Annotated in this window: 49 protein-coding genes and 1 tRNA gene (2 of these 50 only partly in view); 21 read left to right on the plus strand and 29 right to left on the minus strand. The window is 37.6% G+C overall.

Annotation, left to right across the window (positions count from 1 at the left end; all coding sequences use genetic code 11):
- Positions 1–21, plus strand: the end of a protein-coding gene (locus GWJ05_RS03255) for a hypothetical protein (RefSeq protein ID WP_036934243.1). Its footprint begins 1,551 nt before the window's first position; 21 of the gene's 1,572 nt are visible here — the last part of the coding sequence; its start codon lies off the left edge, out of view; the stop codon is at positions 19–21.
- Between the two features lie 26 nt (positions 22–47).
- Here GWJ05_RS03255 and GWJ05_RS03260 read toward each other — a convergent pair whose 3' ends face one another.
- Positions 48–245 (minus strand): hypothetical protein, encoded by a 198-nt coding sequence (locus tag GWJ05_RS03260; RefSeq protein ID WP_036934244.1) that lies wholly within the window; start codon positions 243–245, stop codon positions 48–50.
- A 475-nt stretch (positions 246–720) separates the two neighbouring features.
- On the opposite strand from GWJ05_RS03260, the gene GWJ05_RS03265 reads away from it, so the two are divergent.
- The 7 genes from GWJ05_RS03265 to GWJ05_RS03290 all read left to right on the plus strand — a co-directional run bounded on the left by GWJ05_RS03265 (position 721) and on the right by GWJ05_RS03290 (position 7,130).
- Positions 721–981, plus strand: coding sequence for an ogr/Delta-like zinc finger family protein (locus tag GWJ05_RS03265; protein WP_036934245.1), 261 nt, complete (start codon positions 721–723; stop codon positions 979–981).
- Between the two features lie 272 nt (positions 982–1,253).
- Positions 1,254–2,318 (plus strand): dihydroxyacetone kinase subunit DhaK, encoded by a 1,065-nt coding sequence (gene dhaK, locus GWJ05_RS03270; RefSeq protein ID WP_036934246.1) that lies wholly within the window; start codon positions 1,254–1,256, stop codon positions 2,316–2,318.
- Positions 2,319–2,348: 30 nt separating this feature from the next.
- Positions 2,349–2,981 (plus strand): dihydroxyacetone kinase subunit DhaL, encoded by a 633-nt coding sequence (dhaL, locus tag GWJ05_RS03275; RefSeq protein ID WP_087803387.1) that lies wholly within the window; start codon positions 2,349–2,351, stop codon positions 2,979–2,981.
- A gap of 25 nt (positions 2,982–3,006) precedes the next feature.
- Positions 3,007–4,458, plus strand: a complete 1,452-nt coding sequence (gene dhaM, locus GWJ05_RS03280) for a dihydroxyacetone kinase phosphoryl donor subunit DhaM (RefSeq protein WP_087803385.1) — start codon at positions 3,007–3,009, stop codon at positions 4,456–4,458.
- A gap of 660 nt (positions 4,459–5,118) precedes the next feature.
- Complete coding sequence (locus GWJ05_RS18660) at positions 5,119–5,250, plus strand: hypothetical protein (protein WP_257474733.1); 132 nt, start codon at positions 5,119–5,121, stop codon at positions 5,248–5,250.
- A gap of 136 nt (positions 5,251–5,386) precedes the next feature.
- A complete protein-coding gene (locus GWJ05_RS03285; RefSeq protein WP_036934251.1) occupies positions 5,387–6,073 on the plus strand; it encodes a hypothetical protein in 687 nt (228 codons plus the stop codon).
- Between the two features lie 475 nt (positions 6,074–6,548).
- Positions 6,549–7,130, plus strand: a complete 582-nt coding sequence (locus GWJ05_RS03290; protein ID WP_036934253.1) for a common pilus major fimbrillin subunit EcpA — start codon at positions 6,549–6,551, stop codon at positions 7,128–7,130.
- Between the two features lie 74 nt (positions 7,131–7,204).
- Here the strand turns inward: GWJ05_RS03290 and GWJ05_RS03295 are convergent, their stop codons facing one another.
- Genes GWJ05_RS03295 through GWJ05_RS03305 form a run of 3 tightly spaced genes read right to left on the minus strand, consistent with a single transcriptional unit; the run spans position 7,205 to position 12,170 of the window.
- Positions 7,205–8,482 carry a sigma-54-dependent transcriptional regulator gene (locus GWJ05_RS03295; protein WP_036934256.1) on the minus strand — a complete coding sequence of 426 codons (1,278 nt, stop codon included), beginning with the start codon at positions 8,480–8,482 and terminating at the stop codon, positions 7,205–7,207.
- A complete protein-coding gene (locus GWJ05_RS03300; RefSeq protein WP_161681055.1) occupies positions 8,460–10,835 on the minus strand; it encodes an ATP-binding protein in 2,376 nt (791 codons plus the stop codon). The genes GWJ05_RS03295 and GWJ05_RS03300 overlap by 23 nt, the downstream gene beginning before the upstream one ends.
- 57 nt (positions 10,836–10,892) lie before the next feature.
- Positions 10,893–12,170, minus strand: coding sequence for an ABC transporter substrate-binding protein (locus GWJ05_RS03305; protein WP_036934260.1), 1,278 nt, complete (start codon positions 12,168–12,170; stop codon positions 10,893–10,895).
- Positions 12,171–12,470: 300 nt separating this feature from the next.
- On the opposite strand from GWJ05_RS03305, the gene GWJ05_RS03310 reads away from it, so the two are divergent.
- Together GWJ05_RS03310 and pyk are read left to right on the plus strand one after the other, a co-directional pair.
- The gene (locus GWJ05_RS03310; protein WP_036934261.1) at positions 12,471–13,808 is read left to right on the plus strand and encodes an MFS transporter; all 1,338 of its coding nucleotides are present in this window, start codon (positions 12,471–12,473) and stop codon (positions 13,806–13,808) included.
- Positions 13,809–13,873: 65 nt separating this feature from the next.
- Entirely contained in the window at positions 13,874–15,325 is a 1,452-nt protein-coding gene (gene pyk / locus GWJ05_RS03315; RefSeq protein ID WP_036934263.1) for a pyruvate kinase, read from the plus strand.
- 103 nt (positions 15,326–15,428) lie between these two features.
- Here the strand turns inward: pyk and GWJ05_RS03320 are convergent, their stop codons facing one another.
- A complete protein-coding gene (locus GWJ05_RS03320; protein ID WP_036934265.1) occupies positions 15,429–15,845 on the minus strand; it encodes a Rap1a/Tai family immunity protein in 417 nt (138 codons plus the stop codon).
- Between the two features lie 285 nt (positions 15,846–16,130).
- Here GWJ05_RS03320 and GWJ05_RS03325 point away from each other — a divergent pair, with 285 nt between their 5' ends.
- From GWJ05_RS03325 to GWJ05_RS03340, 4 genes are all read left to right on the plus strand, one after another.
- The gene (locus GWJ05_RS03325; RefSeq protein WP_224215390.1) at positions 16,131–17,318 is read left to right on the plus strand and encodes an ROK family transcriptional regulator; all 1,188 of its coding nucleotides are present in this window, start codon (positions 16,131–16,133) and stop codon (positions 17,316–17,318) included.
- A 39-nt stretch (positions 17,319–17,357) separates the two neighbouring features.
- Positions 17,358–18,659 carry a hypothetical protein gene (locus tag GWJ05_RS03330; protein WP_052038428.1) on the plus strand — a complete coding sequence of 434 codons (1,302 nt, stop codon included), beginning with the start codon at positions 17,358–17,360 and terminating at the stop codon, positions 18,657–18,659.
- Between the two features lie 27 nt (positions 18,660–18,686).
- Entirely contained in the window at positions 18,687–19,847 is a 1,161-nt protein-coding gene (locus GWJ05_RS03335) for an MFS transporter (protein ID WP_161681057.1), read from the plus strand.
- A gap of 155 nt (positions 19,848–20,002) precedes the next feature.
- Positions 20,003–20,269 carry a DksA/TraR family C4-type zinc finger protein gene (locus GWJ05_RS03340; RefSeq protein WP_103005107.1) on the plus strand — a complete coding sequence of 89 codons (267 nt, stop codon included), beginning with the start codon at positions 20,003–20,005 and terminating at the stop codon, positions 20,267–20,269.
- 96 nt (positions 20,270–20,365) lie between these two features.
- Here the strand turns inward: GWJ05_RS03340 and GWJ05_RS03345 are convergent, their stop codons facing one another.
- Complete coding sequence (locus GWJ05_RS03345; RefSeq protein ID WP_036934271.1) at positions 20,366–22,102, minus strand: pyridoxal phosphate-dependent decarboxylase family protein; 1,737 nt, start codon at positions 22,100–22,102, stop codon at positions 20,366–20,368.
- A 692-nt stretch (positions 22,103–22,794) separates the two neighbouring features.
- Here GWJ05_RS03345 and GWJ05_RS03350 point away from each other — a divergent pair.
- Positions 22,795–23,244, plus strand: a complete 450-nt coding sequence (locus GWJ05_RS03350; RefSeq protein ID WP_161681059.1) for a hypothetical protein — start codon at positions 22,795–22,797, stop codon at positions 23,242–23,244.
- Positions 23,245–23,305: 61 nt separating this feature from the next.
- Here the strand turns inward: GWJ05_RS03350 and GWJ05_RS03355 are convergent, their stop codons facing one another.
- The 12 genes from GWJ05_RS03355 to GWJ05_RS03410 form a co-directional block, all read right to left on the minus strand.
- The gene (locus tag GWJ05_RS03355; protein ID WP_036934277.1) at positions 23,306–24,619 is read right to left on the minus strand and encodes a CitMHS family transporter; all 1,314 of its coding nucleotides are present in this window, start codon (positions 24,617–24,619) and stop codon (positions 23,306–23,308) included.
- A 342-nt stretch (positions 24,620–24,961) separates the two neighbouring features.
- Positions 24,962–25,678, minus strand: coding sequence for a purine-nucleoside phosphorylase (deoD, locus tag GWJ05_RS03360; protein ID WP_036934279.1), 717 nt, complete (start codon positions 25,676–25,678; stop codon positions 24,962–24,964).
- A gap of 77 nt (positions 25,679–25,755) precedes the next feature.
- Positions 25,756–26,982, minus strand: coding sequence for a phosphopentomutase (deoB, locus tag GWJ05_RS03365; protein WP_036934281.1), 1,227 nt, complete (start codon positions 26,980–26,982; stop codon positions 25,756–25,758).
- Between the two features lie 66 nt (positions 26,983–27,048).
- Positions 27,049–28,371: a thymidine phosphorylase gene (gene deoA / locus GWJ05_RS03370; protein ID WP_036934285.1), complete on the minus strand. Its 1,323-nt coding sequence runs from the start codon at positions 28,369–28,371 to the stop codon at positions 27,049–27,051.
- A gap of 67 nt (positions 28,372–28,438) precedes the next feature.
- The gene (gene deoC, locus GWJ05_RS03375; RefSeq protein ID WP_161681061.1) at positions 28,439–29,218 is read right to left on the minus strand and encodes a deoxyribose-phosphate aldolase; all 780 of its coding nucleotides are present in this window, start codon (positions 29,216–29,218) and stop codon (positions 28,439–28,441) included.
- A 522-nt stretch (positions 29,219–29,740) separates the two neighbouring features.
- Entirely contained in the window at positions 29,741–31,042 is a 1,302-nt protein-coding gene (locus GWJ05_RS03380; protein WP_036934290.1) for a NupC/NupG family nucleoside CNT transporter, read from the minus strand.
- Between the two features lie 351 nt (positions 31,043–31,393).
- Complete coding sequence (locus GWJ05_RS03385; protein WP_087803381.1) at positions 31,394–32,176, minus strand: TatD family hydrolase; 783 nt, start codon at positions 32,174–32,176, stop codon at positions 31,394–31,396.
- Entirely contained in the window at positions 32,173–33,234 is a 1,062-nt protein-coding gene (locus GWJ05_RS03390) for a patatin-like phospholipase family protein (protein ID WP_036934293.1), read from the minus strand. The genes GWJ05_RS03385 and GWJ05_RS03390 overlap by 4 nt, the downstream gene beginning before the upstream one ends.
- 128 nt (positions 33,235–33,362) lie before the next feature.
- Positions 33,363–33,707 carry a BON domain-containing protein gene (locus GWJ05_RS03395; RefSeq protein ID WP_036934295.1) on the minus strand — a complete coding sequence of 115 codons (345 nt, stop codon included), beginning with the start codon at positions 33,705–33,707 and terminating at the stop codon, positions 33,363–33,365.
- 490 nt (positions 33,708–34,197) lie between these two features.
- Positions 34,198–35,787 (minus strand): peptide chain release factor 3, encoded by a 1,590-nt coding sequence (gene prfC / locus GWJ05_RS03400; protein ID WP_036934296.1) that lies wholly within the window; start codon positions 35,785–35,787, stop codon positions 34,198–34,200.
- 699 nt (positions 35,788–36,486) lie between these two features.
- A complete protein-coding gene (gene rimI / locus GWJ05_RS03405) occupies positions 36,487–36,933 on the minus strand; it encodes a ribosomal protein S18-alanine N-acetyltransferase (RefSeq protein WP_036934298.1) in 447 nt (148 codons plus the stop codon).
- Entirely contained in the window at positions 36,902–37,312 is a 411-nt protein-coding gene (locus GWJ05_RS03410; protein ID WP_036934300.1) for a DNA polymerase III subunit psi, read from the minus strand. Before GWJ05_RS03410 ends, rimI begins: the two co-directional genes overlap by 32 nt.
- Positions 37,313–37,441: 129 nt before the next feature.
- On the opposite strand from GWJ05_RS03410, the gene rsmC reads away from it, so the two are divergent.
- Both rsmC and GWJ05_RS03420 read left to right on the plus strand, forming a co-directional pair.
- Positions 37,442–38,458 carry a 16S rRNA (guanine(1207)-N(2))-methyltransferase RsmC gene (rsmC, locus tag GWJ05_RS03415; RefSeq protein ID WP_072064368.1) on the plus strand — a complete coding sequence of 339 codons (1,017 nt, stop codon included), beginning with the start codon at positions 37,442–37,444 and terminating at the stop codon, positions 38,456–38,458.
- Between the two features lie 169 nt (positions 38,459–38,627).
- Positions 38,628–38,714, plus strand: a tRNA-Leu gene (locus GWJ05_RS03420).
- Positions 38,715–38,774: 60 nt separating this feature from the next.
- On the opposite strand, the gene GWJ05_RS03425 is transcribed toward GWJ05_RS03420, so the two are convergent.
- From GWJ05_RS03425 to serB, 9 genes are all read right to left on the minus strand, one after another.
- Positions 38,775–39,038 (minus strand): DUF1435 family protein, encoded by a 264-nt coding sequence (locus GWJ05_RS03425; RefSeq protein WP_087803379.1) that lies wholly within the window; start codon positions 39,036–39,038, stop codon positions 38,775–38,777.
- 198 nt (positions 39,039–39,236) lie between these two features.
- A complete protein-coding gene (locus tag GWJ05_RS03430) occupies positions 39,237–39,785 on the minus strand; it encodes a GNAT family N-acetyltransferase (RefSeq protein ID WP_087803377.1) in 549 nt (182 codons plus the stop codon).
- A 2-nt stretch (positions 39,786–39,787) separates the two neighbouring features.
- Positions 39,788–41,419: a Na/Pi cotransporter family protein gene (locus GWJ05_RS03435; protein WP_036934303.1), complete on the minus strand. Its 1,632-nt coding sequence runs from the start codon at positions 41,417–41,419 to the stop codon at positions 39,788–39,790.
- Positions 41,420–41,840: 421 nt separating this feature from the next.
- Positions 41,841–43,280 carry an alkaline phosphatase gene (gene phoA / locus GWJ05_RS03440; RefSeq protein WP_036934304.1) on the minus strand — a complete coding sequence of 480 codons (1,440 nt, stop codon included), beginning with the start codon at positions 43,278–43,280 and terminating at the stop codon, positions 41,841–41,843.
- Positions 43,281–43,480: 200 nt separating this feature from the next.
- Positions 43,481–45,037: an alpha/beta hydrolase-fold protein gene (locus tag GWJ05_RS03445; protein WP_226905384.1), complete on the minus strand. Its 1,557-nt coding sequence runs from the start codon at positions 45,035–45,037 to the stop codon at positions 43,481–43,483.
- A 156-nt stretch (positions 45,038–45,193) separates the two neighbouring features.
- The gene (locus GWJ05_RS03450; protein WP_052038429.1) at positions 45,194–46,333 is read right to left on the minus strand and encodes an ElyC/SanA/YdcF family protein; all 1,140 of its coding nucleotides are present in this window, start codon (positions 46,331–46,333) and stop codon (positions 45,194–45,196) included.
- A 383-nt stretch (positions 46,334–46,716) separates the two neighbouring features.
- Positions 46,717–47,961, minus strand: a complete 1,245-nt coding sequence (gene nadR / locus GWJ05_RS03455) for a multifunctional transcriptional regulator/nicotinamide-nucleotide adenylyltransferase/ribosylnicotinamide kinase NadR (RefSeq protein WP_036934305.1) — start codon at positions 47,959–47,961, stop codon at positions 46,717–46,719.
- 11 nt (positions 47,962–47,972) lie between these two features.
- Positions 47,973–49,364 (minus strand): DNA repair protein RadA, encoded by a 1,392-nt coding sequence (gene radA / locus GWJ05_RS03460; RefSeq protein WP_036934306.1) that lies wholly within the window; start codon positions 49,362–49,364, stop codon positions 47,973–47,975.
- Between the two features lie 38 nt (positions 49,365–49,402).
- Positions 49,403–50,380 carry a phosphoserine phosphatase gene (gene serB / locus GWJ05_RS03465; protein WP_036934307.1) on the minus strand — a complete coding sequence of 326 codons (978 nt, stop codon included), beginning with the start codon at positions 50,378–50,380 and terminating at the stop codon, positions 49,403–49,405.
- 109 nt (positions 50,381–50,489) lie between these two features.
- Between serB and GWJ05_RS03470 the strand changes: the two genes are divergently transcribed.
- From GWJ05_RS03470 to GWJ05_RS18505, 4 genes are all read left to right on the plus strand, one after another.
- Positions 50,490–51,218: a YtjB family periplasmic protein gene (locus GWJ05_RS03470; RefSeq protein ID WP_052038430.1), complete on the plus strand. Its 729-nt coding sequence runs from the start codon at positions 50,490–50,492 to the stop codon at positions 51,216–51,218.
- Positions 51,219–51,444: 226 nt separating this feature from the next.
- Complete coding sequence (locus GWJ05_RS03475) at positions 51,445–52,986, plus strand: YjjI family glycine radical enzyme (RefSeq protein ID WP_036934309.1); 1,542 nt, start codon at positions 51,445–51,447, stop codon at positions 52,984–52,986.
- Positions 52,958–53,821: a YjjW family glycine radical enzyme activase gene (locus GWJ05_RS03480; protein ID WP_036934312.1), complete on the plus strand. Its 864-nt coding sequence runs from the start codon at positions 52,958–52,960 to the stop codon at positions 53,819–53,821. Before GWJ05_RS03475 ends, GWJ05_RS03480 begins: the two co-directional genes overlap by 29 nt.
- Positions 53,822–53,932: 111 nt before the next feature.
- Positions 53,933–56,662: an autotransporter domain-containing protein gene (locus GWJ05_RS18505; RefSeq protein WP_237585074.1), complete on the plus strand. Its 2,730-nt coding sequence runs from the start codon at positions 53,933–53,935 to the stop codon at positions 56,660–56,662.
- 77 nt (positions 56,663–56,739) lie between these two features.
- Here the strand turns inward: GWJ05_RS18505 and GWJ05_RS03490 are convergent, their stop codons facing one another.
- Positions 56,740–57,384 (minus strand): ATP-binding cassette domain-containing protein, encoded by a 645-nt coding sequence (locus GWJ05_RS03490; protein WP_036934314.1) that lies wholly within the window; start codon positions 57,382–57,384, stop codon positions 56,740–56,742.
- 34 nt (positions 57,385–57,418) lie between these two features.
- Positions 57,419–57,671 carry the final stretch of an ATP-binding cassette domain-containing protein gene (locus tag GWJ05_RS03495; RefSeq protein WP_036934316.1) on the minus strand. Its footprint extends 551 nt past the window's final position, so only the last 253 of its 804 coding nucleotides appear in the window; its start codon lies beyond the right edge, outside the window; the stop codon is at positions 57,419–57,421.

The raw sequence follows: 57,671 nt of genomic DNA on the forward strand, positions 1-57,671 counted from the left end.
TCAGGAACGGATATTCACTAAATGAAATAAAAATTTCCTCTTTTATATTAGAAAGATGTTTCCTCTAATACATAAGAAAAAAGTTGAAGATCAAGACAAGCATCCATGCTTGCTTGATCTTCGATTTCCGTTATTAACATCCGTTGTTCTAACGTTATATTATCTCGATGCCATCCTTGAGCAATCCAACCCAAACTAAACGCCATTAGTGCAATCCATGCATATACCGCTAGAGTGTTGGACATAACTTAACTCCTTCGTCATTCGAGACAAAATTGAGATAACCTGAATTTCTTTTATTTGGTATATATGCAATACCCATTTGCGATAAACAATAAGCGATTCGGTTATATTACTGCTAACTTCCTTGTTAATTTGTAATAGACATCCTTGTCTATTGTTTTCTACTTACATTAAAATCAACAAACAATAAACAATAAATTCAATAAGTTGATTATCTCCATATGATTTAATGTGAAGCTATTATCTATAAAGTTTGTATTTTAGGCTAGTAAGTTTGTTCGGTTATCATCGGTTAAACCTTAATAACCGATGATAACCGAACTTTACACACCCAGAAAAACAAGAAAAGTTGTTTAACAGCTCTTTTAATCACGTTTAAACAAAGATTTATATAAAAAACAATAAATAGGCTGGTTATAATACAAATTTCAGCTAATATAGAAGGCATCAGATAGTCTATAGCAAAGAGAAAATGATATGCGTGTCTTAACTATTTTTTGTCCTGAATGTGGTGAAAAAGCGCTTATAAAGAAAAGTAATCGCAAACACAAAGAGTTATCCGATCTCTATTGTGCCTGCCGTGATCCTGAGTGTGGGCATACCTTTGTTTTAAACTTAACCTTTAGTCATACATTGATGCCAAGTGCAAAAAACAAAGATACGTTGTTATTCGATGTTATCAAAAACCTCTCTCCAGAACAGAGAGAGAAAGCACTCACTCTTTTGCAAGGCATGTAGCCATCACGATCAGATACTTTCTTTTTCATCTATTTTTATGATCTTGCTCCCATTCTGACAGGTTATTTGACGCACCTATTTTTATAGAAAGATAAATGATGTAGATTCATTTTTGAGCTAAATAAAAATAATTCTTATGTTTAAATAAAACAAACACCGCCTATTTATACTGTGTTTGCCAATCCTTTAATAAATAATTTGTCAGCCCCAAAAACAGAAACCTCATTTCTGATTTGAAGACTAAACACAAATTTCAAAATGGAGCATTTTAGATGAAAAAGCTGATTAATCGAGTTGATGATGTGTTATCTGAACAATTACAAGGTTTCGCAAAAGCCCATCCTGAAATCAAACTTCATCCCTCTTCTTTTTATGTCACAAGAAAAGATGCTCCAATAAAAGGTAAAGTTGCTCTGTTATCTGGCGGTGGAAGCGGGCATGAACCCATGCATGCAGGTTTTGTAGGTAAAGGGATGCTTGATGGTGCATGCCCCGGTGAAATATTTACATCACCCACACCTGATAAAATGTATGACTGCGCCAAAGCCATTGATAGCGGTGAAGGTGTTTTAATGATCGTAAAAAACTACACGGGTGATGTGCTGAACTTTGAAACAGCAACAGAATTACTTCATGACGATGGTGTAAAAATCGCAACCGTATTAGTGGATGATGATGTAGCAGTTAAAGACAGTTTATATACCGCAGGACGCCGTGGTGTTGCCAATACTGTTTTAATGGAAAAATTGTTGGGTGCAGCTGCTGAAAGAGGTGACTCTCTTGATGAACTGGTTAAATTAGGTCACCACATTAACAACAATGGTTTTTCTATTGGTATTGCCTTAGGCGCCTGTACTGTGCCAGCCGCAGGAAAACCGTCTTTTACTTTGCCTGAAAATGAAATGGAGTTTGGTGTCGGTATTCACGGTGAACCGGGTATTGATCGCCGTAAATTTACTTCCCTCAATGATACCGTTGATGCCATGTTTAACACCTTAATTGAAAATGGTCACTATCAACGCGTGATCCGCAATTGGGATCGTGAAAATGGCACTTGGTTAGATGAAAATCAAGAAAAGCAGCCGTTAAAATCCGGTGATCACGTTATTGCTTTAGTTAATAACCTTGGTGCAACACCACTATCTGAATTGTATGGTGTTTATCACCATTTGACCCAATGCTGTGAAAATTTTGGCTTAACCATCGAGCGTTCTTTAATTGGTTCTTATTGCACTTCACTCGATATGTCAGGCGTCTCAATTACGTTATTAAAAGCCGATAACGAATTACTTACCTTATGGGATGCGCCTGTTAACACACCGGCGATGGTGAAATAAGTTTTTAATTTTAAGAAAAAGGAACTCGAAATGGCTTTAACTCATGCTCAAATTATTCTTTGGCTAGAACAATGTGCATCACTTTTTGAACAAAATAGTGATTATCTGACAGACTTAGATCGCGAAATAGGTGATGCCGACCACGGTTTAAATATGAACCGTGGCTTTAGAAAAGTGCTGGAAAAACTACCTGAATTTGAAAGCCAAGATATTAGCTCTATTCTTAAAACCACAGGCATGACATTGCTTTCTAACATTGGTGGCGCAAGTGGTCCTCTATTTGGCACTTTCTTTATTCGCGCAGCAAAACCGACGGCTTCATTACAAAACTTAGAACTCAATCAACTTGTTGAAATGGTAACTGAAGGTGTAGAAGGTATTGTGAGTCGAGGAAAAGCAGAGCCCAATGACAAAACCATGTGTGATGTTTGGTGGCCTGTGGTTGAGTCATTAAAACAATCTAATACACAAAATCTTTCTATCGAAGAAGCCCTCGCCCAAGCACAAATTGTGGCCGAAAAAGCCGCTGACAATACCATTCCTATGCAAGCCAGAAAAGGACGAGCAAGCTACTTAGGCGAACGTAGCATCGGACATAAAGATCCTGGCAGTGCTTCAGTGGTACTAATGATAAAAGCGCTTGCTAATAGCATTAATGCATAGCTGACAAATAAATAAAAGGTCTACCATGATAAATATTGTTATTGTTTCTCATAGTAAACATCTCGCTGATGGTGTGGCAGAACTTGCCAGTCAGATGATTAATCCTACTCACTGTCAACTTGCTGTTGCCGCCGGTATTAATGATGAAGAACATGCGATTGGTACGGATGCCGTTAAAATTATGACGGCGATTGAATCTCTTTCGCAGGCACAGTCTATTGTTGTGATGATGGATTTAGGCAGTGCCATATTGAGTGCAGAAACCGCAATTGAACTACTTGAACCAGAACTCGCTGAAAAAGTCACGCTCTGCTCTGCACCATTAGTTGAAGGCACTCTTGCTGCCGTCGTTGCCGCCTCTTCTGGCGCATCTTTAGAAAAAGTCATTGAAGAGGCCACAAACTCGTTATACCCCAAAAAAATTCAGCTTGGTGAAAACTTTGTTCAGCCTAAAAATGACATTAATGCGCCTGTCAAACTTCAGGGTAAAGAGGCAAGTTGGGTAGTACGTAATCCTCATGGTTTACATGTAAGACCAGCGGCCACCTTAGTGGAAATCCTTTCTACCTTTCAAGCTGATTATCAATTAGTTAAAGGGAATAGACGTATTAATCCTCTCAGTTTAAATCAGCTTTCATTAATACAAATTCGCCAAGGCGATGAAATCACTTTAATTGCCTCGGGTGAGCAAGAAGATGAAGCAATCACCGCCTTTCTTGAACTCGCTCAAAATGGCTTCGGTGAAGCGTTTTCTTCTGATCCTGATACCACGACACTAAAAGGTATTTTAGCCCCTATCGCCCAAATTAAAGCCCCTGCTTTTATTTGGCATGAAACTGAATTGTCACCCGTAGAAAATCTATCTGAACCAATTGATATTGACGATCAAATCATAAAATTTAATCATGCCATTAAAAACACGTTAAACGATCTAAAGCAACATGCTAATAAAGCGAACCAAATTTTAGGTGAGCATATAGGGGCTATTTTTAATGGCCATATCATGATGCTAGATGATGATGAGTTAATCGCGAGTGTGATTGATCGCATTAAAGAAGAGAAGATCAGCGCTCAGCAAAGTTGGTCTGATGAAATACAAGAAAGGATACAGTTGTATTGCGCACTCACAGATCCTTATTTACGAGCACGTGAACTCGATCTTCGTGATCTACGTAATCAAGTACTTTATCAGTTACAGGATAAAACTCGCCCAAGCTTTACCCCTTCACAACCCGCTATTTTAGTAGCAAAAGAGCTTTTTCCTTCTACTTTAATTCAATTAATTGATAGTCAATTAGTCGGTATTGCTTTAGCGAAAGGTGATGCTCTCTCTCACAGTGCTATTATTGCAGCTGAAATGCACTTACCAATGTTAGTCAATTTAGGGCCTTCTCTATTAAAAATCACTGAATCACAAAAGTTAAAATTCGATATCAATAAGGGTGAATTAGTTATTGAACCTATAACGTCGTTATAAATCTCTTTTTAAATTAACCGCATAAAAAAACCCGCACAATCATGTGCGGGCAAGTCAACAAAATACACGATGACTATTAATAAAATAAAGAAAATATATTGATTAAATATTTAAAAGAAAATGAATTTTAATATTTAATAAAATAATAACACTTGATTAATTTATTAAAAGAGCCATAAAAATCCATTTATAAAATATATAATTAAATTATTTTCATACTCAAAAAAGACTCATCCTTAAAAGAATGTGTATTTTTGATAATCAAAAAACAATGTTAAATAATGACTTTCCATGCTTCATACAATACAAGCCATAATTAGATTGTAATTAATTTTATTTAATAAAAAATACGCCTCTGCTGTAGATAAAAAACACCATCATTCTCTCTCCTGATGCCAAGATTAATTTTGATTTAAGTACTTTTATTATGTCGTTAAATGTCAATGAAGCGGGTCTGGCTACACAAATTAAAGCACGCTCATAGATATTAGGAAAATCAACGGTCAATAATATTTCCTCTGTCACAACCTATAATTTAGGGGGCTATAACAATAAGATGAAACAGCAAAAAGATAACACTAACAGTTATTTTTCTATTGATAGCATTTGGAGTTTTGCAGAAAACCACTTAAACCTGAGTGCAACGGCGTATGGGCAACCATGTCTGCACTCAATAGCAGTAAAGTTTACGGGATCCCCTATGATAATAATTCCTCATCCAAAGTCAGTAATACACAGCTTTCGTTAATGCCGATCACTGTTTCCTTACCCAGTGCCGGGGAAGTACAATAAATACCGTACTACTCGCGGAGATAAATTGAGTGTTTATACCCGTTTTGCATTTAATCCTACATTATGCAATCGAGATTAACGGTATTATAGTGTTGTTTATTACTGATTATTAAAAACAACGAATTAAAGAGATAGAATGAAAAAAATATTAACATTTATTAGCACATTAACACTCTCAACACTGGTATTTTCAGCCCATGCGCTTTATGTTGGCTCTGAAGTTTTTACTCTTGAATCTGATAAATCTTTTTTCTCTCGTACTTATCTTAATAATACTGATAGAACAAACCTTTATAAAATTCATGTCTATAAAATAGAAAAGCCGGGAGGTAAAGAAAAAGATGAAAAACAACTTCCTATAGAAGATGGTGAAATACTTTACACTCCTCTGCAAAAAGTATTATTACCTAATGAACATGAGTTTTTTAAATTATTTTATAAAGGTGCTAAAGATGATAAAGAGCGTTATTACCGTATTATTATTGAAGAAACACCGGTTAACTTAGTACCTTATCAGGAAAACAGTAAGCAGCCTTTAGTCGTTCCTACTGTTGGGTTAAATACCGTGATGGTTATTCGTCCTCGTGAAATGAAATTCACTTATGATCATAATAATGTTGCTGGCACTATCAAAAACACAGGCAATACTTATTTTCGCTTACTGTTAAATGATAAGTGCGATTCTGATGAAGAAAATGCCAAGATATTACAGCTATTACCCGGCGAAAGTTACCAACACCCTTGGTTAAAGAAAGAGCATAAGCAGTTTATTATTGCTTTTGACCGTTATATTGGATTAGAAAATAACTGTGCTTCAAACTAACAAAACTATAATGGCAAAACTCAAGGTAGCCTATCAGGCTACCTTTTTACGATTAATGTAAGTATTTTTACCCATTCAATAATCTTCTCTACCCTATTCAGCCTATTCTCCCATTTGAAAGAAAATGTAACTTGGTTAAATATATAATTTTTATAAATACATAATTAATTAAATTATTTTATATTCTGTCATATTTGTCATTTTTAATTTTCAATTAATTATCACAAAAAGACAGCAATACAAACATAACCACATGATAATAAATAACTTTACATTATTAACGATAAAGCTATTTTTATTACATTTTATTCCTATTTTTTTATGATGTTTTAAATAAACTATTTTTTCAATTCATTCTATAATTTATCTAATGAATCATCTTTTTTAGATAATCTAAATTTTATGTATAAACTCATGAAAAAGACTTTTTAGCCGATATTGCTATTAACGTCGATTTACTCTGTAGGAATAAACCATGAAAAAATACCACGTATTACTTAGCTTATTACTGACGGCTTTCACGACAACAACAACCTTTGCCAATACTTCATCAGTACAGACAATTGCAAATTGGCATGCCACAGCAATAAAGAAACCCCAGAGTGAATTAGGTGTAACCCCTTTAAATGCCCTGCATTTTGAAGTCACAGAAAATAACCGTTTTAATGCACAAGATGGCGCTTTTGATATCACCGTTAAAGATGCTGAAGGGGCAACAGATTTTAAATTAACATCGAAAATTATTAGTAATGAACTTAAAAATGCGACAGATAATTCAGTATTAATAGTAAAAACAGACTGGAACGGTAAAACATTATCAAATAATCAAGAAACCGTTATTCTTGATAACCAAAAAGGTATTCATCATGGGCTGATGCCAGCAAATAAAGCGTCAGAGAAAAGTGAGCTAAAAAGTCTTCAAAGTGCTTTTTTATTTAATGTCATCAATGGTTCTCAATCTGTAGCATCATTACCTGAAGGTTTATGGGAAGGCGCTTTGCGCATTGAATTTACCAGCAAGTGGGCAGGCGATTTTGTGACACTAGCGACAAGATAATTCAAGTAATGTATCTTAAAAAAATGTGAAAGAGCGCCAGTATGGCGCCTCTTTGTTATGCAATAAAACGTAAATTAAACCTTTGGTTTATAGCTATCCTTATCAAGGTCGTGCTTTTTCATCCGTAAATACAATTTTTTACGTGGAATACCTAAATAATCAGCAACATCACTGACGCGACCCGCAAATAAATATAACGCATCTTCAATTAATCGACGCTCATATTCATCTACAAGATTATCTAAAGGGCCTTCAGGTGGAATAATCGCTCGGTGTTGTTCACTATCTACCATTTTCACAATACCTACCGCATAAAGCTCAGCGACATTTCGTAATTCGCGAATGTTACCTGGCCAATCATAACGTTTTAAAATATCAAGATAGTTACGATCAATTTTTGGGATGGCAATACCGAGTCGCTGTGCACTTTGTCGTAAGAAGGCTCTAAATAATGGAATAATATCAGGACGTCTTGCGCTTAAGGGAGGCAATGAAAAGGTAATTTGTGAAAAATAGTAATAGAATTCAGGTATTAATCGCCCTTCCGTCACCAGTTGTTGTGTATTATTTTCTAAAATCGCAATGGTTCTAAAGTGACGCTTTCCTTGACGTTCCATATCCAGCAGATAAGAACTTAACCAACGCTGTGCTTCTGATGATAAATCATATGGAGAACGTAAAATTAACGTACCCACTCCATCAGTTTCAATTTGAACAATAACCTGTTTGATATCGGATAAATTTTGACAGTCTACCGTTTGGATAGCTTTATCACTATGTGGACTTAACTCATGTAGCAATTGAGCAAGAAGGTGACGCCCTGTTCCCATCGCACCTTCTATCATTAAATCTTTATCAATATCCGCAATTTGTTGTACTTGTTCTCGAATCGCCGTAATTTGCGCACTGTCTCCCACTAAGCGCTCTTGTGTGGTGCTTATTACGGTGTTTCTAAGGGCGAGAATAGATTGACGCTCTTTATGTGCTTTTGCGACTAATTCTAAAAAAACAGGGGGATTAATGGGTTTTTCAATAAAATCATAAGCCCCTTTTTTTACCGCTTCCACAGCCAATGGTATATCGCCATGTCCGGTGATCATGATGACGGGAATACGAGAATCGATTTGCTTAATGCGCTCAAGTACCTCCATACCATTCATTGCGGGCATATAAATATCGAGCACAACAGCCCCTTGCCACTCTGGTGTTAAAAGGCTTAATGCTTTTTCAGGCGAATTAGTCACTCTGGCAACCATACCTGCAAGGTTAAGTAAATGACGATAAGATTCAAGAATATCTTCATCGTCATCAATTAATAAAACATCAATATCAGGCATGAGTGATTGTGTCATCAGTAAACTCCAAAACGACCATAGCGCCGCCGTTTAACGCTGAGGCCAAGTAAATTTCATAACCAAACCGTTGCATAATAGAACGACAAATGGATAACCCTAACCCTAACCCCACATCTTTTGTTGTGGTAAACGGGGTAAATAATTTTGGTAAAACAGCGGAATTGAACCCTTCTCCACTGTCAGAGATCCCCACTAATTTTCTTTTAGGATCAACAGATAAAAGGTCAATGGTGATCTGACTTTCACCAACACCGGCAATTGCATCCATTGCATTAACAAACAAATTAACCAAGACTTGCTCTATTTGCGTCGGATCGGCACAAATAGTTAATTCATTAGGGATATTATTCGTAATGATACACTGCTCTCGTTTAGAACGAGACTCAACCAGCACCATGGCGCTGTCCACAAGCTCTTTTAATGGTGCTGAAACAAAGCTAATTTCAGATGACGATTTACGTGAAAAATTACGTAATGCAGTGATAATTCGATTCATTCGTGCACAAAGCTTCTCGATACGCTCTATAGAATCAGGCAATTGATCATATTTTTCCATCTGTATGGTGAGTTTTGCACTGTACAGATAGGTATTGATTGCTGAAAGGGGCTGATTAAGCTCATGAGCAAGGCTTGTCATCGCTTGCCCAACAACCGCCATTTTGGCAGCTTGAACCAACTCTTCTTGGGTCTGAATTAAATGTTTTTGTGCTTGCTCACGACGCACAATCTCTTCATTTAATTGCTGGTTTTTATCCTGCAAATCTTGTGTTTTTAGGGCCACCAGCCGTTGAAGCTCTAATCGACTTAACTCTTGGCGCGTAATATCGGTGATAGTCACAATATATTTATGTTCGTCTTTATGAGGGTATTCACGAATATTAAATTGTAAGAAATGAGGCTCACTCGCTTTTACCATTCGAATGATGCATTCACTTTGTCCTAAACGATAAAGCGGACTTGTTGAACTAAATTGCGCTTTCAACATAGTACTGGCTTCACCACTAAATAATAACCAAAGTGGTTTATTACTTTGCTCTTTACCTGTACCTAATAACGTTGCAGCACTCGGATTAACGGTTTCCATTCTGCCATCGTGGTGACAGGTAATTAAACTCGCATCGGTGTTATTGATAAGATTTAACGCATTAGTCGCTTCAACTTCTTTCATTTGACGCCAAAAACGACGAAGTCGCCGGCTTAATAAACCAATTTCATCTTGCCCCTCAATGAGCATTGGTTCTGTTAAATTGCCTTTAGCCACATGCGCTAGGTCATCACTGAGTTTATTCAACCTCGCAATTAATCGTCTATCAATCAAGATTTTCATCACAATAATACTGAGTAATAAAGAGACGACAATAATCACCACAATAACGATTTTTCCCGTCGCCATCAGTTTACGCGTATTACCATTGAGCTCATTTAACACTTCACTGGTCGCAAAAACATTACCACTTACCGCATTATCAAATTGTGATAATTTTTCATTTAATTCAGGTGCTAATGCTTTGAGTTTTTTCTCATTTTCGACATCATCAATCAATGTGTTATAGATATCGCCGTCATAACGAGTAATAGCGATGATCTCTTGTAATACCTGACGATGAGCAATCGTCGACGGATAGCTTTTTAACTTCTGATTTAACGAAATAATTTCATCGATTTTGACACTAATATAGTGAAAGGCGACATCAATATCACGGCTATAACGTTGATGAGCAATTTCCTCAACTAAGCTAATTAACTCATTTTCCGTGGTAAATAACTCTTGTAATAACGTTGATTCTAATAACAGTTGTAAACTATTTTCCTGTACATTTTTCTCATTGATCATTTGGCTGACATGCCACTCGATTTCATTAAGTAGTGGCTTAATATCTTCGCCGACAGCATCATGCATCCACGCTAGTTGCCCTAATAATTGTGCAAGACGATTTTCTAATTCACGTCGTTTATCTAGTAATACATCCTGTTGATAAATTAACGATGATAATTCATCAACAAGTTGAGTATAAAAATCACGTTGAGGCTTTTGCTCAATAGGAAATTCGCGCAAATTGTCTAATAACTGATGAATTTCCTGTTGTTGTTGCTCTGAAATCGATTTTCGTTGTGTTTGTTCACGCTCTTTTAATAACATTTGTAAATTGGTGCTATAACGCTCCATGTTATAGCTGATGGTTAACATGGGTAGAGATTCTCCCACTGACGCATTAATTTGTGTCGCCAGTTTTCCCCACATAAAAAAGATAATCACCCCAATCAGTAAGGTGAGTAAAAAACTAAAAGTAAACGCCATATAAAGGCGTCTACCTAGCTTGCCAAATTGTTTAGGCACTAATAATTTCATCCGTAATACCCTTCATAAAAACAGCGCTTCCTGCTATATATCTGAACCACAAGGCGGTTAGGGTGATTTTGTCTCTTTCAATAAAGCCAGTGCTTGTTCAAGTCTTTCGGCCTCTAAAGTACGCCATTGATAAAGCACGGCTAAAGCTTGATCGGTATATTCTCGTTGGTCTGCTGCTTTTGTAAAAAGTGCCTGTAAAGTTGGCGAATTAGCCTCATTTTCACTAATAAGCACTGAACTTGCTATATTGCGTGCTTGACTAATCGCATCAAGCCGTTCTGGCGTTTGATCTTTTTGTCTTTCTGCTTCATGAATATCACTCCAAACTTGACGCATTAAAGGGAAATTATGGGTGATCATTTGATCAAATAAAGCGTTGACTACTTCACGGCGATGATAAGCTTTATTACTATCTAAAATAAAATCTGTTGAATCAGCTAATTGAGAATTAGTACTTAATACATTTTCACTTAGCGGGATCTTTGCCATATCACTGTTATAAACAATTTCCTGCCCCTCTTCGGAAAGAAGGAAAGAAATAAAAACACCTGCTTCAGCGTGCTTATCACTTTCAGCTAAAATAGCAACATAAGCGGGTAAAATTATTGATTTATCAAAATAGTCGAAATCAATAAAATCAAACCGTTTTTGATGGTTGAAAGCATAATTATCAATTACAGGCCCTGCACCAACAATCCCCCTAGCAACAGCATCACTGACTCTGGCACTTCTCGCTGATATTGATGCTAAATTACCATTCAATTCTAATAGGATTTTCCAACCTTCTTCCCAACCATTTTCCTGTAAAATATTTTCGACCATTAGTTGTGTCGTGCCAGAATTAGCGGGTGTTGTCATCGTTAAATGACCTTGATAAATAGGAGCAGTGAGATCTTTCCAACTTTTAGGTGATGGTAACTGATGTTTTTGTAAATACTGTGTATTACTAATAATCCCAATCCCTGAATAACCAAACGCCGTTACCTTATCGTTTATAATACTACTGTGCTTTAATAACCAATCAGGGGTTTCATATTTAATAGGCAAACGAGAAAGCAAACCTTCTCTATCAAGATGATGATAAAAATTTGCAGAAGAAGACATTACAATATCAATAGACTGATAAGGATAATTTTTTATTAATCTTTCTGCAATCTCAACACGTCGATAAACAACTTGTGTTTTAATATTTGGATATTTATCAGCAAAAGCTAGCATTAATGGGCGCATTACTGTATCTGAATGTGTAGTCAAGATAACAAGCCGATCATCTTTTGCATTTGCGCCGAAAATAAAAAACAAACAAAAGAATGACAAAATAAGTTTCCCTTTCATTTTCCCCACCATAGAAGTTTTCTTAGAATTGTGCTCAGGATCATAAATTTAAAATTTCATGATAATTATTTTATTTCGATTGTGAGTCAACTATGACCCAATCTTTTTTGAGATACGCTTATATTCTCTTCTTTTGATACTAATATAAATTACCTAGATTACAGTTTTAACCCATCGAATTAAGGTAATGTGTCAATCATGACTCATTGTTAACGTTTTGCTGTTATTCCTTCCTACTCGCTAGTATTCACTCCGACTAAAAACTTTCAGCTTTATCTATTTTTTTTCGGAGCTATCTATATGTTTAATTTCTTTAAAACAAGAAAAGATCTCCCTCTATTAGAAGAATCTAATGAAAAGATCAGATCAATTTATAAAAAATACCAATGGCAGGTTTTTATAGGGCTTGTTTTTGGCTACGCCATGTTCTATGTAGTTCGAATGGCACTCGGTGTGGTAAAAAAACCGATGCTAGATGCAGGTATTGTAACAACAACTGAACTCGGTTTAATGGGTTCTGCGTTCTTCTTTACTTATGCATTTGGTAAGTTCTCTAACGGCTTCTTATCCGATTATGCGAATATTGGACGCTTTATGTCCATCTCGTTAATTGCTTCCTCAATTACCTGTATTTTTATGGGGATGTCAACGGCCGGCCTATTTTTCGTCCTATTATGGGGTATTAACGGTTGGTTCCAATCTGTCGGTTCAGCACCTTCTTGTGTCTCTATCTTCCAATGGTTCTCACCAAAACAACGCGGTAGTGTTTATTCTATCTGGGGTGGCTCACGTAATATCGGTGAAGCTATTACATGGATCTTGACTGCAACCATAGTGAGCTTCTTTGGTTGGCGCGCAGGCTTTATCGGTGCAGGTATTGCTAGTTTAGCTGCTGGTATTATCTTACTAATGTTATTAAAAGATCGTCCTCGCACTTATGGTCTGCCAGATCCAGCAACTGCATTCGGTGAAGAAGCTGAGTTTGCTAAAAGTAGCGATCCAAAAGAAACACGCCGTGCACAATTATTCATATTAAAACAACCTACTGTATGGATCATTGCCACAGCCTGTGCAGCAATGTACGTCTCTCGCTACGCAATCAGTTCATGGGCTGTTCTTTATTTACAAGGTTCAAAAGGCTATTCACTGATTGACGCTGGTTTTGCCATGTCAACTTACCCAATCGCTGGTTTCTTCGGTGCAATCTTAGCAGGTATCACATCAGACAAACTGTTTAACGCTAACCGCCATATTCCAACACTGATTTACGGTATTGCCAACATTGCAGGTTTTGCACTGATGTTCTGGGGTCCACAAAGCCGTGTTATGGATGCAGTTGCATTAAGTATGATTGGTTTTGCAATTGGTGGTTTAGTTGTGTTTTTAGCAGGTTTAACCGCTTGTGACCTGATGCCGAAAAACGCAGTAGGCGCAGTAAAAGGCTTTATCGGACTATTCGCCTACATTGCAGCCTCAGCACAAGAATTAATTTCTGCATCATTAATTAAAGTCACTGAAATTGATGGTGTAACTCACTATGACTTCAGCACAGTACAGTATTTCTGGATAGGTTCTGCCATCGTATCCATGATCCTCGCAATGATGGTCTGGAATGCGAAAAAAGTTACCATGGATTAATGAATTAATTAAGTTGTCATCAAGGGATACCGTTGGGTATCCCTCTTTAAAAAGAGAATGTCATTATGCGTAAGACAAAAATTGTTGCGACTCTTGGCCCAGCTAGCTGTTCAGAACAGATGATTGAAAAGCTGATTATGGCAGGTGCTAACGTATTTCGTTTAAACTTTTCACATGGTACTCGCGAACAGCATCAGGCCACTGCCGCAACTATCCGTCAGGTCGCAGAAAAACATCGTGTATTTATCGGGATCTTAGCAGACCTGCAAGGTCCTAAAATTCGTATCGCTAACTTTAAAAATGATTCAATTCAATTAAAACAAGGCGATAGTTTTATTTTAAATGCAGATTTAGACAGCACATTAGGCGACGAGCAACAAGTGGGTTTGGATTACCCACAACTTGTTCAAGAAGTCACACCAGGGAATATTTTGTTACTTGATGATGGCAATATTCAATTACAAGTCAGCGCCGTCAATAATAATAAAATAGAGACTGTCGTTACTGTTGGTGGAAAATTATCTAACCGTAAAGGGATTAACTTACTCGGTGGTGGTTTATCTGCACCTGCATTAACAGAGAAAGACAAACAAGACATACACACAGCAGCCACTATTCAAGCAGATTACATTGCCGTTTCATTCCCACGTAATGGTGCGGATATTGAATATGCCCGTGATTTAGTGATCGCAGCAGGAAGTCACGCCAAAATCGTTGCTAAAGTTGAACGTGCAGAAGTGGTTTCTTGTGAAGAAAATATGGATGACATTATTAAAGCATCTGATGTCATTATGGTGGCTCGAGGTGATTTAGCGGTTGAAATCGGTGATGCCAGTTTACCGGGTGCACAGAAGCAACTTATTGCACGCTGTCGCGCATTAGGTTGCCCTGTTATTACCGCGACTCAAATGATGGAATCAATGATTGAAAGCCCGATGCCAACCCGTGCAGAAGTTATGGATATTGCAAATGCGGTTGGTGATGGAACAGATGCCGTCATGTTGTCAGCTGAAACGGCAGCAGGGAAATATCCAGTGGAAGCCGTTAGTGCAATGGCACGCGTAGCTGAAGGCGCAGAGCGCTCTTTTGCAGCTAATGCTGAAAACCCTTGGCAATCACCGTCTTACTATTCGCAAACCGGTCGATGGATTGCACTGGCTGCAGCCACAACCGCTTTTCATGACGACAAACATTTAAGTGTCGCCGTATTAACAGAAAATGGCAAATCAGTGACCTTGTTGTCACGTTTTATGCCGAATAACAATGTATATGCATTAACAGATAATCCTGCACTTGCAGGTCAATTGACCGTGTTGCGTGGTGTCACACCTGTTGCTTATCAACGTCATAACAATAGTGATTGTGATGAAAACATCATGCAAAAGCTGCAAGCAGAAGGATTATTAACAGACATGAATTCACTCTTGATCACCCGTTTATCAACCTTTGAGAAAACCGGTGAAAGTGATTGTTGTCACCTTGTTCCCGTAAAACAAGTTGAAGTTGCAATCGCTTGAGTGTTTTCCATCAAGGGGCTTATGAGAGAGGCAACCTGAAGTAAATAACAAAAAAAGAGCACACCAAATCATTTTAGCCACAAGGATTGTGGCTATTTTTCGTTTAGAGACTTCCATCAGCATGGCAAGGATAGGCATCTTGTAATGCCAAAATATAAATTAACTCCAACGGCGTTTCTTTTTGTTTTTTCTTCACTTCAGGATTTTTATCTAAATAAGCATCGATGTGCTTAACCATAAAATCGCCATTTTGTTCTACTTTCGGAGGCGGGCAATAAAGAGGTCGAAAATTATCGTTATTTTGATTCTCAATTTTTACGGCAACAGCATAAAAATTAAATCCATTCGCGATACCATTTAAATACGCTTGTGTCACTGATTCTAGTTGTTTATTAGAAGGATGATCTAAAGCTAATAATCGTTTTACCTCAAGATAACCGCTTAATGTTACTGCCTGCGAATACAGTGGGAATAGCAATAGCATTCCTATTAACCCGTTTAATAACATTACTTTTTTCATGCTAATTTTCTCTTTAGTTCAATAGATATTGATTTCATTCTAGTCATTTTATTGCCCTAAGAATATGTGCAACGAATATATACATTGAAGATCTTTTGGACGATCTCATTATACAAATCAGACTCATCAAATTGTGATCACAAACTCATTTAGGATGGTTTCTAAACTAATTAATCTTTTTATACTTTACAAAGTAAATAAAACGGTGCATAACTATCAAACACAGACGATTTTATATAAAAAAAACATCTTTTAGTTTTGTTTCTAAACAAATGGAGTAGTAACGTGACACCGAACGTACCCAATACATTACGGCAAATGAATGCCTCGCTTGTATTAAATGTCATTCGTCATCAAGGTCCTTTGTCACGGGCTCAGATAGCCAAGATCAGTGGAATTACAAAAGCGACGGTGTCTGAAATTATTAACGATCTCCTTGAAGAAAAAATCGTTTATGAAAGCGGTGTCAGTTCGCCTGCAGGACAAGGCAGAAAAGGTATTTTAGTTAACTTCGATCCTCAACACAGTTTAGGTGTCAGCATTGACTTAGGTGGAACCAAAATCGCTTATGCGGTTTTTAACTTAGATGCCGAATTATTGTATGAATATCAAGAACCTACCTTTGATACTGACGATCGTGAACACTTCATTACGCAATTTGCGCAAAGTATTGAAAATGTGATCGAAAAAAGCGGCGTAGATCGCCAAAAGATCAATGTTATCGGTGTCGCCACACCAGGGATCATCGATATCAAAAATGGGGTTGTACTAGAAGGCTCCCCTAACTTACCTCATTGGGATAATTTGCCTCTAGCACAACAACTTACAGAAAAACTCAATGTACCCATTGTACTCGAAAATGATATTCGTGCAGCACTTGTCGGTGAAATGTGGAAAGGCCGTTGCCGTCATACACACAGTTGTGCGCTGATTGGGATCGGCACAGGATTAGGCTCCGCCTTACTAATGGATGGAAAAGTTATCCGTGGCGCAAACAATGCAGCTGGTGAAATCGGCTATATGATGTTTGCTCGTGACCATCTCTTTCGCAATTGGCGCAATAAAGGATGCTTTGAGAGTTTCTGCTCTGGCTCAGGTTTAAGTGAGCGAATGGCAAACTTACGAGAGGAAAATCTTAGTGCAATTGAGATTATTCAAGCCTCACAACAAGGCGATCCGCTTGCTCAATCCTTAGTTGAAGAAATGGCTGATTATCTTGCCATCGGCATTATGAATTTAGTCGCCATTGCAAATTTGGAAAAAGTGGTATTAACAGGCGGGATCACCCGCTCTGCTGATACCTTTTTACCGCGTGTTCAGGCAAATCTAGATAGACATTTATTTGCTAACACCAAAGTGAATATCGAGCTTTCTGAATTATGGGAAAAAGGCCCGCTTTATGGCATTGCTATTCTCGCCTTAGCCACGGTTTATCCATCAATTCAATTTATGCCCGAGATCCAATTGAGATAACCCTAATAAAAAAGTCTTTAAACGAGATGGGAGCAACTCATGGCAGGAATACATCTTCACCCACATGATATTTTAGATGAAGGCATGCCCGCTATTCTTCAACGCCTTGACGGTATGAAGCATGTTGAGCATTTATTTGTCGAAATTAATACGATTTTTGAACGTAACCCTTACCCTGTTGGTGATCTACCTCATAACCCTATTCATAATATGGTTATGGGAACAGGTACACTACATATCAATACTCATACTGATTTTCCTCATCTGAGCCAACGGGTCGATCCCACTATTTTAGCGGGTGCAGATCCACTAATGACGATAAAAAAAGCCACCGATGGTGGAAAATATAAAGTCATTCCATGGGCAAATATTCTGAATGGCGATTTTATTGGTAATGTAGAAAACAATCAGGTTGTCGATTTTAAAGGTCGTCCACAAGCACATTGGCTCTGCCCTAATGCTCCTGATGTTGCTCAATTATGGCAAAAGACATTCACAGCATTAAAACAAAACTACGGTTACGACACCTTTTTAATTGACCGAATTCGTTTCCCTGATTGGGCAGGTAAAGAAGTCAATCCAGCGGGATTATTTACCTGTTTTTGCCCTCACTGCGAAAAGAAAATGGTACAGCAAGGTTTGCCTATTAACGAAATCAAACATCGTCTTGTGGCTTTAGCTGATTCATTGAAACAAGGGGATTTCGAAACACCTGTTTCCGCATTAAAAGAAGAGCCTTTGTTAAAAGCGTGGCAAGCATTTCGCCAACAAAGTGTGACTCAATTAGTTGAAAAATTACTGTCTGATGCCAAACAAACTGCGGGTGGTATTACGTTATGGCTTGATCTATGGCCACCTGCTTACAGTTGGATCTTAGGTCAAAATTATCATGAATTAACCCGTTATTCTTCAACGCTCAAACATTTCCCTTATCATAAATTAGGGGGAGGTGCAGATGTTCAAGGGTTAATTAATCATTTTGCCCATAATAGCGAAAGCCAAGAACATGCATTTACGGCATTCAAACGCTTATTTGAATTGCCCTATGATATTTCATATGAAACCTTTAAACAGCAAGGTTTTCCTATTCATTTTGTTGCAGAACAAAATAATAAAGTTCGCCAACTTTCACAGCCAAATACCTTTATTTATAGCGGTATTCAAATGTGGAATTTACCTGCCACTCAATTAATTGAAGCAGTCATTGCCGCTGAAGAAAGTGCTTGTGATGACTTACTCTATTATTGCTATGGATGGGCGACTCAAGAATTATTTGATGCCATTGGCGAACACAATACACCTAATAATAACACTTATAACAACAACACAATTAAAGAATAATACACCGCGGAAAATCAGGATCAAATTATGGCTAAACAACAAAAATGGAAAGTCTTTTTCCTTCTGTTTGTCACGATGTTTTTACTCGGTGGCATTCAAAATACAAAAGGGCTGATCCTCGAACAAGTTCAACATGATATTTCATTAAATATGAGCCAAGTAGGTTCATTAATTACCTTTTTCCAAATCGGCTTTTTAGTCGCCAGTTTATTAACGGGCTATTTTACCGATAAAAAAGGGTTAAAAGTCATGATGTTTATTGGCTCATTAATGATGGCTGTTGGTTTAACAGGAACCAGCCTTGCTTTCAACGTGATGCTATTTTTTGGCTTTTATCTGGTCATTGGTTTAGGGATTGGCTCAATGCTTGTCTCTATCGTTACTGTTATTCCAACTTTCTATAAAGAGAAAGCAGGAATGATGTTTAACGTCTCTAACGCCATGTTTGGTGTAGGGATGATTGTTACGCCTCTTATTTTACAATATTTATTCTCACACTCTATTTCATGGCGTACCTTTTATGTTGGTGTTGCCGTTATTGTTGCTGTGATTATTTTAGTATTAAGTACGTTAAAAATAGAAAGTAGCGCACAAGTCGATATGAAATTCAGTGACTTTTTAGAGTTGCTGACACAAAAGTCACTGTTGCTGGTTATTTTATTTATCACTTTATATGTGGCAGCCGAAGCCGCGTTCTTAAACTTCTTCCCTATTTTCTATACCTCTATGGATATTGGGAATATGAGTAATGCACAAAAAGCAGAAACCGCCGCTTATGTTATTTCTAGTTTTGCATTCTTATTTACTATCGGTCGTTTTATTGGTGGCTTTATTAACCTTGCACTGGGTGATCGTAAAACATTGATTTTATTCTCACTGTTCTCGCTTATTGCCATTATTGTTAGCCGTATCTTTGTGCAAGATGTTGTTTATCTATTTATGGTATTTGGTTTTGCATTATCTGTGCTATTTCCAACAGCCGCAGCGGTTGCCACAAAATTAACTAGCAAAAGTGGCTCGGTGATGGGACTTATTTATGTAGCTTCAGGATTGGGCGGAGCGTTAGCAGGTTCATTAATCGGTCAGGTTTCAGAAAGCTATAATGTTTCTGTTGGCTTTAACCTAATAATCGTATTCGTCGCCCTCTTCTTTATCATTTCTCTGTTTATCCGAGAACAACAACAATAACAACAAGCGTTGCCTCTGAAATTTGCCCCTCGGTATGAGGGGTTTTTTATTTCTATCACGATATCTTAAAGTGTATTTTCTCTTTTACTTTGTTGATTTTTTCGCCATCGCCCTAATAATAGTATTTATATTCACTGTTAAAATAGGAGAATATGATGGCAAGTGGATGGGCTAATGATAGTGCAGTTCAAGAGCAAATAGATGCCACCATTGATGATGCAATTGCAAGAGCTCGCAATCAAATGGCACAAGGTGAAAGTGCCGAGTTTTGTGATGAATGTGGTGAGCCAATCTCTCCGGCTAGGCAAAAAGCCGTTCCTGGTGTACGTTATTGTTTAAATTGTCAGGAGATGGTTGATAAAAAAAATAATGCCTTTAGTGGGTATAATCGTCGAGGTAGTAAAGACAGCCAACTGAGATAATCTGCAATCATAAGCATATAAAATAAAAACTGTACCTTAATATGCGTTTCCTCGATTAAAGTACAGTTTGTTTTATTGAATTAGACGGTTATTGAATTAGATTTTTGCGACCTTCTTTGAGCTCATATCTTGACTCATTTCGGTTAAAATCTTCATAAAATTATCGATATGTGCACGTTCAGTATTTGGGTTCATAAATACTGCTTTCTCACCCGGAAGATAAACATAACGGTTATTTTTCGCATATTTAGAGCAGGCAATAGAATCCACCCAGTTAGTAAACAACCCTTCTCTACCACGCTGTAAGAAAAGTTTTCTATGCCACTGTGTGTTATGAACCATAAAGTCATATGCCTCTTTATCTGTAGAACACGTTAACTCTAAATCAAAAGCAACATTAGGATCTTTCACTAAGTTTGGATCATACAGTTTAAAACCAACACTTGGACCTTGGTTTTGCGGTACGATCACTTTTGCATTACCCATCTCTAACAACCGATGGCGCATGTAGTTCGCGTTTTGCAAACAGTGAGCAATAATGGTTTGGTAACCCTCAATCCCCATATAGTGCATTGCAGAATAAGCACCAAAGATACCCACACCACTGCGTGTACATTCAATAGTAGATTGTAAGTGAGTCTGCCCTTCTAATTCATGTTCAAAATAAGTGAAGTTTTCTGGATCGTTCTCCAGTGCCACAAAATCATGACCATTTTTCACTAACACTAAACTTGAAGTGTAAGGAACATAGCCCCATTTATGGAAGTCGATAGTCACAGAGTCAGCATATTTCAGATGTTTAAATTTCTCAACGTTCTGACGTAAGCCTTCTAAGGTGACATCATTAATCGCCAGTGGGTTACCACTAAAATCATATTCTAAGAAGAAGATGATCGGCCAGCCCACAGCGGCATCAACGTGCACGTGAGGCTTAACAGGGATCTCAAACTCTTCACATAAGCGGTCACGTAATTCACAAACCCCTTTCACATCATCCACACCAAAGGTATCTGTTGTCCCTGTGGTTAACATGATAGTTGGAACTTTGCACTTAACAGTAAAGCAGGCTCTTAATTCACGCTCTAAGTGCTCTAGATTAATGGTATTATCTTCAGATACTTTAATACGAATAGTTTTGTTATCTACATCAACACCTAATAGTGCAAGGTTAGTCATGTTTGAATAATGACCGCCTTGAGAGTTAATGATGCGATAGTCTTGATCTGCTGCCATACCTGAATGTTTAGAATTAGGCATGGATTTACGTAACCCAAAGAGATAACCATATAAGTTACACATGGTGCCACCTTGTGTGAATACACCGGAAGCAACGTCAGGATCGTATCCCACTAATTTAGCGACTTTTTTAATTGTTATTTTTTCTAGTGCATCTGCAACACCAGAATATTCACAATACACCATATTCGGGTTACCCATTAACCCTAAAATTGAACCATAAACACCTGGATCACTTGGCATTGCAATTACGTTTTCAACTGCGAGTGGATTTTCCCAGTTTTTACATAACGTTGAAACCAACATCAGCAATTCATTAGGATCGTTTTCTGGGTAATTAATGTTTTGCTGAATTTGTGTATCAGCCATTAAACGTTCAAATAATTGTGCTCCATTAGCATAGCGCTGTAATTGGTCGTTATCATTATTCGTTGTTTTTCTAAACTGTGTAATCGATTGGATTGTTTTATCCTGAAATATCGGCCAATACTTCGGATCTCGGCTGAAAAAGTGAGCAATAACGTCGTGGTATTTCTTCTCAAATTCCGAGTTCAGAATATTGGCAGAAGATAAACCCAATAAATCTTGATTTTTCACTATATTCTCCAAATAGAAACCGACAATAATTTAATTTAGTTGCACAGCAATACTATACATTTTCTAATTAAATTAGTTAGTGAGCAATGTGATAACGTCTACCACATAGCCTATAACGGCTTAATAGTATTTATTATTAATATCAATAATTTATATTGACACGGAAAGTTAAATTTACAGCCATTAACTTTTCATCAATGTACTTATGTGACTGAGATCACAATGAAAATAGGACTATAAATAGAAACAATCACCAACAATACTATTAACTATTTGAAATATAATCAAAATACAATAATAACCATCTAACCATATGATATTATTGAATTCTTGATTCAATTAATTGTATTAATCTGTTATTTCCGCAATTAATACTGCTAAAATTATATTAATTTTAATTAATGATGAGAAAATCAAACTAAAAAACTACTATATTTTCAACAATCAGCAAATTAATTCTAATTTAAACAATTTTTAGGCATAAAATATTGGTTACGGGTAAAACAAAGGTAGTTACATACGAAAATATAAAGAAAAAAACTATTATAGTGAATAATTCTGGATATAATAAAAAAATCAGTTAAAGTAAAAAATAGTAACTCTAATAAATAATCAGAATATTTACTCTACATTTTTTATTTTTTTTGCCGATACTAAAAGTAATAATGTAGGTAATTAACGGGGAACACAATATGAAAACACGTATCGCTATCGCGACTGTATTCGTATTATTATCCGCAAGTGTCTATGCTGAAGAATTTACCTGCCAACTTGAAAATGGTAAGTATGTCAGCGTGTTCGCTGAACAGGGAAACCCCCCTGTTTATCGTTATGGCACACTGGCTAAAACAGAAATCACACTACCCGTGCCTCAACAACCTAATAATAATGTCTTTTATGGGCATCAAATGTTCGTTGCTGGAGCATCGACTTACATTCGATTTAAGAATGGAAATTACAGCTATGTCGTTTATGACGGTGAAGGAAGAGGATGGAATTTTAACGGCGTAATTGTTTATAAAGACAACAATATTATCAGCAAAAAAGAGTGCAAAGAGCCGTTAACACCAAGCCTAGATAATATTAAAGATTATGCCATTAAAATGGACCCTTATTTAGAAACTTATATCTATGCACCATAAATTCCATCAAAAAGCCTCAGTTGAAAATACTGAGGCTTAAGGTTACAACTAAGATTTTCTGTTAGAAAAGCCCCAAGAAGAAGCCAACACCTAAAGTAAAGAAGCTAAATAACCATATCCAACCAAATGAATAACGTAGGTGCCTTCCCATATCTGTTCCTGCAATCCCCATTGCCAACCAAGCTGCAGGAGAGAATGGACTAACAAACGTTCCAGCATTATTACCTATTGCCATCGCATACACGACATCAGCAGCAGGAACACCGCCCCCTGCAGTCACTTCTTGTACAATAGGAAGTAATGCGAAGTAATAAGCGTCTGTACTGGTAAAGATATCCATAGGTACACCTAGTATACCCACAATAATATGCAAATTATCCACCCAGGAATGAGGTAAGATTGCAGCTAAATCAAGCGCAATTGATTCCAGCATTTTACCATTAGACATAATTCCTAAGAATGCACCAGCCGATAAAATAATTGCTACCATTGATAACGCCTGTGGTGCATGATGGCTAATAATCGCAATTTGATCTCTGGGTTTGGGGTAATTGATCACTAACGCAACTGAAAACGCCACCATAAAAATATAAGGTGCAGAGAACAACCCTAACGCTAAACAAGTAATAGAAACAACAATCAATAAAATATTTATGCCGAATTTTTTCGGTTTTTCAGTGCCCGTTTCGGGTTGTTCTTCATCAAAGATGGCTAATAAAGAGTCTTTCTGATAAGGCGTCGTTCCTTTACGTTTTGCTTTTGCAATACGCTTATTTTCCCTAACCCCCATAATAGCAGCAAATACCATTGAGCCTAAAATGCCGAATAACTGTACAGGAATAAGTTTTTGCCATAACTCTGCAGCTTGAATACCCGTTACCGCAGAAGCTCGTCCTAAAGGCCCACCCCAAGGCACCATATTCATAACGCCCATGCTGGTACACATAATTAATAGCATAAGGTAGGGACTCATCCCTAAGCGTCGATACAGCGGTAAGAAAGCAGGAATGATAATTAAGAATGTTGCCGCGCCAGAACCATCTAAATGAACAACTGCCGCCACGAGTGCTGTCACAACACAGACAATAATCACATTGCCTCGCGTGAGGCTTATCATAATGCGAATAAGTGGATTAAAAATATGCAGATCTTTCATGATACTAAAAAAAAGTATCGCGAATAAAAACATCGTTGCGACACTACTCACCTGCTTAATGCCTAATTCAAAAAAGGTTGAGATCTCACTAAATGAATATCCTGCTAACAGCGCACCAATAAGCGGAGTGACCGACATTGCAATAATAGGGCTGGTTTTTCCCATCATCAGTAATGTCACAATAGTAATAATAATGAATAGTCCGATGATTGTTAACACATGAGCATCCTTTTAAATAGTTATTATGTTTGCAACCCAATGTTACAAAAACGCTACGTAATTATGTAAAAACAGTTTAAAGGATGTGAAGTTAATCACTGATTATTTTTTATCTAAATAAACGTGATAGATTCAAAACAAGACCATTTTATAACAAAAGAATCAATAAGATATAAAAAAACAATAAGAATAATCATTATTTGCTTTACACTTGACATTCATAAGGAATTGTTAAATAAATTAATTTTTTTGGATAGTTTGAATGAGATATTAAGAGGGGAAGAAATAAAAAAACCCAATTCAAAAATTGGGTTTTTTTATTTAAGCAACGAGATGTATTGTTTAGTCTTCTAGTAAGAGAACAGATTCTAATGCAATTTCAATCATTTCGTTAAAGGTCGTTTGACGTTCTTCAGCTGTAGTCTGTGTACCTTTTTTAATGTGGTCAGATACAGTACAAATAGTCAGTGCTTTTGCACCATATTCAGCTGCAACACCGTAAATACCAGCAGCTTCCATTTCAACACCGAGGATGCCGTATTTTTCCATTACATCAAACATTTCAGGATCTGGAGAGTAGAACAGATCAGCAGAGAATATGTTACCAACGCGAACTTTAATATCTTTCGCTTTTGCTGCATCAACCGCATTTTGAACTAATTGATAATCTGCAATAGCTGCGAAGTCTTGGTCTTTGAAACGTAGACGGTTAACTTTAGAGTCCGTACATGCCCCCATACCGATAACAACATCACGTAATTCAACATCTGGTAATACTGCACCACATGACCCCACACGGATAATCACTTTTACGCCAAAATCAGTAATGAGTTCTTTCGCGTAAATTGAACAGGAAGGAATCCCCATACCGTGGCCCATTACAGAAACTTTACGGCCTTTATACGTACCTGTAAAACCTAACATACCACGAACATTGTTTACTTGACGGACATCTTGTAAAAAAGTTTCAGCGATGTATTTAGCACGAAGCGGGTCGCCCGGCATTAAAACGACATCAGCAAAATCGCCCATTTCTGCGTTAATATGAGGGGTAGCCATAATTCTTCCTTTTAATTAATCTTTTTACTATTCAAATATCATTCGGTAGGCATATCACTATACCTACCGAAATTAAATTAAAACATCGCTTTACCATAATCGACTGGAGACAAACCGAAGTATTTCACAACAGTTTGGCCGATATCAGCAAAGGTTTCACGATGACCTAATGAACCAGGTTTAACTTTAGGGCCATAAACCAGAACAGGAATGTGTTCACGAGTATGATCAGAACCAGGCCAAGTTGGGTCACAACCGTGGTCTGCAGTTAAGATAAGAATGTCATCTTCTTTCACCAGTTCCATAAGTTCTGGTAAACGACGGTCGAATAATTCAAGTGCTTCACCATAACCAACAACATCACGACGATGGCCGTAAGAAGAGTCAAAATCAACAAAGTTGGTAAAGACGATGGTGTTATCACCCGCGAGTTTCATTTCTTCAAGTGTCGCATCAAACAGGGCATCAATACCAGTTGCTTTCACTTTCTTAGTGATACCTACATTTGCATAGATGTCAGCAATTTTACCGATAGAGACAACATGACCTTGTTTTTCATCAACCAGTTTTTTCAACATCGTTGGTGCTGGTGGCTCCACCGCCAAATCATGACGGTTTCCCGTGCGGGCGAAGTTACCTGGTTTGTCACCAATAAATGGACGCGCAATCACACGACCAATGTTGTAATCGCCTTTATTTAGTTCATCACGAGCAATTTCACACAGCTCATATAATTTGTCTAAACCGTAAGTTTCTTCATGGCATGCAATTTGGAATACAGAGTCAGCAGAAGTATAGAAAATTGGTTTACCGGTTTTCATATGTTCTTCGCCAAGCTCATCCAGAATAACCGTACCAGAAGCGTGACAGTTACCTAAATAACCGGGTAATTTGGCACGTTTAACGATATTTTCTAACAATGCTTGTGGAAATGAGTTTTTCAGCTCTTTAAAGTATCCCCAATCAAAAAGCACAGGAACACCTGCGATTTCCCAGTGGCCTGACGGAGTATCTTTACCAGAAGAGATTTCACTCGCGTAGCCATAAGCACCGATGATATCTGCGTCTTTATCTAAACCAATAGGAAATTTACCTGTTGATTCTTCAGCTGCTTTACCTAGACCTAAACGGCAAAGATTAGGTAAATGAAGAGGACCTTTACGTCCGTCTCTATCTGCTTTACCGTCAGCAAACGCTTGTGCGATATGCCCTAAAGTATCCGAACCTTGGTCACCGAATTTCTCTGCATCACCAGCAGCACCGATACCGAAGGAATCTAATACCATGATATGTACACGTTTCATAATTCTCTCTCCTGTGTCATTCTCCGTAGACCACGGATATGTCACTTATAAATCGTAATTGAGTTCTTATTCGCTGATTTGGCGATACACCATAGGTGAAGCTTCACGTTTGCTGTCACCAATTACCATCGCTTGACGGACTTCAGCGGCAGCTTCTTGCCATGATTTTTCACTATTAGCATGGATCATCGCTAAAGGCGTATCGGTATTGATTTCAGTACCAAGCGCAGCGATGTCGCTTAAACCCACACTGTAATCAATAGCATCGGTCGCTTTACGACGACCACCACCTAATGTCACAACAGACATACCTAATGCACGCGTATCCATTTCCGTGATAAATCCAGCTTTCTCAGCAAATACAGGCTTACTTAATACCGCAGTTGGCAGGTATTTATTGTAGTTTTCAACAAAATCAGATGGGCCTTTCTGTGCAGCAACCATACGACCAAAGACTTCAGCCGCTTTACCGTTATCCAACACATCTTGCAGTTTTTGACGAGCTTGTTGACGATCATCCGCTAAACGACCTGATACTAACATTTCAACACACAGCGCCATAGTGACTTCAAATAGACGTGGATTACGGTATTCACCCGTTAAGAATTGAACCGCTTCACGAACTTCAACCGCATTACCTGCGCTAGAAGCTAATACTTCGTTCATATCCGTTAACAACGCCGTAGTTTGACAGCCTGCGCCATTTGCTACTTGAACAATAGACTCTGCCAGCTCTTCAGATTTCTGATAAGTTGGCATAAAAGCACCCGACCCCACTTTAACGTCCATCACTAATGCATCTAAGCCTTCAGCTAATTTTTTACCTAAAATAGAGGCGGTGATAAGAGGGATTGAATCAACTGTAGCAGTAATATCACGGGTCGCATAAAAGCGTTTATCAGCAGGTGCTAATGAATTAGTCTGTCCGATAATAGCAACACCTACGTTGCGAATAATATCGCGGAATTTTTCATCATCAGGGAAAATATCAAAGCCAGGAATGGCTTCGAGTTTATCTAATGTTCCACCTGTATGACCTAATCCACGACCAGAAATCATTGGAACATAACCGCCACATGCGGCAACCATTGGCCCTAACATCAGTGAAGTAACATCACCTACACCACCGGTTGAATGTTTATCAACAATTGGGCCATTTAAATTTAGGCTTTTCCAGTTCAATACAGTACCGGAATCACGCATGGCTAATGTCAAAGCAACACGCTCAGGCATAGTCATGTCGTGGAAATAAATAGTCATTGCTAATGCAGCAATTTGACCTTCAGAAACAGTATTATCTCTGACGCCATTAATGAAAAAACGAATTTCTTCCTCAGTTAAAGGATGACCATCACGTTTTTTACGAATAATTTCTTGGGCAAGAAACACTGCAACCTCCTGGCTTTATAGCATTGATAACGCCCACAATATGACGTAGGCGTATTACACGAATGGATTAGTAACCACTAGATGATTTTTGTTCGCCATGACCTAAAGTAGCTAATAAATTCCCTAACAAGCTTGAGGCGCCAAAACGGAAGTGACGGGCATCAACCCAGTTGTCACCCATAATGCGGTTAGCTAATGCTAGATATTGAGCAGCTTCTTCAGCGGTACGAACACCACCTGCAGGTTTAAAACCTACATCTTTGCCAACCCCCATATCGTGGATCACTTGGATCATTAACTCAGCGCTTTCCAGTGTTGCATTTACAGGCACTTTACCTGTCGAAGTTTTAATAAAGTCAGCACCTGCTTTGATTGAAATTTCAGAGGCTTTACGGATAAGTTCTGGTTCTTTCAGCTCACCCGTTTCAATAATAACTTTCAGTAAAGCACCGGCTTCTACGCAAGCCTCTTTACATGCTTTAACGATATCAAAACCGATTTGCTCATTACCTGCCATAAATGTACGGTAAGGGAAAACAACGTCAACCTCATCTGCGCCATAAGCTAATGCCGCATTGGTTTCTGCTAATGCGATATCTAAATCATCATTACCATGAGGGAAGTTAGTTACGGTTGCAATACGGATTTCTGGTGTACCTTGTTCGCGTAACACTTTACGTGCTAACGGAATAAAACGTGGGTAGATACAAATAGCGGCTGTATTGCCTTCTGGGCTTTTAGCCTGATGACATAACGCAGTCACTTTTGCATCAGTGTCGTCATCATTTAACGTAGTTAAATCCATCAAAGACAGCGCAAGGCGCGCTGCAGCGGTTAAATCTGTCATAAAACTCTCCAACGATGTTTCTCAAGCCCTTGTGGGCGTACGCTTAAGGTTAGCGATTAAATTTGTTGGCGAGCGGACTTGGTTCCTTGAAGATGTTGTTGTAACTTGTGCTACAACGACAGCTGAGCTCCCTCTCACCGCGCTATGCTCACTTCGGCGACCCGACATTGAGCCTTCGCCATTCCATGAAGTTTCAGCACATCTTATTTGAACACGCTAAGGAACAATTAGATGTGCTTTACATCACACTAATCAAATACAACTTGCAACCAGTGACATATAAATGTGATAGAAATCACATAATGGTTATTTTCTGGTTTAATATTACTCGAATACCGTTTCTAAGTCGTCTTTATAACGTAAAAAAAAGTGCAATTGATATGAAATGACAGACTTTTGACCATATTCAATACAAACTGCGAAATATCTCACACAGTAAAAGTAGTTAACATTACAGCAGAAAACAAACATAAAAAGAGCAGATAGGCGAACCCTATCTGCTCTTCACAATAAAAAAATCAATTAAGCAGCAACAACAGCCATTGCCGTTAATGCAAAGAAGAATCCTGCAATAGTTGCACTCATTAAGTTAGAAAGTGTACCTGCAAGCACAGCTTTCATCCCCAAACGCGCCACATCTTTACGGCGATTTGGCGCCATTCCACCTAAACCGCCTAATAATACAGCAACGGAGGAAAGGTTAGCAAAGCCACACAGTGCAAAAGAGATGATTATCTTCGTTTGCTCTGATAGCACCACCAGTCCTGAACCAGCAACAAGTGCATCTTCTTGAAGGTATTTACTAAATTCAGAATAAGCATAGAACTCATTGATAACAATTTTTTGTCCAATAAATGAGCCTGCAATGGTTGCTTCACTCCAAGGAACACCAATCAAGAAGGCTATAGGTGCAAACACCCAACCAAACACCAATTCTAATGAGAAATTCTCATAACCAAACCAGCCACCAATGCCTCCAAGGATACCATTAACTAATGCAATCAAAGCAACAAAAGCCAGTAACATGGCTCCCACGTTAAGAGCTAGCTGTAAACCAGAAGAGGCACCAGCAGCAGCTGCATCGATAATATTGGCTGGTTTTTCGTCATCTGCCATTTTATCAAACGCATCTTTTTGATCATCAGGGGTTTCGGTTTCAGGGATCAACAATTTAGCAAAGAGTAAACCACCTGGAGCCGCCATAAAGGATGCGGTGATCAGATACTCCAACGGTACGCCCATGCTGGCATATCCAGCAAGTACAGAACCTGCAACAGAGGCTAAACCACCACACATAACAGCAAAGAGTTCTGAGGTTGTCATTCTTGCAATATAAGGGCGAACAACAAGTGGAGCTTCTGTTTGTCCAACGAAAATATTTGCCGTTGCAGACATAGATTCTGTTCGAGATGTACCCAGTACTTTTTGTAAGCCACCACCAAGAATTTTAATGACAACTTGCATAATACCAAGGTAATACAGTACTGCTATTAGTGAAGAGAAAAATACGATAACAGGCAGTACGCGTAGGGCGAATACAAAACCGCCACCACCAAACAACTCGAACATTTTATCTGATACTAGGCCTGCAAACAGGAAACTCATCCCATTATTGCCGTAATCAATAACATTCTTAACGCCATCAGAAATCGCAAGAAGTACCTCACGACCACTGTCGGAATAAAGAACAAATGCACCTAAGCCAATCTGAATAAGGAATGCGCCACCAACTGTACGTAGTCTAATTGCACGTCGATTGCTGGAAAATAGAACGGCTATCAATATTAATGTTGCCATTCCGACCAAGCTCATAATGAGTTGCATTGAAGGATCCCTGTTCATATAAAAATTTAATGGATTATCAATAACGCTCTAGTCGAGCTTATTGACTCTTTTTGCCAGATAATTATACCTAGTCTAAGAAAAGAACCCTCAACATCCATCACAAATAGAGTCTGGAAAAAGTAACACAAAAGTCACAAATGAGAAGTAGATCACACAAAAAGAGAGAAAAACACATTTATTGAATAGGCAGGATAAAGAGAAAAAATCATGTGATTAACAAATCATGTATTCAATCTTAAACAGTAAAGTAAAATAAGCACCTTATCCATATCAATAAGATTAAATTGAGGAGACTTTTTAATCTTTAGGTTAGTTAAATGCAATCGATAACTAGATATTATCTTTTAACTGAAATAATTGTAGGCTATTAAGATGGAGTTGTTGTGCTATTACCTCCGGTGATTCTTGACGTAGTTCACAGAGTTGAGAAAAAATATGTTGAATACGTTCCGGTCGATTGGGCTCACCTTGGAAGCCACTCACAGGCATATCGGGAGCATCTGTTTCTAATAATAAATATTCGAGTGGTAATGAAGCAATTGCTCGACGTGTCTTTTGTGCTCGCTCATAAGTAATCGTGCCCCCAACACCAATAAAGTAACCTTGCTGAATAAATTGTTTGGCTTGTTGTTGGCTTCCAGCAAAACCATGTACAACCCCTTTACGAGGAACATCATAACGACGTAAAAGCGCACTTAGCGTATCGTGAGTTTTACGCGAGTGTAAAATAACCGGTAAATCAAACTTAGCCGCTAATTTCAGTTGTGCAATTAAAAAACGCTCCTGCTTTTCTGGTTGAGGATTTTCCATATAACCATCCAGACCAATTTCCCCTACAGCAACACAACGAGAGTTTATTTTTAATTTTTGTTCTAATTCAAGGAGATGTTGCTCTCTATGTTCTTCAATATATAAAGGATGTAATCCTAATGCGCTATATAATTGAGGATATTCATTTGATAATTCAGTCACTACATCAAAATTCCAACGAGCAACAGCCGGAATAATCATTTTTTCAACTTGTGCTTGTTGTGCTAAAGATAAGCTATTCGTAATATCATTATAAAAAACAGGAAAATCAAAATGACAGTGAGTATCAATAAATTTATTCATTCTTGAACCTGCCTCACGTCAGGATGTATACGCCTTGTTCCTTGTTGAATGATAGAAGCTTCTTCTGCTTTATCTGTTTTTGCTTCTTGTTCAAATAAGCTGAAGATTTTTTTATCGTGTTGTTTGAATTTGTTCTTAGAAAAATGCTGACCTATCGTCGCCAGAAAATAACGACCACAACGCCTTCCTACATGATAATCATGGTTTAATGCATTTAAACGGCTACCTAACGCACTTGATTGCAACGTTGTGGGTGGATAAATTTCGATAACAACGACATCTTCTGGTGGCGATTGAATAAATTTAAGGGTTTCGGTATAGGTTTCGATATGTACTTGTGCCATTGCCATAAAACGTTGTAAACGGCTATTTTCAAACCATTTCCCCATTCGATCGACCCACTCTGTCGTGTATTGATATTCAGAGGGAACAGTACGAATAACAACAATAGTACGACACCCCCGTCGATAAGCTTCTCTTACTGGAATAGCGTCACTTATTCCGCCATCATGGTAGACAACATCATGAAATAAAACGCCATTACGGTAAAAAGCAGGGATCGCACTGGATGCTTTAATGATATCAAGCCAAGTTGGTTCATCAGGCTGAAAATAATTTGCTTTAAAATTATCAGAACGACTGGCTACCATATAAAATTCGCGACCAGTATCAAAACGCCTTAATGCTGTTGGCATATCAAGGGGCATTTCTTTGGCCGTCGTTTCTATATACCAATCAAGATCTAATAAATTACCACCACGGACAAATCGGATAGGATTAAAAAATTGATTATTGGTTGTATAGCGATTAATAATTTTACGCGCATAACCACGCTGACCGCAGGCAAAAGCAGATAAATTTTGCGCCCCCGCAGACACCCCAAGTAAAATATCGAAGGGATCAAATTGTGAGCGCATAAATTCATCAAGAACACCCGCGGTAAAGATCCCGCGTTGACCTCCACCTTCACAGACTAAAGCAACTTTGCCTTGTGGCAGTGAGGATTGAAATTCAAGTGCTGTAATATTATTTAATGTGACAGGTATATACTTCCCCATAATGTCTCCTTTATACAACTTAACAAAGGATACCCGCACATTTTTTCTGCGTCATTCTTTTTACGAATTCATACAAATAAAATAGGTGGTCTTCGCGGTTTTTCATCACCTAAAAAAATGAGCTTAATTTAAGGCTGAATATTTGCTGAAAAATCGACACTTTTCACACCTTCTACTTTTTCAATAATTTGCGTAATTTGTGCTTCTTGTTCTTTACTCTTAACAAATCCTGTCACAAAGACATGTCCAAATTCTGTACGAATAGAAAGAGATTCACTATCAATACTTTCGATAGGTAATAATGTATTTTTAATTTTTGTAGAGATCGCCGTGTCGCTAATTGTGTCGCTAGTATTATTCGTTCCACGATTAATTTCGCTATACCACGATGTTTCAGCTAATGCTCCCGTACTGACAAAAGCAAGTCCTATGGACATAACTAATGCTAATTTCAACATGTTATATTGTTTCATTGCTCTCCCCCGAATCACAATAATGGTGATAAAAAATATGTGTCATCAATATCTGTATTTTTATGAAGTACTACAAAATGTTAACAAACAAAGTCATTACATTAATAAGGTATTTTAGTTTAATAAAGTTAAAAAAAACAAATAAAGACTAATCCTAATAATTTTATTCCAATAATAACGAATAAAACTATAAAAAATTTTACATATATTTATTAATAGATATAAAAACGAGTATCATGTTAACAGAAAAAAAAAAGAGTAATTCCAAATGAAGGCAGATCTTTTGACAGGATATTTGGGATATGAAAAGCAGATTTGATAGAAAAATAGCGTATCTCATCGAGTATTACTGTTAATTAATACATAATGACGCGAAGAAACAAAAAAGCCACATTAAAAATGCAGCTTTTTCATTAAGTTAAAAACTCAAAATGATTCAAAGTGCGAATGAACGTAGTCAACAACGTTGCAACTTGAAGTATGACAAGTATCAGTGTTCACGAGTCTGATGAAACTCAACATCAGGATAACGCTCACGCGTTAAGTTCAAGTTCACCATCGTTGGGGCGATATACGTTAAGTTATCCCCACCATCAAGTGCCAAGTTTTGTTCATTTTTACGTTTAAACTCTTCGAGTTTTTTCTCGTTATTACATTCAACCCAGCGAGCTGTTGAAACGTTAACGGACTCATAAATCGCTTCAACGTTATATTCACTCTTGAGTCTTGCCACAACCACATCAAACTGAAGTACACCCACTGCACCTACGATTAAATCGTTATTTGCTAGTGGTCTAAAGACCTGTACAGCACCTTCTTCTGATAACTGCACCAATCCTTTCAGTAACTGTTTCTGTTTTAGCGGATCACGTAAACGAATACGGCGGAATAATTCAGGCGCAAAGTTTGGGATCCCCGTAAACTTCAGGATCTCGCCTTGAGTAAAGGTATCACCAATTTGAATTGTACCGTGGTTATGAAGACCGATAATATCCCCAGGATATGCATGTTCAACATGGGAACGATCGCCCGCCATAAAGGTTAGTGCATCGGAAATCACCACATCTTTTTTAATTCGGACTTGGTGTAACTTCATCCCTTTATCATACATACCTGACACAACACGTAAAAAAGCAACACGATCACGATGTTTAGGATCCATATTGGCCTGGATCTTAAAAACAAAGCCAGTAAATGTTTCTTCACTCGCTGTCACTTGGCGCATATCAGTTTGACGAGGCATTGGTGCTGGCGCCCATTTTACAAGGCCATCAAGCATATGGTTAACACCAAAGTTACCCAATGCAGTACCAAAGAATACAGGCGTTAATTCGCCCGCTAAAAAAGCTTCATGATCAAATTCATGAGAGGCACCTAAAACAAGCTCTAATTCGTCACGCAATTGGCTTGCTAAATCATCACCTACCGCTTCATCAAGTTCAGGATTATCTAATCCTTTAATTACACGAGAATTTTGGATAGTGTGACCTTGCCCAGTTTGATAAAGATAAGTTTCATCTTTAAGAATGTGATAAACCCCTTTAAAGAGTTTTCCACAACCAATAGGCCAAGTAACAGGGCTACAAGCAATTTTTAGCTCTGTTTCAACTTCGTCCATTAATTCCATTGGGTCACGGATATCACGGTCGAGTTTATTCATAAAAGTCAGGATTGGCGTATCACGTAGACGTGTTACTTCCATTAACTTACGAGTACGATCTTCAACCCCTTTAGAGGAGTCTATTACCATTAAACAGCAGTCAACAGCAGTTAAAGTACGATAAGTATCTTCAGAGAAGTCTTCGTGCCCTGGGGTATCGAGTAAGTTAACAAGACAATCAGCATAGGGAAACTGCATGACTGAGGTTGTAATAGAAATACCACGTTGTTTTTCCATTTCCATCCAGTCAGATTTTGCATGCTGATTTGAACCACGCCCTTTTACGGTTCCTGCACGTTGAATAGCTTGTCCGAATAACAACACTTTTTCAGTGATGGTGGTTTTCCCCGCATCGGGGTGAGAAATAATGGCAAAAGTTCTACGACGAGCAACTTCTTGCTGAAAAATAGGATTAGACATCAATGGTGATCTTCTGGTTGATAGACGAGTGAATGTAACGCACTGATATATTTATATAACTAATAATTAAAGTGACTATAAAGACATTCAACCCGCAAGTTAATCTTAATTGGCGCTTATTTTCGCCTATCTTGTCTGTATAAACAATCAATGGTTACTATTTTATCTGCTTGAAGGAATGATGCCTAGTATTTGAAAAAATTAATCGTGTCTATTTTACACCATGGAGACAAAAACCGCTCTCACACCTATATAACCAACATTATTTTCCTTGATGCACTCAAATACCTATTTTACTAAAAAATTTACAAATTGCCTTTATGAGGCGACTCATAATACGAAGAATTAACCTATTTATTTTTGGTTAAACGCGGGATTGAATATCAGATTCAAAATAAATGTACATTTGTTTAAATTTAATTTTTCTATATTTAGAGAACAATCACTTTATTTAAAACAAAACCAAATACTCGATTTACTTATTTCAAATATTATTCACTATTTTAACACTGTTATAATCACATTTACCTTACAATGAAAACATGACAAAAGTGAAATTAAACCAATAAATTTCCATTAAGTAAAAATAAAGATAAATTTTAAATACAATTAATAAAAAAACAAATTCATGCACGCTATTTAAAATAAAAAAAACGCCTAAAAGAAGACGTTTTAAATTTAACTTAAATAAATATTTAATTAGAATGAAATAGGATAAGCCATGATAATCGCATCTTCATTTCCGTTTTTTGTCGGGTAATAATTTTTGCGCTTTGAAACAAAATTAAATCCTATAGATTCATAGAGATTGAACGCTTTTTCATTTGATTCTCGTACCTCTAACCATAAGGTAGTGATATTTTTTTTCTCAAGAATTTCAATTAGTTCAAGTAAAAGTGCTTTACCATAACCTTTCCCTTGATAGTCGGGATGAATCGCAATATTAAAAAGAGTTGCCTCATCTAATATTAATTGCGTAATTGCAAAACCTACAATAATATTATCAATGCAAATTTTCAGATTAAAATAATGACTTCCTTGGTTACTATAAAATGTTTCTTCACTCCAAGGGAATGAATGACTTAATTTTTCTATTTGCCATGCTAAAGGTAAATCAGCAGGGTTTAAGGGTGAAATGGTCTTCATATTGATAGATTTGTTTCCAAAGATCGCGTTTTGCATCGGCATCAAAATATAACTGATGTAATGAAGGGCTTCTCAAAGAAGTATATTCAGAGGGAAGAATGAGATCAGTGCCTAATAACCAGCAGGGAAGATCAAAAGATTCTGTGAGCATACTCACATCGTTTGTTGTAATACAATAGATTTCGTTTTTATCTATCCCCATGGCGCTAAAAATATCAGAGAAAAGCCCGTTATTTAGATCAACGGTATCATCAGTAATGATAAGTAAACGTGTTGTATCCGGAAATTGAACAGAATGCTCGCCTTTTAACACGGCAGGCTTACGAAGTACCCACTGACGAATTCCTAGTTGGGATAACATTCTGTCTTTACGGCTCATTATGCTTACCTATCAAGTGTAGAACAACGGTACATAGTATCAGAGGGCATAAACTACGCCAATAAATAGCGTCGGTTTCTTTATATCTGATATCATGCGTCTCATGTTTTTTAAGGAGTAATAATCATAATGTCCTCACTGTCCCCTGCTAGCGAAGTTATTCTTCGTCACCTAGATCATTTCGCAGACAGGCATGTACTTATTGCAGGTGATCTTCAAGATACTTTCGCGGCGCAAATTCAGGCGAAAAGTGTCAGAGCATATACCAACCAATATCACCAGTGGTTACCATTACTAAAATCAATGGGTGATAACGCACTCTTCGGTTTAGTTGCAGATCAGTCCTTTGTGAAATATTGCAATACCTTGATCTATTTTTGGCCTAAAAATAAAAACGAAGCCACTTTCCAACTGCGTAGCCTTTGCTCTAATTTACAAGTGGGTACTGAAATCTTTATCGTCGGTGAAAACCGTAGCGGTGTTAAAAGTGCCACTGAATTAATGAACGGTATCGCTAAACTTAAAAAAATAGATTCAGCACGCCGTTGCAGCTTATTTTTTGGTACTCAAACATATCAAACACTGTTTGACCGTAATAACTGGTGGCAAACTTACCGCCATGACGATCTTACTGTAATGGCATTACCGGGTGTCTTTAGCCAAAATGCATTAGATGAGGGTAGCCGTTTATTACTTTCAACTTTTGATGATGCAATGGTTGGCGATTTACTGGATATGGCATGTGGTTGTGGTGTACTTGCCACTGTACTCGGTAAGAAAAACCCAATGTTGAAACTGACACTGTGTGATGTGAATGCAGCGGCAATTTCTTCTAGTATCGCCACCTTAAACGTGAATGAATTAGAAGGTCGAGTCATTGCCAGTAATGTCTATTCTGCCGTTGAAGAGACCTATGATTGGATAATCTCAAACCCACCTTTCCATGATGGTTTAGGCACAAGCTATACAGCAGCCGAAGATATTATTCGTCTTGCACCAAATTACCTGAAAAAAGGCGGTAAATTACGCATTGTAGCGAATTCCTTTATCCCTTACCCCGACATACTCGATCATGTGTTTGGCTCTCATGAAGTACTCGCATCAACAGGTAAATTCAAAGTTTACCAAGCAACGAAGAAAGATTAATCAAAAGCCCTGTTATCTAAAACAGGGCTTTATTTTTGAGGCTGATTTTAAGTGATAATTCAGGGTGTTTTATTTTTCATCATTAAGATAATTTAGTGAAAAAAATAATTGACGCCAAAAATAAAAAGCATAGAATTCGCCTCCTATCTGCAAAGATAATGTTGAGATTGCGAGGGTGGCGGAATTGGTAGACGCGCTAGCTTCAGGTGTTAGTGTCCTTACGGACGTGGGGGTTCAAGTCCCCCTCTTCGCACCACTCAATTAACCTTTCTTTTTCTTGGCTTCCATTCAACCCCTCTTTTTACTGTTTTATTTGCTATCCGTGATACGCAACTAAAAGTGTCATCAAACTATAGGTCAACACTACGCCAGCGGGGATCATTACCCACATCTGTAATTTTTTATGGAATAACATCAATGTTGATAACAGCATTGAAACGACTAAAACTAACGTAAATGCAGATGTTCCAGCAATAGAGTGCATAATGACTGTAAATAAAGAAGAAACAGCTAACATTTCCCATAAACTGATACGAGATGTCCAAGAAGCGACTTGAGATAAGCGTGTTGATTTAGCCATAATAACTCACCATTAATGATAATGATTTTCATTATTATATATAACCCCAATGCCAAATCAACTTATATAATGAAAAAAAATAACTTTATATCCTTATTTTTTAAAGGGTTAAGTATACATTAAAATATAATAAACAAAAAACGCCTTATCATTTTAACAATAAGGCGTTTGATTTTATTATGTTATCAATAAACGAAATTATGCGTTATTTGGCTTTATAAAATAAAAGACCAAATGAATATCTTCTGGCTCTCTTTCATAAAGTTCAGGATCAGGAATATCAATTAAGCGACAGCCTAAATGCTGATAAAAGTTCACACTATTTTCAGAAGGTGTTGATGAGATATATAATCCATTTGCACCGTTTTCCTTCGCATATTTCACACAATAGCCAAAGAGTATTCGTGCTAAACCTTGCCCACGTTGCTGGTGGCTAACATGTAAAAAAGAGAGTTGAAGTAGAGTACCATTTTGACCGCGTTTTTTCGGATCAACACTTGCCGCAGCGACCAATCGATCATGTTCAAAAATGCCCCAAAAAGGCGCCCCTCGATCAAAGCTTTCAAGTAAAACAGGGGTGTAATGTTCTGCTTCACCTTCTGGCCAACCTTTCATATCAAAGCGCTGCTCTGATAAAAGCAACTTTCCTTCTTTTAATACATATAGCTTTTCAATAAGCTCAGTTCTATCGATGTCCCAAACTTGTGGAATTTCATTTCGTGTTAATTGACGAATAACATTTTTCATTATTAAAGATTAACCTGTTCTGATGATGATTCACTTCGTTCTAGTGCGTGGTAAGCCACCGCACAGAATAAGGAATTCAACCGTTTCATATCACCCAACAAACTGGTATGCAGAGAACTGGTTTCAATGCTTCGTATATTATGCAAATGAAGACGTTCTACATGTGCAAACGAGTAGCGTTGGTTGAGTAAACGGAAACGATGTTTTGCTCGACGTAACTTACGAGCATGTTCCATATTGCCGGAAACAAATACCGACATCGCCAGATTCAGATTACTTTGCAGACGCTCAAGGAGTGTCTGTAATTCACGACGCCCTTCCTCCGATAAAAATAAGTGATGATTTAAACCTTTACTCACCACTTCAGCAGACATACGCGCTATGATAGCGGATGATTGTTGTAAGTTCATCGCTGTATCAATAATTTCAGCCCAGCGCCGAGAATCCTCTGTTCCCAAATCATGCTGTTGAATTTGAGCCATATATAATTTAATACTGCTATGGAGTAATTCAACCTCTTCTTCTAACTGGCTAATTTCCCTTTTCTGCTGACGATCGCCTTCCATTAACGCCGTAAAACGTTGCAACATTTGTTCTACAACATCACCTAATCGTAGCGATTCTCTAACCGCATTAGCGATAGCTAAAGATGGAGTATCAATCGCTGATTGATCTAAATAACGAGGTGCAACTTCAGATCCCGTAGCCGGTAATTCAGGAATAAGTCGCTGACATAATTTTGCCATTATGCCGACAAAAGGGATCATCAATACACAGCGAGCGAGATTATAAATAACATGAAAATAGATCACGACTTCAGCAGATGAAAATCCGTATTGCTGAATTTTATTTGCAATAATAATTATCCAAGGTAAAACCAGCAACGCACCGATTAATTTAAAAAATAGGCTTCCTAACACCACTTGACGTGAGACAATACTTTGTCCTCGACTGCTCATTAATGCCAACAAACCACTACCAATATTAGAGCCAATAACGATGCATAAGCAGATATACAATGGCATTAGCCCTGTTGCACTTAATGTTGCAGTCAATAACACCGCGGCAAGACTTGAATAACTTACCATAGCAAACAAAGCACCAACTAAAAGCGCTAAAACAGTATCGCCACTTAATGAGGTAAAAATGGCTTTTACGGCGCTTGCATGTGTAATTGGCTCTGCGGATGTTACAATAAGTTGCAAAGCAAGAATAATTAAACCAAGGCCAATACCTACACGCCCTAATTGTCCGACTCGCTCTTTTTTTCGACTTAAAAAAGTAATTACCCCGATAAGAATAAGAAGTGGAGATAACCAAGAGAGATCAAATGTCAGTACTCGCGCCATTAACGCCGTACCGACATCCGCCCCCAACATAATAACCAGTGCAGGCGTAATCGAAATCAGCCCTTGCGTCACAAAAGAGATAACCAAAAGTGCCGTTGCATTACTACTTTGAACTAATGCCGTTACACCAACCCCCGCAAGAAAAGCATTGGATTTTTTATTAATACTTTTACCTAAAATTCGGCGCAAATCAGAGCCGAAAACACGCATTATCCCAGTACGAACAATATGTGTTCCCCATACAAGAAGCGCGACTGATGAGAGTAAATGAAGCAGTGTCAGCATAGAAATAACAACCTTATTTTTATCATTGTTTGTTTGACTCTGTTCTCCTTCAATCTCATAAAAAAGAGAAAGACCATGAGCAGATAAATTATCTGAGAAAAGATTTTTATTGGTAATGCCTTAATAACACAGTGCGTTATTAGACAAAAAGATATTGCAACTTAAGCACAATAATCAATGGAGAAGTTGAGAATATTACATAGATTAATTCGTAAATTCTGTTAATTATAACAGAGAATATGTCATTTTCAAAGTCGCACTACAAATAACCCATTGATTTATTATCATTTTATTTTTCATGTATCAAACGTTCAATAAAAAAACGCGACCAGAGGGTATCTCTCTAGGTCGCGCAAAAATACAACAATTTAGTAAGGCAATTCGACTACATGTTCAGACAGACTATTAAATCAACTTAAATTTATTTCAGGCCCATTGCATCACGCATGGTGAAGAACAAGTCCGTTTGATCTGTTAATCCAACTACATTAGCTGCATGTGGACCGTAAGCCGCAACTCGTAATTGTGCCCCCGTATGCTCTTGAGATCCTTCTTCTGAGTTACCGTAATTCACCACCATAACCGCACCATCTTTGGTAATAAGTGCTTGTGTTAATCCACTTGATTTCACATCAGCTTCTATAATTTGACTTGAATGCGCGTGGTCAGCTGTAACAATAATCAGAGTGTCACCGTTTTGTTTAGCAAAATCTAAACCGATCTGTACAGCTTCATCTAACGCAACTGTTTCACCGATTTGACCACAAGGATTAGCATTATGATCTTGCTTATCAATAGAGGCACTTTCGACTTGTAAGAAGAAGCCATTTTCATTGGTTTTCAGTAAATCAATCGCTTTTTTGGTCATTTGTGCCAGTGTTGGCGCATTAGGGTCAAGTTTAGAGTTAGGTTTACATTCTAATGGCGGGTTATTGATATTGCCATGATAAACCGCTTTAGGCCCTTCCCACGCTACAGCCATATTGCCCTCATGGAATAACCCTAATACTGGCTTATCTTGATTCGCCAAAGTAATGGCGTCTAATGATTTAGCATCTTTGACGATTTGATAACCACGTTCAATGGCTTGTTGTTCTAATGTTTTACCTTTGTATTCACCCGCTACTGCGGTTTGAGCAAAACTTTTTGCACCGCCCCCTAATGTAACATCTGCACGAGTCACTAGTAGTTGCTCAGAGATAGAACCTTTACCGCCATTTTCTAATGCATTAGTTGAGCATTTTTCTAAGGTTTCAACAGGACCATAACATTTACGTCCAGTGACATGAGAAAATAGTGCGGCAGGTGTTGCATCTTGAATTTCTGATGTCGTCACGTTCCCCGTTGCCTTTCCGTTAGCTTTTGCTAATTCTAAAATGGTTTGATGATCCTTACCAAATACATCAATCCCTAATGCACCATTATACGTTTTCACACCCGAAGCCCATGCCGTTGCTGAGGCTGCCGAATCTGTGACATAGTTAGGTTTTTGTGTTTTTCTGTCTAATGAATAGTGTGTATATTGACCCGTCATCGGTAATGCATCAATACCTTTAAAAAAACCACCCGCACCTTCAGCGTAGTTACGTGCAACAGTGATTTCAGAATCCCCCATACCATCACCAATAAAGAGGATCACATTTTTCGCTTGATTATTATTTAAAGCTGCTTTTAATGCCTCAGTTTGATCTTGAGTCATACGGCGAGCACCGCCAAATTCTGTGATATTACCTTTTGCTGCGCGATCTTGTGCCAAAATTGCATCCGCAGCAACGGGAGCAGCAAAAGAAGGGAAACTCGCACCAGCCAATAGCGTTGTGACAATAACGGATAAAATAGAACGTTGGTAACGATGAGACATAGCTTTTTCCTTGCACTCTAAAGTAAAAACAAGATTAATGTTTTAAGTCAGAAAAAGCTTACGGTAGTTAAATGACAAAGAAATGAAGAGTAAAAGCAATTTTGATGACAGCTTTATGACAGGTTAGTGACAAGAACGAAGCTTATACTATGCATTATCTTGTATAAGCTTCTATTGTATTACGATTGAGTCCTGAGAGATTAATTTTCTTGTGTTAGTGCTTTTGTTCCCAGATACAGTGTTTCACACCAAGAGATATAATCATGTCCACTGGCCATTTCGAGTGATTTAACAGGGTAACCTTTTTGTTCTAAAACTTGTTTAAGATGGCGATTATTATTTAGAATTCCCCCTTTATCTCCACGGCTTTCAAATAGTCCTGCTTCTAAGAAAAACTGTAATGGTTTTTTATCCGCTTGCTTAAATTGACGAATAAGCCATTCTGGTTCTTCATTTTCAGGCGCCCACCAATAGGAGCCAGACATACTGAGTACTTTGCCAAAGCGCTCAGGACGATTAAATGCAATCCATGAAGAAGCTAATCCACCATAACTAGAACCTGACACTATCGTTTCTTCCCCCGAGACATGGATACCTTTCTCTTTTTCTAACCAAACAAACAATTCATCAGCTAAAAAACGGTAAAAATCAGGATTGGGTGGTAATTCGATCCCACGTCGATCGCCATCAATACTGTCAACAAATAGGATCATGATTGGCGGTAATTTCCCCTCTTCGATCTGTTTATCAAAAAACTTATCAATACCATATTGGCGACGATAAGTTTGCCCATCAAATAATACAAGAAGTCGAGGCGTTTCCATTTTTTGAGCTGGCAGGTAAAGTGCTATTTCACGATCATTATTTAAGATCTCGCTGTGAAAGCGAACAATCTCTGTCTTGCCTTTCATTGCTCTATCAAGAATATCAGGCAAATGGCATTCGCGCTGACGGTCTAATGACAACAAAGAGAAATGATTATAAATATCCTCTGACTGACTTGGTGAATCGTGAGAATTCAACGGATCCGCCTGTGCTGTGGTTAAAATCGCGCGACGTTGTTCAAAGGGTTCTGCATTTTCAATAACCGGAACATCAGGGGCTAATTTATATTGCATTAATGTATCGTTAGGCACGATATAACTACGATACCAAATATCACTATTGGGTAAATGAGTTAACGGATCATGGTTACCTTCAGGTGATCCCAGCAAATAGACATTCTTTTTTGCGCCTTGCCAGAGAAAAGTTACTCGCTTTTTATCATGATCATAAGGCTCAATCAGAGGAGTCCCTTCTTGGTGTATTTGTTGCCAAAATGCCTGAATATTTTTTTGATCAAGTTGTTTAGCGAGAGTTTGCAAACGAGGGCTAGTTGGTGCAATACCAGCATCTTTATCTAAAGGTTGATAAGGTTGTGTTGTTAGCATGAATAGCCACTGGTTTTTAGCTTCACCTTGTGCAACTAATTGATAATTAGCAGTTTCAGGTAATAAAAAACGTACCTTTTGTTGCCCGTCAGCGGGAATATCTTTTAATAAATGACGAAGATGAGTACCATCTTGTTTCTCTAACCGTAAATTTTGTATCCCTTTTACGCTTAATTCAACATAACGTTGACTTTCTAAATGAGTGGTAAAACACACCGTGTCGTTATCAAACTGGCCTGTCATTTCTTTATTTTCTGTCACTGTTAAGCAACTGGCAAAACTTGAAAAAGAGGCCATCAACATGCATATCATCAGAGGAATTCTCACTTTATTTCTCATTATTAACTATTGTGAGAAACAATGGTAATGATAATTGTTATCATTACAATAAATAAAATGGCTGTATATCATCAAAATTATTTTTAACCTCAAATAAAAAAGCTCAAATAATTTATTTGAGCTTTTTTATGATCCAATATTAAATTAACGCTCTTCTAACGGATAGCTACGGAAGCTCCATAAGCCCAGCGCCTTTAAGCCATCACGATAAATACCTTGGATATCTGATTTGCTCGCTTTTTGTAATTCCGCTAAGGGTTTATCAGGTGCAACAACCGTTAAGTAAGTAATATCACTTGGGCCACTTTGCCAACTGGCAAGCGTGAAAATTGCGTCTGCACGACGGACATGACTACCAGAGCTAATAATAACAGCCGTTTTAATACGATGTTTAGTTAATGCATAACGACTAAATAACGCATTTTCGACCGTTGTACGTGCATAGTTCTCTTGGAAAATACGTTCTGGTGCAATACCGTTTTTTACCAACCAATCGGCCATTAATTTCCCTTCCGTTTGATGTGCTTTTGGCACGCCCCCCGTAACGACAATCATGGCTTCTGGTAATTGTTTAGCCACTTCTAAAGTTTTATTTAAGCGTTCAATTAAAATCTTATTCATTGTGCCATCAGGATTTAAGGCATACCCCAATGTCACAATCGCGTTGTTATCTTTGGTTTTATTTAGTTTGGCCAAATCTGCTGGTGTCAATTTATCACTTAACGGCATTTTGCTTACGCGATCAATCTCTGCAAAAAAACGACTGACTTCTTCAGCTTTAGCCGGATTTAATGATTTTAATTTATTGAAATATGCTTCACTTTCTTTATCTTTGCCTTCAAAACGAGTCCACGAAGTGACGTAAATTAGCGCATCAATATCATCAGGGGCCGCTTCTAAAATCTGTTTATAAATAGTAATAGCGCGAGGGACATCATTGTTATAGATATAAGCACTAGCAGTACTAAATAATAAATCGAGGCGATAAGGCTCTAACTTATAAGCTTGTTGCAATTTTTGCGCCACTATTTCCATATTTGATGGCAGTTTTCCTGTAAAGCCTGCATCCGACACTCGTGCCGGCGACTTAAATGCATCTAACGCATCTTGGATCAAGCTATCAACAGTTTGACGCTGAGAAACATATTGCTGATAACTATTATCTGGCTGATGAACTTTTTGGTAAGCCAATGCAGTTGATGAGACGGTAAAACCTAAAGCTACTATCGCTAACGAAATGACCGTTTTCTTGATATGAAGTGAAACACGGGAAGGTTGCGCCATTATCTTATCCTTTTACGAAAAATAGTCTGCTTCTTCACCTGAGCGAATGAAGATAGAGTGTGTAACTCCTCACACCTAATGACAAAAGAAATACACACCGATAAATCTATACCTAATATCTATCATAAAGATCCCTGAATTAATTTTCAGTAACCTTTTTCACCTTATTGAAAAAAATAGCATTATTACGTAGATAGCTTATTTGACAGTTTCTTTTATATATTTTTATCTTTTGGTTAATGATTTTGTTCTGATAGATCATCAGTGATAAAGAATAAAAAAACGATTTATTCTTTAGTGGAAAGTGAAAAGTTTGAAATCGTATTATTTATTTTGTTCTTCAATGTAAAAACGCCACTAATGGCGCTTTTTACATTATATTTTTACTCAATATGCTTTGATTGCATCATCAATAATTCTCTGACTAATTCGACACAACTTAAGAAGCGTTCGTCATAATCGGGAGAGTTAACTTTAATATATTCAATATTGTTTTTATCAAGCATTTCCATGAGTAAGGTTTGAAAACGGCGACGATCTTTATCACTGCCTAAACTGCGTAAACCATCCGCTACCCATGGCGTATTATTTTCTAAAACAATCACTAAATCAAAACGATACTCATCAATAAGCGCTTGAACAAAAGGGTGTTCTTTACCTTCATAGCGTAAACAAAACGCTTGGGTGGTGACAAAATCCGTATCAATAAAAGCCACTTTATTGGCATATTTAACTGCAAAATCAATATATTGAGCATGTCCCAATGCAATTTTATCGTAGTCCGAATATTGCAATGCCATCTCATCTCCCCCTAAATGAGAGAAAACATAATCACGACCATATTCCCATGCACTGGTTGTATTAAAAATATTGGCAAGCTTATTGACTAACGTTGATTTACCGCTAGATTCACCGCCTAAAATAGCAACTGTACGTACAAAGAAAGGTTTGACTTCTGTTGGAATATATTCCCAATATTTAAAAGGTGCTTGGCGAATTTGACTGCCACTGATATTCATAAATGAGCGTTCTGGATCAATCAATACCGTTTCAATCCCTAAGAAAGCATTATATTGATCTGCATCATCACGTTCACTGGTATAGATGAAATCAGGCGTTATTTGTTTTTCACGCAAAAAGGTTTTTATCCCTTCACTCCACATTTCCCAGCCATGGGGCTGTGGTTCGATACCGTGCTCATCAAACTCATGAATACGGATATTCTTTTGATATTTAAAGGTTTGTAATAACCAGCGCAATCTGTCACTCACTGTGGGTTGTTGAGACATCGCACTGTTAATAAATAGATCCTTATCGCGAGGTTCGTCATGGCAGAGGATCACATGTAATTCATCAACTTGGCTACAAGCACGTTGAATTAAATAAATATGTCCTGTGTGAAGAGGATAAAACTTACCAAAAATAACACCAATTGTTTTCTTTTTCATGGGATATTCTAATCCTAAAAATTGGTGTAATGCGGACATCTTTTGCGCACTAGGGCTCTTGATTTTATTATTAATCAATTGGCTAAGATAGCCTTTTGTCATATCACTTTCATCAGCAACGTGTTGTAAGGTATACCCATTTTTTCTGATAGCCTGTTTGATATAATCAAAAGGTCCCATAATTAGCTCCTTTAGAAGTCTTCTAAATCATCAAGAACAGATAATGCATCTGACAGTTTTTTCACACCATACACTTTCATATCCGGTGGATTTTTCTTTGGCATATTTGCACTTGGTACAATAGCGCGTTTAAAACCATGTTTTGCTGCTTCTGCGATGCGCTCTTGTCCACTAGGTACAGGGCGAATTTCACCAGCAAGGCCAACTTCGCCAAATATCACTAAATCACGTGGTAAAGGGCGATTACGAAAACTCGATACTAATGATAATAACAAAGCTAAGTCTGCACTCGTTTCTGTGACTTTTACCCCCCCCACGACGTTGACAAAAACGTCTTGATCAGACATTTGTAACCCACCATGGCGATGTAACACAGCCAGTAGGATAGCGAGTCGATTTTGCTCTAATCCCACAGCCACACGACGCGGATTTGATAGCATTGAGTGATCAACTAAGGCTTGGATCTCAACCAATAAAGGCCTTGTTCCTTCCCATACCACCATTACAGAACTGCCTGATGTGATTTCATCCCCTCGACTTAAAAAGATAGCTGAAGGATTGCTCACCTCTCGTAATCCTTGCTCAGTCATTGCAAAAACACCTAACTCATTAACAGCACCAAAACGGTTTTTATGACTACGTAAAGTACGAAAACGAGAGTCTGTTTCGCCATCCAACATAACAGAGCAGTCAATACAGTGTTCCAGTACTTTTGGCCCAGCTAAGGTGCCATCTTTTGTGACATGGCCCACCATAATAATGGCAACATCATTGGTTTTAGCAAAGCGAGTCAGATAAGCAGCCGTTTCACGAACTTGAGCAACACTGCCCGGTGAAGATTGAATATCCGCCATATGCATCACTTGAATAGAGTCAATCACCATCAATTTAGGCTTTTCTTGTGAAGCAATTAAACAGATTTGCTCAATGCTGGTTTCTGACAACATATTCAGTTCTGCGGTCGGTAAACCTAATCGATGTGCTCGCATCGCAACTTGTTGGAGCGACTCTTCACCAGTGACGTACAGCGTTTTCATTTCTGTTGCTAGACGACACATAGTTTGTAGCAATAACGTACTTTTACCCGCTCCGGGACTTCCCCCAATTAAAATTGCACTTCCAGGAACAACACCACCGCCTAATACACGGTCAAACTCTTTAAATCCTGTCGAAAATCGGGGTAATGCTTCAAGACTAATGTCAGATAATTTTTGAACTCGGCTAACGCCTTTTGCATCACCAGCAAATCCACTAAAGCGCTCATTACGGGAAGAAGGCGCAGCTGCAAGACGAATTTCTGTAATTGTATTCCACGCATGGCAAGCCGAACATTGCCCTTGCCAACGAGGATAATCTGCACCACATTCATTACATACAAAGGCTCTTTTAGCTGCTTTTGCCACACATCTCTCCCTATGATAATCATTCTAAAAAACGCCTTTTAGCGTTCTTCGTGTTTTAAACCACCACTTAAAATACACATCACACCCATTAAATCAGCATGACGAATAGCCACTTTTGCCTGAGCATACACTTTAGGTTTTGCATGATAAGCAATACCCAGTCCGGCTTTTCTTAACATTTTAAGATCGTTTGCGCCATCACCAATGGCAATGGTTTGCTCCATTGGGATCTCTAAATCTTTTGCTAAACGCGCAAGCACTTGTGCTTTGTATTTCGCATCAACAATGGTGCCTTTAACTTTACCTGTTAGTTTGCCATCTTTAATTTCAAGATGGTTAGCAACAGCAGCCACTAAACGTAATTTTTGTTTTAAGTTATCAGCAAAATAAGTAAAACCCCCAGATGCGATAGCAATATGCCAATCCATTGCCTGAAGTTTGCGCACTAAGCTCGTTAATCCTGGCATTAGTGGTAAATCATCCATCACTTTTTGTAAAATAGAAGCGTCCGCGCCTTTAAGTTCAGCAACACGGAGTTTTAAACTTTCACTAAAATCCATTTCGCCTTGCATCGCGCGTTCTGTTATTGCCGTAACTTTATCTCCAACTCCCGCAAGTTTAGCGATTTCATCAATACACTCAATTTGAATAGCCGTTGAATCCATATCCATCACTAAAAGCCCAGGAGAACGTAAGCGAGGGATTTCACCGAGAGGGACAACATCTAGGCCACATTCATCAGATAAACGGCGAATTCGACGAGTTAGACTACCTGCAATACGCACCACTTGGTAATCATCAATACGCCATGAAGAAACCACCACGATTGCCACACCTAATTTATGTTGGAATTCGCTTATTCTTTTCTTATCAAGTTCACGTCCATAAAGTAACCACCCACTATCGCCAGCGCGGTAATCTAGTGGCATTACCTCTTCGCCACTGAGTGATAACGGCAGACCTGGCCATTTACGGATTTCATCCGGTAAATAGCAATAGGTCAGACTATTTGACATACTTATTCTCCTGTTTTCCCCTGTCTGAACAAAATAATCGTTATTCAGCCTATTCTATCTCAGGCTCATCTGGCAACATGCACATACTTGCTTACGCAAAAGGATGAACATGCTTAAAGACAAACTAAAATTCAAACTACAAAAAACGGCGATTATACTGATTTGTATCGCACTATTGGCATTTCTTATGCAAGGCGCGTCTTATTTTAGCCGTGCTAATCAGCATGCCCGTATTACCCAGTTTGAAGAGCTTGCAAAAACGCTGGCAGAACAAGTTGCGTTCTCTTTATCCACGTATCTGGATGACAGTAGCAAAGATAACGTAAATCCCCTCATTATGGCTAATTTAAATCATCTTACCCACAATAGTCGGGTGCTTGACGCCAGTCTTTATTTAGAAGATGGGACACAAATAGCGCATAGTGGTGAAAATGTCACTGTTAAAGAGCGATTAGCACTAGAAGGGCAAAAGAGTGGCGGTTCTTTTAATCACCAACTTGTTGTTCCCGTACCGGGTAAAGATAAACCAAAAGGTTTTTTAAGGCTGACATTAGATACTCATCAGTTGATCACAGAATCAAGTCAAGTCGATAACACAACGAATTTATTACGCGTCATGTTATTAGTTGCACTTGCCATTGGCTTTTTGCTTTCTCATAACCTGCTTCAGTTAACCCCCGTTCATTGGCAACAATCCCCCTATTTATTAACGGCCAATTTGCCGCCTCGTACTGAAAAAGAGGACGTTGAAGAAAACGAAAATCATGAAGAAAATGAATCAAAAGAGAGTGTCAAAGAGGAAAATAATGACACTGATAATAGAATAGGTAAAACATAACGCTTTATTCTTTTAACAAATGACTCAGTGAGTTTAGTCAATAATTAGCTAAGCTCACTTTTTTAACCTCAGTTATTTAGATATATCTAATTTATGCGTATTTTTGTGCTATTTCCTTAATCTTTAAAGGGGTTTTGTTTAAAGTCACGGTAAATTTCAACCAAGTCATTAACCTAAAAAGATAAGTTTTAAATCTTTTTCTGGCTCTTTGAGTACTGAGGTGGTTATGACTGAACAATCCGTTATCCAACGTTGTCGACAAATCGTAGAAAATCCAACCCTTTCTCCTGAACAAAAACGCCATTTTCTTGCATTAGAAGCTGAAAATATGTTGCCTTATCCATCACTTCCTGAGGATGCAACTAAAGCGCTTAATGAACGGGTTATCTGTGATATGTATGAAGGTCACGCCCCATATAAACCGCGTTATGTTTTACCTGATTATGCGAAGTTTTTAGCGCAAGGTTCTCGTTATTTAGAGCTAGAGCCCGCGCAAGACTTTGACGACGCTTTAAACATGCTGACTATCCTTTATCATCATGTTCCTTCTGTAACCTCTATGCCTGTTTATTTAGGCCGTATTGATAAAATCCTACTACCTTATGTTGGCGAGCTAACCGAAGAGCAACTTTACCCAAAATTAAAGCGCTTCTGGCGCTATCTTGATAGAACACTCCCAGATGCTTTTATGCACGCCAATATTGGTCCAGAAGACTCTGTTCTTACACGTTTAATTCTTAAAGTGGATGTTGAGCTTCAACAAGTCGCCCCCAATCTCACGTTTATTTATGATGCAAATTCAACACCTTCTGACTTATTGCATCAAGCCATCACCAATATTTGCCATAGTAGCAAACCCCATATTGCCAACGGCACATTGCAAGATGCGGTATTTGGTAAAGATGAATATGGCATTGTAAGTTGTTATAACTCCTTACCTCAAAGTGGTGGTGGTAGCACCTTAGTGCGTATAAACCTCAAAGAGGTTGCACAACGTAGCCAAAATAGCTCTGATTTTCTTAATAATGTATTGCCTTTTTATATGCAAAAACAGATTGAGATCATTGATGCTCGTTGTGAGTTTCTCTATGAGAAATCTAACTTCTTTAAACAGAGTTTCTTAGTTGAAGAAGGATTGATCTCACCTGATCGTTTTGCCCCTATGTTTGGTATTTATGGCATGGCAGAAGCAGTAGCGTTTTTACTTGAAAAAGAAGGCAAGCAAGTTGCCTATGGTGATAATGAATCTGCCAATAAACTCAGTTATGTTATCAGTGAAAAACTAGCACAATTTGTCGCAGATACACCGGTTAAATATGGTTGGAAGCATCGAGCTATGTTGCATGCACAATCAGGTATTAGTTCTGATATTGGCACAACCCCTGCAACTCGCATTCCTTATGGTAAAGAGCCTGATCCTGTTACCCACTTAATAACGGTTGCTCCTCACCATCAATTTTATACCTCAGGAATTAGCGATATTTTAACGGTTGATGAAACCATCAAACAAAATCCTGATGCCCTAATGCAACTCTGCTTAGGGGCATTTTCCTCTGGATTAAGAGAATTTACTGCCAATGTAGGTGGTAATGACCTCGTTCGTGTTACAGGTTATATGGTGCGTTTATCGGATTTAAAAAAATACAAAGAAGAAGGCTCCCGCCTTAATACCACTTGGTTAGGTGATGAAGCCACAGCAAACTGCCATATCGCTGAACGTAAACCACGAGTTATCAGTCATGAACAGCAGATGCGCTTCGATAAATAAGATACTCCCTTTCTCTTGTGTTGATGGCCCAGGCAATCGTCTAGCCATCTTTCTGCAAGGGTGTAACCTGCGGTGTAAAAATTGTCACAATCCTTACACGATGGGGATCTGTGACAATTGTGGTGACTGCATTCCAACTTGCCCACAGCAAGCACTTTCATTACAAAATGGTGTGATAAGTTGGAACAGCACCAGTTGTGAACAATGTGACACTTGTATTCAACAATGCCCACGACAATCAAGCCCGATGACATTAACCTATACTGTTGATGAGCTAATGGCTATTACACGCAAATATGCAGCATTTATTAATGGCATCACAGTAAGCGGTGGTGAATCCACGTTACAGCTACCTTTTTTGATTGATTATTTTAAAGCAATCAAAGAAGCACCCGATCTTAAACACCTTACTTGTTTAATCGACAGTAATGGCACTCTTTCCCTTAATGGCTGGCAAAAAATCGCTCCCTTTATGGATGGTGCCATGATCGATTTAAAAAGTTGGAATGAAGATACTCATATTTATTTAACGGGTAGAGGTAATCAACGGATTAAAGAATCAATCAAATGGTTAGCTAAGAATAATTTACTTACAGAATTACGCCTTTTATATATTCCGGAGAAAACTGATTATTTAGAGAATATTGAATTACTTTCTCAATTTATTAATTCACTTGGTGAATCTGTATTGATCCGTATTAATGCATTCCATCAACATGGTGTTTATGGAGAAGCCAGCAATTGGCGTGCAGCTTCTCAACAAGAAGTTATTATTTTAACGAATGAATTTAAAGCTAGAAACATTAATTCAATTAAAATACAAAATATTTATTAAATATAATAATTCAACCCCATTAAATATTATAATTTATGCAAACTTATCTATTTGACTTTAATTAACTCAGAAGATAATCTCATTTAGAAAATCTCTTTATGGGCTCCTGCTATGAAAATAAAACATAAATCAATATTATTGATAACATACTCAATATATATATTTCCAATTAATTCCCATGCTAATTATGATATAAAAGATATGGGTAATTCAAATTATAAACCCTTTAGCATTTCAAATAATGCAACCCAATATTATCAACTTCGAAATAATAAACATAACGATATAAAATATAAACATGGTAAAATATTAGATAAGACTAATTATAATCAAAAACTATTTACTCCTTTTGGAAGTGTCTATGTTTATACTGCCATAGATGATGATACGCTTTTAAAATATAATATATTTGCAGATAATATAAATAATGAAAATCAAAAAGAGCTACCGTCTTACGATATAAGAAAGTCATCATTTTTTAATGAAAGCATTCTTCCCAGTGAATTATTTATCAGCACAGATGGCGGTATCACTCATAAGAAAATAAATAAGGGGAGAGATGAACGATTAGATACCCTTTATCTAGATAGAATCTCTTATAATGGTGAAGTTATCGTTGGTTATGCAACAGAGTCTAAATCAAGGTTAACTGAGATAACTTATAACGTTAATGGTTGCTCAGGTTATCCTTTATGTCATACTTTTATCTACAATAGTAGAAATGATATATTTACAATCCTAGATAATAAGATAAATATTCATCATCTTACTAAAGATGGTAACTTTATTTTATATTCCTCAAATAAAGAAAAAAATTTACATATATATGATATAGCTAAAAAAGAAAGTTTTATCCTTAGCATTGAAAATATTAACCATTATTTACCAGCGCACCCTGAAAAAGACATCTTACTTTTAGCAATAAGCTCTCCTCCAATTTTAGATAAAATAAAGAAAAGAAATGTTGATATCCAAAAAGTAAGTGATAATGCTCAGGTAATTATTGGCCAACTCGATAGAAATCTATCTAAAAAACAACTCATTGATGCTGGATATCCTAAAGTAGCTTTTATTACTAGAGAAGAAGGGCCAATAAAAGAAGTGAGCTACTCTGATTTTGGTTCATCTAAATTTACTGCTTTTTCAGAAAATGGCAATTATAGTGTTGGCTGGGGCGAAATTTGGCATGCTGATTATGAAATAAAACTACCTCATAGCATAAAAAAATCTTCTTCACTTTTTAGCCATGCACTACTCTATGATTTCTCGAACGATAAGCTGAAGAATATAGGTAACCTTTCTAAAAAAACAAATGAAGCACAATTTCGAAATGCAAGAGCTATGGATATCTCAGCTGATGGTCAATATATCGTGGGATGGTCTGAAACGGATCATTATAATTACGATACAATCCCAATGGATTCATCAAAAAAAGGGCCGGAAACGTTTATTATATTCCATCGTCATGCCTTTCTTTACTCAAACGAAATCATGTACGATTTAGGAACCCTTGACGAAGGTAATGATTCTGAAGCACATTCAATTACTGACGATGGAAGAATTATTTATGGTTTATCTACTGATAAACATAATAATTGGCGCCAAGTCATTTGGAAGAGTAATAAAATCAGTAATGAATACTTTAATAATGAAAAACAAAAATTTACTGACGATGCAAGAGAAAAAGAACGCTTAGCCGAGATAGCCAAACAACAAGAAGCTCAAGCTGAAAAAGAGCGTTTAGCTAAAGAGCAAGCCGATAAAGCCAAAGCCGAGCAAGAGCGCCTAGCTAAAGAGCAAGCCGATAAAGCCAACGCTGAGCAAGAGCGCCTAGCTAAAGAGCAAGCCGAAGAGAAAGCAGATACCAAACCACCCGTTGTGATCAGCAAACCTATCGACATTGAAAACACCTATAAATCAATACAATTAGTCGCTGAAAATGGCTATAAACTGATAGATATGCAACAAGGACAACTGCGCTATTTAGCTTCTGCAACCTGTTCTGTCGGTACTAAAAAAGCCTGTATTAGTGGGTTTGCGCACTACCAAAATGTAAATAAAGCCAATGCAACACAAACGGGGTTAAGTGGTGCTTATCGTTTTGATATTAACCATATTCCATTAGTTGTAGGGCTTGCCATTGATACAGATATCTCTTCTTCATTACCTAAAGGCTATCAATATCAAGGTTATGCATTACCTTTAATTGGTTTTAGCCTAGATTTAATACCCTCACTCAATGCTGAATTAAATAGCAATGCATTACATCTGTCATTAAAAGGCGCTTATTTAAATCGTAAAGTTTCTATTGAAAGACAAGCATTAGCAGATTCTGAATCAGGTAAAGGCAATAGTAAGATATCTGGTTATCACATTGATTTGCAAGGCTCTTATCCATACGCCATATCAAATGAATTTATGCTTACACCATTTGTAGGACTTACTTTTAATCAAATCTCACGTTCAGCTTATAGTGAAACTCAAAATGCCCAATTTGCAGCACACTATGATGCCCTCAAAATGCATTCATTATTAGCCAAAATAGGATTGGGTATGGATCATTTATTAGGTTCCTCTTTCATACTAAATACAAAAGCAGGATTACTGTGGAACTTATCACATTATCAAGGAAACTTCCGTAGCCATATTGACTATTTAGGTCAACAACAAATTGATTATTTAGAAAATAAAAAGCAGTTAAAACAACGTCCATTTGTTCATATTGGATTAATGTATCAAGTGGATAAACACTCATCTATTGGTACGAAAGCAAATTGGGAAATGACTACATATCGCAATCACGATATGCAATTTGGTATTGACTACACTTATCGCTTCTAATTCCTTATTGTTTTGTTTAGGGTTAATTTTAGCTGTATTATTTAGCTTCCTATAAAAATATAGGAAGCTCTTTTTTATTAGCTGATTGAAGAATTCAAATTTAAAATAGTAGAATTATTTTTTTCTTCATTAACCCACCACACCTTCGTCGATACTTTTTCAAGCAGTGCTTTATTGTGGCTAAAAATAATCAAACTTAAAGGACGCTTCTGACTTTCATCGATCAATACTTGCCAAATATCAGCTTGAATTTTCGCATCTAATTGTGCCGTGACTTCATCTGCAATCAATATTTGAGTACGAGGATCTAACGCACGTAATAACGCAATACGTGCCAATTCTCCGCCAGATAGTTCATTAGGTCTACGTGTTAACCATTCTGATTTTATTCTTAATTTTTCAAACCAATCTTTATCTGGCGACCAAGCATCACGAACACTATCTCCTGTTGTTCTAAACGGATTAAAACATTTATCAGGATGCTGAGGGACTAATTGAATAGGGCAATAACCCTTGTTAGATAATGGTTTGCCATTAACAAGAATTGAACCTTGAGTTGGTGCTTGCCACTGCGCTAGAACACGACCTAATGTCGTTTTTCCTGTACCGCTTGGCGCTGAAATACCCAGCCTTTCTCCAGCCTCTAACGAAAAGGAGAGATCTTGCCATAACACCTTACCTGCTTGCTGAACAGATAATTGTTTTAACTCTAAAAGTGGCATAAAGATAACTCCAGCAATAAGAAAGCTTAATAACTCAATATGATAATGGATTCAGTGATGTTTCTGTTTGACTTAGAAATTGTTGTTCAGGTAATGCATTCCAGAGTGCTTTTAACCATTCGCTACCTTCATGACGATTAAGCATTGTGGCAGGGATAACTTCATTAACCTCACCTTGATTGAGTACAGCTATCGTATCTGCGAAACGTGCGGCAAGAGCTAAGTCATGTGTTACCCAAAGTACAGATTTACCCTGATTACATAATTCTCTTAAGTGCCCTAATAAT

The sequence above is a fragment of the Proteus sp. G2626 genome, from assembly GCF_009915985.1.
Classification (GTDB): Bacteria; Pseudomonadota; Gammaproteobacteria; order Enterobacterales; family Enterobacteriaceae; genus Proteus; species Proteus vulgaris.

Excerpts from the sequence above, each read along its gene's own strand:
- serB (WP_036934307.1), bottom strand. The coding sequence starts at position 50,380 with ATGTCAAATAGTCTGACCTATTGCTATTTACCGGATGAAATCCGTAAA.
- GWJ05_RS03310 (WP_036934261.1), top strand. The coding sequence starts at position 12,471 with ATGTTTAATTTCTTTAAAACAAGAAAAGATCTCCCTCTATTAGAAGAA.
- GWJ05_RS03380 (WP_036934290.1), bottom strand. The coding sequence starts at position 31,042 with ATGCAACTCATTATGAGCTTGGTCGGAATGGCAACATTAATATTGATA.
- GWJ05_RS03320 (WP_036934265.1), bottom strand. The coding sequence starts at position 15,845 with ATGAAAAAAGTAATGTTATTAAACGGGTTAATAGGAATGCTATTGCTA.
- GWJ05_RS03300 (WP_161681055.1), bottom strand. The coding sequence starts at position 10,835 with ATGAAATTATTAGTGCCTAAACAATTTGGCAAGCTAGGTAGACGCCTT.
- GWJ05_RS18660 (WP_257474733.1), top strand. The coding sequence starts at position 5,119 with ATGTCTGCACTCAATAGCAGTAAAGTTTACGGGATCCCCTATGATAAT.
- GWJ05_RS18505 (WP_237585074.1), top strand. The coding sequence starts at position 53,933 with ATGAAAATAAAACATAAATCAATATTATTGATAACATACTCAATATAT.
- GWJ05_RS03335 (WP_161681057.1), top strand. The coding sequence starts at position 18,687 with ATGGCTAAACAACAAAAATGGAAAGTCTTTTTCCTTCTGTTTGTCACG.
- GWJ05_RS03340 (WP_103005107.1), top strand. The coding sequence starts at position 20,003 with ATGGCAAGTGGATGGGCTAATGATAGTGCAGTTCAAGAGCAAATAGAT.
- GWJ05_RS03450 (WP_052038429.1), bottom strand. The coding sequence starts at position 46,333 with ATGGCGCAACCTTCCCGTGTTTCACTTCATATCAAGAAAACGGTCATT.
- GWJ05_RS03435 (WP_036934303.1), bottom strand. The coding sequence starts at position 41,419 with ATGCTGACACTGCTTCATTTACTCTCATCAGTCGCGCTTCTTGTATGG.
- deoD (WP_036934279.1), bottom strand. The coding sequence starts at position 25,678 with ATGGCTACCCCTCATATTAACGCAGAAATGGGCGATTTTGCTGATGTC.
- phoA (WP_036934304.1), bottom strand. The coding sequence starts at position 43,280 with ATGTCTCATCGTTACCAACGTTCTATTTTATCCGTTATTGTCACAACG.
- GWJ05_RS03295 (WP_036934256.1), bottom strand. The coding sequence starts at position 8,482 with ATGACACAATCACTCATGCCTGATATTGATGTTTTATTAATTGATGAC.
- GWJ05_RS03475 (WP_036934309.1), top strand. The coding sequence starts at position 51,445 with ATGACTGAACAATCCGTTATCCAACGTTGTCGACAAATCGTAGAAAAT.
- GWJ05_RS03265 (WP_036934245.1), top strand. The coding sequence starts at position 721 with ATGCGTGTCTTAACTATTTTTTGTCCTGAATGTGGTGAAAAAGCGCTT.
- GWJ05_RS03430 (WP_087803377.1), bottom strand. The coding sequence starts at position 39,785 with ATGAAAAATGTTATTCGTCAATTAACACGAAATGAAATTCCACAAGTT.
- dhaK (WP_036934246.1), top strand. The coding sequence starts at position 1,254 with ATGAAAAAGCTGATTAATCGAGTTGATGATGTGTTATCTGAACAATTA.
- GWJ05_RS03260 (WP_036934244.1), bottom strand. The coding sequence starts at position 245 with ATGTCCAACACTCTAGCGGTATATGCATGGATTGCACTAATGGCGTTT.
- pyk (WP_036934263.1), top strand. The coding sequence starts at position 13,874 with ATGCGTAAGACAAAAATTGTTGCGACTCTTGGCCCAGCTAGCTGTTCA.
- GWJ05_RS03350 (WP_161681059.1), top strand. The coding sequence starts at position 22,795 with ATGAAAACACGTATCGCTATCGCGACTGTATTCGTATTATTATCCGCA.
- GWJ05_RS03490 (WP_036934314.1), bottom strand. The coding sequence starts at position 57,384 with ATGCCACTTTTAGAGTTAAAACAATTATCTGTTCAGCAAGCAGGTAAG.
- rimI (WP_036934298.1), bottom strand. The coding sequence starts at position 36,933 with ATGAAGACCATTTCACCCTTAAACCCTGCTGATTTACCTTTAGCATGG.
- GWJ05_RS03425 (WP_087803379.1), bottom strand. The coding sequence starts at position 39,038 with ATGGCTAAATCAACACGCTTATCTCAAGTCGCTTCTTGGACATCTCGT.
- GWJ05_RS03390 (WP_036934293.1), bottom strand. The coding sequence starts at position 33,234 with ATGGGGAAGTATATACCTGTCACATTAAATAATATTACAGCACTTGAA.
- GWJ05_RS03290 (WP_036934253.1), top strand. The coding sequence starts at position 6,549 with ATGAAAAAATACCACGTATTACTTAGCTTATTACTGACGGCTTTCACG.
- GWJ05_RS03330 (WP_052038428.1), top strand. The coding sequence starts at position 17,358 with ATGGCAGGAATACATCTTCACCCACATGATATTTTAGATGAAGGCATG.
- nadR (WP_036934305.1), bottom strand. The coding sequence starts at position 47,961 with ATGGGACCTTTTGATTATATCAAACAGGCTATCAGAAAAAATGGGTAT.
- GWJ05_RS03385 (WP_087803381.1), bottom strand. The coding sequence starts at position 32,176 with ATGAATAAATTTATTGATACTCACTGTCATTTTGATTTTCCTGTTTTT.
- GWJ05_RS03285 (WP_036934251.1), top strand. The coding sequence starts at position 5,387 with ATGAAAAAAATATTAACATTTATTAGCACATTAACACTCTCAACACTG.
- rsmC (WP_072064368.1), top strand. The coding sequence starts at position 37,442 with ATGTCCTCACTGTCCCCTGCTAGCGAAGTTATTCTTCGTCACCTAGAT.
- deoC (WP_161681061.1), bottom strand. The coding sequence starts at position 29,218 with ATGACAGATTTAACCGCTGCAGCGCGCCTTGCGCTGTCTTTGATGGAT.
- GWJ05_RS03395 (WP_036934295.1), bottom strand. The coding sequence starts at position 33,707 with ATGAAACAATATAACATGTTGAAATTAGCATTAGTTATGTCCATAGGA.
- GWJ05_RS03410 (WP_036934300.1), bottom strand. The coding sequence starts at position 37,312 with ATGAGCCGTAAAGACAGAATGTTATCCCAACTAGGAATTCGTCAGTGG.
- dhaM (WP_087803385.1), top strand. The coding sequence starts at position 3,007 with ATGATAAATATTGTTATTGTTTCTCATAGTAAACATCTCGCTGATGGT.
- prfC (WP_036934296.1), bottom strand. The coding sequence starts at position 35,787 with ATGTCTAATCCTATTTTTCAGCAAGAAGTTGCTCGTCGTAGAACTTTT.
- deoB (WP_036934281.1), bottom strand. The coding sequence starts at position 26,982 with ATGAAACGTGTACATATCATGGTATTAGATTCCTTCGGTATCGGTGCT.
- GWJ05_RS03305 (WP_036934260.1), bottom strand. The coding sequence starts at position 12,170 with ATGAAAGGGAAACTTATTTTGTCATTCTTTTGTTTGTTTTTTATTTTC.
- GWJ05_RS03480 (WP_036934312.1), top strand. The coding sequence starts at position 52,958 with ATGAACAGCAGATGCGCTTCGATAAATAAGATACTCCCTTTCTCTTGT.
- dhaL (WP_087803387.1), top strand. The coding sequence starts at position 2,349 with ATGGCTTTAACTCATGCTCAAATTATTCTTTGGCTAGAACAATGTGCA.
- GWJ05_RS03470 (WP_052038430.1), top strand. The coding sequence starts at position 50,490 with ATGCTTAAAGACAAACTAAAATTCAAACTACAAAAAACGGCGATTATA.